The sequence below is a fragment of the Stenotrophomonas sp. I18B00994 genome, from assembly GCF_014145825.1.
GTDB classification, from domain to species: Bacteria; Pseudomonadota; Gammaproteobacteria; order Xanthomonadales; family Xanthomonadaceae; genus Stenotrophomonas; species Stenotrophomonas maltophilia.
Window position 1 is genome coordinate 1 of the sequence record NZ_JACIUW010000027.1, and the last position, 48,932, is coordinate 48,932.

At 66.3% G+C, this 48,932-nt stretch carries 46 protein-coding genes and 1 pseudogene; 26 read left to right on the forward strand and 21 right to left on the reverse strand.

From position 1 onward, the window contains the following. Positions 1-466 precede the first annotated feature (466 nt). Positions 467-1,378: a hydroxymethylbilane synthase gene (gene hemC / locus H4O10_RS20100; RefSeq protein WP_033833963.1), complete on the forward strand. Its 912-nt coding sequence runs from the start codon at positions 467-469 to the stop codon at positions 1,376-1,378. Between the two features lie 71 nt (positions 1,379-1,449). Here the strand turns inward: hemC and H4O10_RS20105 are convergent, their stop codons facing one another. Then, a complete protein-coding gene (locus tag H4O10_RS20105; protein ID WP_005411146.1) occupies positions 1,450-2,226 on the reverse strand; it encodes a DUF481 domain-containing protein in 777 nt (258 codons plus the stop codon). A 106-nt stretch (positions 2,227-2,332) separates the two neighbouring features. Further along, positions 2,333-2,935, reverse strand: a complete 603-nt coding sequence (locus H4O10_RS20110) for a hypothetical protein (protein ID WP_049404108.1) — start codon at positions 2,933-2,935, stop codon at positions 2,333-2,335. A gap of 81 nt (positions 2,936-3,016) precedes the next feature. Between H4O10_RS20110 and H4O10_RS20115 the strand changes: the two genes are divergently transcribed. Continuing rightward, positions 3,017-3,988 carry a YafY family protein gene (locus tag H4O10_RS20115; protein ID WP_005411144.1) on the forward strand — a complete coding sequence of 324 codons (972 nt, stop codon included), beginning with the start codon at positions 3,017-3,019 and terminating at the stop codon, positions 3,986-3,988. A gap of 26 nt (positions 3,989-4,014) precedes the next feature. After that, entirely contained in the window at positions 4,015-4,809 is a 795-nt protein-coding gene (locus H4O10_RS20120) for a MetQ/NlpA family ABC transporter substrate-binding protein (protein WP_012481327.1), read from the forward strand. A 106-nt stretch (positions 4,810-4,915) separates the two neighbouring features. Here the strand turns inward: H4O10_RS20120 and glpK are convergent, their stop codons facing one another. The 3 genes from glpK to H4O10_RS20135 all read right to left on the reverse strand — a co-directional run bounded on the left by glpK (position 4,916) and on the right by H4O10_RS20135 (position 8,790). After that, positions 4,916-6,415, reverse strand: coding sequence for a glycerol kinase GlpK (glpK, locus tag H4O10_RS20125; protein ID WP_005411142.1), 1,500 nt, complete (start codon positions 6,413-6,415; stop codon positions 4,916-4,918). Positions 6,416-6,520: 105 nt separating this feature from the next. Further along, the gene (glpD, locus tag H4O10_RS20130) at positions 6,521-8,026 is read right to left on the reverse strand and encodes a glycerol-3-phosphate dehydrogenase (protein WP_049454962.1); all 1,506 of its coding nucleotides are present in this window, start codon (positions 8,024-8,026) and stop codon (positions 6,521-6,523) included. Between the two features lie 128 nt (positions 8,027-8,154). Continuing rightward, positions 8,155-8,790, reverse strand: a complete 636-nt coding sequence (locus H4O10_RS20135; RefSeq protein ID WP_049454964.1) for an OmpW family outer membrane protein — start codon at positions 8,788-8,790, stop codon at positions 8,155-8,157. Between the two features lie 186 nt (positions 8,791-8,976). On the opposite strand from H4O10_RS20135, the gene H4O10_RS20140 reads away from it, so the two are divergent. From H4O10_RS20140 to lpdA, 3 genes are all read left to right on the forward strand, one after another. Continuing rightward, the gene (locus H4O10_RS20140) at positions 8,977-9,492 is read left to right on the forward strand and encodes a DNA-deoxyinosine glycosylase (protein WP_005411139.1); all 516 of its coding nucleotides are present in this window, start codon (positions 8,977-8,979) and stop codon (positions 9,490-9,492) included. Positions 9,493-9,659: 167 nt separating this feature from the next. Continuing rightward, positions 9,660-11,378, forward strand: a complete 1,719-nt coding sequence (gene aceF / locus H4O10_RS20145) for a dihydrolipoyllysine-residue acetyltransferase (RefSeq protein WP_049454967.1) — start codon at positions 9,660-9,662, stop codon at positions 11,376-11,378. Between the two features lie 108 nt (positions 11,379-11,486). Continuing rightward, on the forward strand, positions 11,487-13,295 hold the full coding sequence (lpdA, locus tag H4O10_RS20150) for a dihydrolipoyl dehydrogenase (protein ID WP_049454969.1): 1,809 nt from the start codon (positions 11,487-11,489) through the stop codon (positions 13,293-13,295). 441 nt (positions 13,296-13,736) lie between these two features. Here lpdA and H4O10_RS20155 read toward each other — a convergent pair whose 3' ends face one another. Beyond that, complete coding sequence (locus H4O10_RS20155) at positions 13,737-14,555, reverse strand: hypothetical protein (RefSeq protein WP_032967007.1); 819 nt, start codon at positions 14,553-14,555, stop codon at positions 13,737-13,739. Between the two features lie 457 nt (positions 14,556-15,012). Here H4O10_RS20155 and H4O10_RS20160 point away from each other — a divergent pair, with 457 nt between their 5' ends. From H4O10_RS20160 to H4O10_RS20200, 9 genes are all read left to right on the forward strand, one after another. Next, on the forward strand, positions 15,013-15,378 hold the full coding sequence (locus H4O10_RS20160) for a hypothetical protein (RefSeq protein WP_006394654.1): 366 nt from the start codon (positions 15,013-15,015) through the stop codon (positions 15,376-15,378). A gap of 31 nt (positions 15,379-15,409) precedes the next feature. Next, positions 15,410-16,210, forward strand: a complete 801-nt coding sequence (gene atpB, locus H4O10_RS20165) for a F0F1 ATP synthase subunit A (protein WP_005411134.1) — start codon at positions 15,410-15,412, stop codon at positions 16,208-16,210. A gap of 73 nt (positions 16,211-16,283) precedes the next feature. Further along, the gene (gene atpE / locus H4O10_RS20170) at positions 16,284-16,589 is read left to right on the forward strand and encodes a F0F1 ATP synthase subunit C (RefSeq protein WP_005411133.1); all 306 of its coding nucleotides are present in this window, start codon (positions 16,284-16,286) and stop codon (positions 16,587-16,589) included. A gap of 106 nt (positions 16,590-16,695) precedes the next feature. Then, on the forward strand, positions 16,696-17,166 hold the full coding sequence (locus tag H4O10_RS20175; protein WP_005419512.1) for a F0F1 ATP synthase subunit B: 471 nt from the start codon (positions 16,696-16,698) through the stop codon (positions 17,164-17,166). Positions 17,167-17,168: 2 nt separating this feature from the next. After that, positions 17,169-17,696, forward strand: a complete 528-nt coding sequence (locus tag H4O10_RS20180) for a F0F1 ATP synthase subunit delta (protein WP_005411131.1) — start codon at positions 17,169-17,171, stop codon at positions 17,694-17,696. Between the two features lie 44 nt (positions 17,697-17,740). Next, a complete protein-coding gene (gene atpA, locus H4O10_RS20185; RefSeq protein WP_005411130.1) occupies positions 17,741-19,288 on the forward strand; it encodes a F0F1 ATP synthase subunit alpha in 1,548 nt (515 codons plus the stop codon). 97 nt (positions 19,289-19,385) lie between these two features. After that, positions 19,386-20,249, forward strand: coding sequence for a F0F1 ATP synthase subunit gamma (atpG, locus tag H4O10_RS20190; RefSeq protein ID WP_005411129.1), 864 nt, complete (start codon positions 19,386-19,388; stop codon positions 20,247-20,249). A gap of 37 nt (positions 20,250-20,286) precedes the next feature. After that, positions 20,287-21,693, forward strand: a complete 1,407-nt coding sequence (gene atpD, locus H4O10_RS20195) for a F0F1 ATP synthase subunit beta (protein WP_005411128.1) — start codon at positions 20,287-20,289, stop codon at positions 21,691-21,693. 113 nt (positions 21,694-21,806) lie between these two features. Then, positions 21,807-22,229, forward strand: a complete 423-nt coding sequence (locus H4O10_RS20200; RefSeq protein ID WP_005411127.1) for a F0F1 ATP synthase subunit epsilon — start codon at positions 21,807-21,809, stop codon at positions 22,227-22,229. Between the two features lie 224 nt (positions 22,230-22,453). Here the strand turns inward: H4O10_RS20200 and H4O10_RS20205 are convergent, their stop codons facing one another. After that, positions 22,454-22,837 carry a GtrA family protein gene (locus H4O10_RS20205; RefSeq protein WP_024957075.1) on the reverse strand — a complete coding sequence of 128 codons (384 nt, stop codon included), beginning with the start codon at positions 22,835-22,837 and terminating at the stop codon, positions 22,454-22,456. A gap of 84 nt (positions 22,838-22,921) precedes the next feature. Between H4O10_RS20205 and glmU the strand changes: the two genes are divergently transcribed. Further along, the gene (glmU, locus tag H4O10_RS20210; protein WP_049454971.1) at positions 22,922-24,289 is read left to right on the forward strand and encodes a bifunctional UDP-N-acetylglucosamine diphosphorylase/glucosamine-1-phosphate N-acetyltransferase GlmU; all 1,368 of its coding nucleotides are present in this window, start codon (positions 22,922-22,924) and stop codon (positions 24,287-24,289) included. Further along, positions 24,258-24,791 carry a GNAT family N-acetyltransferase gene (locus H4O10_RS20215; RefSeq protein WP_033834981.1) on the forward strand — a complete coding sequence of 178 codons (534 nt, stop codon included), beginning with the start codon at positions 24,258-24,260 and terminating at the stop codon, positions 24,789-24,791. Before glmU ends, H4O10_RS20215 begins: the two co-directional genes overlap by 32 nt. A gap of 56 nt (positions 24,792-24,847) precedes the next feature. On the opposite strand, the pseudogene H4O10_RS20220 reads toward H4O10_RS20215, so the two are convergent. From H4O10_RS20220 to H4O10_RS20250, 7 genes and pseudogenes are all read right to left on the reverse strand, one after another. Continuing rightward, positions 24,848-26,272 (reverse strand): annotated as a pseudogene (locus tag H4O10_RS20220) (ATP-binding protein); the annotation flags it as partial. Beyond that, complete coding sequence (locus tag H4O10_RS20225; protein ID WP_049455004.1) at positions 26,197-27,543, reverse strand: sigma-54 dependent transcriptional regulator; 1,347 nt, start codon at positions 27,541-27,543, stop codon at positions 26,197-26,199. The gene H4O10_RS20225 and the pseudogene H4O10_RS20220, both read right to left, overlap by 76 nt. A 123-nt stretch (positions 27,544-27,666) precedes the next feature. Further along, a complete protein-coding gene (locus H4O10_RS20230) occupies positions 27,667-28,044 on the reverse strand; it encodes a PDZ domain-containing protein (RefSeq protein WP_172958443.1) in 378 nt (125 codons plus the stop codon). Between the two features lie 16 nt (positions 28,045-28,060). After that, positions 28,061-29,275, reverse strand: a complete 1,215-nt coding sequence (locus H4O10_RS20235) for an FtsX-like permease family protein (protein ID WP_049454973.1) — start codon at positions 29,273-29,275, stop codon at positions 28,061-28,063. Between the two features lie 21 nt (positions 29,276-29,296). Then, on the reverse strand, positions 29,297-30,598 hold the full coding sequence (locus H4O10_RS20240; protein WP_049454975.1) for an ABC transporter permease: 1,302 nt from the start codon (positions 30,596-30,598) through the stop codon (positions 29,297-29,299). 10 nt (positions 30,599-30,608) lie between these two features. Then, the gene (locus H4O10_RS20245) at positions 30,609-31,334 is read right to left on the reverse strand and encodes an ABC transporter ATP-binding protein (protein WP_005411118.1); all 726 of its coding nucleotides are present in this window, start codon (positions 31,332-31,334) and stop codon (positions 30,609-30,611) included. Positions 31,335-31,369: 35 nt separating this feature from the next. Beyond that, entirely contained in the window at positions 31,370-32,647 is a 1,278-nt protein-coding gene (locus tag H4O10_RS20250) for an efflux RND transporter periplasmic adaptor subunit (protein ID WP_049454977.1), read from the reverse strand. Positions 32,648-32,850: 203 nt separating this feature from the next. Between H4O10_RS20250 and glmS the strand changes: the two genes are divergently transcribed. Next, positions 32,851-34,689, forward strand: coding sequence for a glutamine--fructose-6-phosphate transaminase (isomerizing) (gene glmS / locus H4O10_RS20255; protein ID WP_049454979.1), 1,839 nt, complete (start codon positions 32,851-32,853; stop codon positions 34,687-34,689). Between the two features lie 447 nt (positions 34,690-35,136). Next, a complete protein-coding gene (locus tag H4O10_RS20260; RefSeq protein WP_005411115.1) occupies positions 35,137-35,568 on the forward strand; it encodes a CBS domain-containing protein in 432 nt (143 codons plus the stop codon). 67 nt (positions 35,569-35,635) lie between these two features. Here H4O10_RS20260 and H4O10_RS20265 read toward each other — a convergent pair whose 3' ends face one another. Beyond that, positions 35,636-36,064 carry a VOC family protein gene (locus H4O10_RS20265; protein WP_049454983.1) on the reverse strand — a complete coding sequence of 143 codons (429 nt, stop codon included), beginning with the start codon at positions 36,062-36,064 and terminating at the stop codon, positions 35,636-35,638. Positions 36,065-36,158: 94 nt separating this feature from the next. Beyond that, positions 36,159-36,677, reverse strand: coding sequence for a lactoylglutathione lyase (gene gloA, locus H4O10_RS20270; protein ID WP_049404088.1), 519 nt, complete (start codon positions 36,675-36,677; stop codon positions 36,159-36,161). A 125-nt stretch (positions 36,678-36,802) separates the two neighbouring features. Here gloA and H4O10_RS20275 point away from each other — a divergent pair, with 125 nt between their 5' ends. Continuing rightward, a complete protein-coding gene (locus H4O10_RS20275; protein ID WP_049454985.1) occupies positions 36,803-37,915 on the forward strand; it encodes a PLP-dependent cysteine synthase family protein in 1,113 nt (370 codons plus the stop codon). A 53-nt stretch (positions 37,916-37,968) separates the two neighbouring features. Here the strand turns inward: H4O10_RS20275 and H4O10_RS20280 are convergent, their stop codons facing one another. After that, positions 37,969-38,373: a hypothetical protein gene (locus tag H4O10_RS20280; protein WP_005411111.1), complete on the reverse strand. Its 405-nt coding sequence runs from the start codon at positions 38,371-38,373 to the stop codon at positions 37,969-37,971. Positions 38,374-38,543: 170 nt separating this feature from the next. Between H4O10_RS20280 and H4O10_RS20285 the strand changes: the two genes are divergently transcribed. After that, a complete protein-coding gene (locus H4O10_RS20285; protein ID WP_049454987.1) occupies positions 38,544-40,574 on the forward strand; it encodes a M3 family metallopeptidase in 2,031 nt (676 codons plus the stop codon). A 102-nt stretch (positions 40,575-40,676) separates the two neighbouring features. Here the strand turns inward: H4O10_RS20285 and H4O10_RS20290 are convergent, their stop codons facing one another. From H4O10_RS20290 to H4O10_RS20300, 3 genes are all read right to left on the reverse strand, one after another. Continuing rightward, entirely contained in the window at positions 40,677-41,480 is an 804-nt protein-coding gene (locus tag H4O10_RS20290) for an SDR family oxidoreductase (protein ID WP_012481308.1), read from the reverse strand. Then, positions 41,477-42,043, reverse strand: coding sequence for a DUF1415 domain-containing protein (locus H4O10_RS20295; RefSeq protein WP_012481307.1), 567 nt, complete (start codon positions 42,041-42,043; stop codon positions 41,477-41,479). The genes H4O10_RS20290 and H4O10_RS20295 overlap by 4 nt, the downstream gene beginning before the upstream one ends. A gap of 101 nt (positions 42,044-42,144) precedes the next feature. Continuing rightward, complete coding sequence (locus H4O10_RS20300; RefSeq protein WP_005411107.1) at positions 42,145-42,627, reverse strand: YajQ family cyclic di-GMP-binding protein; 483 nt, start codon at positions 42,625-42,627, stop codon at positions 42,145-42,147. A gap of 126 nt (positions 42,628-42,753) precedes the next feature. Between H4O10_RS20300 and H4O10_RS20305 the strand changes: the two genes are divergently transcribed. The 3 genes from H4O10_RS20305 (at position 42,754) to H4O10_RS20315 (ending at position 45,500) form a co-directional block, all read left to right on the forward strand. Next, positions 42,754-43,650: a DMT family transporter gene (locus H4O10_RS20305; RefSeq protein ID WP_005411106.1), complete on the forward strand. Its 897-nt coding sequence runs from the start codon at positions 42,754-42,756 to the stop codon at positions 43,648-43,650. Positions 43,651-43,806: 156 nt separating this feature from the next. After that, positions 43,807-44,814 (forward strand): methionine ABC transporter ATP-binding protein, encoded by a 1,008-nt coding sequence (locus H4O10_RS20310; protein ID WP_049454989.1) that lies wholly within the window; start codon positions 43,807-43,809, stop codon positions 44,812-44,814. After that, complete coding sequence (locus tag H4O10_RS20315; protein WP_005411104.1) at positions 44,811-45,500, forward strand: methionine ABC transporter permease; 690 nt, start codon at positions 44,811-44,813, stop codon at positions 45,498-45,500. The genes H4O10_RS20310 and H4O10_RS20315 overlap by 4 nt, the downstream gene beginning before the upstream one ends. 70 nt (positions 45,501-45,570) lie before the next feature. Here H4O10_RS20315 and H4O10_RS20320 read toward each other — a convergent pair whose 3' ends face one another. Next, positions 45,571-46,191, reverse strand: a complete 621-nt coding sequence (locus H4O10_RS20320; protein WP_049404082.1) for a lipocalin family protein — start codon at positions 46,189-46,191, stop codon at positions 45,571-45,573. Between the two features lie 128 nt (positions 46,192-46,319). On the opposite strand from H4O10_RS20320, the gene H4O10_RS20325 reads away from it, so the two are divergent. After that, entirely contained in the window at positions 46,320-46,643 is a 324-nt protein-coding gene (locus H4O10_RS20325; RefSeq protein WP_049404081.1) for a hypothetical protein, read from the forward strand. A gap of 69 nt (positions 46,644-46,712) precedes the next feature. Further along, the gene (locus H4O10_RS20330) at positions 46,713-48,809 is read left to right on the forward strand and encodes a prolyl oligopeptidase family serine peptidase (RefSeq protein WP_049404079.1); all 2,097 of its coding nucleotides are present in this window, start codon (positions 46,713-46,715) and stop codon (positions 48,807-48,809) included. The last annotated feature ends 123 nt before the right edge of the window (positions 48,810-48,932 follow it).

The following is a 48,932-nucleotide window of genomic DNA, read 5'->3' on the forward strand; positions in this document are numbered from 1 at the left end:
CTTCCGATCTGGGACACGCTGCAAGTACATCCATGTAAGCTCGATGGCGCCATCCATGGCGCCAACGGTCCCGCCGCCCCACCCCGGCCCAACCCTCTCGTTCTTCAACGCATCGGACAGCAAGAGCATTGTTGTTATCGGCTTGGAAAGAGGGGTCAGATCCCTTTTCCTGCGGAAAAGGGATCTGACCCCGGAAGCCGTCGGCTGTTGCTTTTGCTTCTGCTTTTTTCTTTTGATCTTCCGTGGCTGACGCGCACTGAAGCTGTCAGAGGTCAGGCGGGGTGGGCTGCGCAGGGGCGTGAGCCGCATGGATGCGGCGACCGAGCTTACACGGACGTACTTGCAGCGTCCCCTGCGTGGCCCACCCCGCCCGGCCACGCGCGGCTGTTGCTTTCATGACCCCTCCACCAGCCACGAGGGGCTCCGCCGTTGGCCGTATCCGCGCCGAAGGCGCGATAATGACCGGATGGAAACCGTCCGCATCGCCACCCGCAAGAGCCCGCTCGCCCTCTGGCAGAGCGAACACGTCGCCGACCGCCTGCGCCAGGCCCACCCCGGGCTGCATGTGGAACTGGTGCCGATGAGCACCCGCGGCGACGAAGTGCTCGACCGTTCGCTGGCCGCCATCGGTGGCAAGGGCCTGTTCCTGAAGGAACTGGAGCTGGCCATGCTGCGTGGCGAGGCCGACTGCGCCGTGCATTCGCTGAAGGATGTGCCGATGGAACTGGATGCGCCGTTCGCGTTGCCGGCAATGCTGACCCGTCACGATCCCGCCGATGGCTTCGTCTCCAACCTGTACGCCTCGCTGGACGCGCTGCCGATCGGTGCGCGGGTCGGGACCTCGTCGCTGCGTCGCCAGGCGCAGCTGCGCGCGCTGCGACCGGATCTGGAACTGCTCGACCTGCGCGGTAACGTCAACACCCGGCTGGCCAAACTCGACAACGGTGGCTACGACGCCATCGTGCTGGCCGTGGCCGGCCTGGAGCGTCTGGGTCTCGGCGAGCGCATCGTCGCACGCCTGCAACCGCCGCAGTGGCTGCCGGCCCCGGCGCAGGGCGCGGTGGCGGTGGAGTGCGATGGTGGCAATGCGCGTCTGATGGCGTTGTTCGCCCCGCTTGATGACGCGGCCACGCGTGCCTGCGTGGAAGCCGAGCGGGCGATGAATCGTGCGTTGCACGGCAGCTGCCACGTGCCGGTGGCGGCCATCGCGCAGTGGCAGGGCGATGACCTGCACCTGCAGGGGCTGGTTGGCAGCGCCAGCGACGGCCGTGCGGTGCGCGCCGAAGCCGTGGGCCCAGGCAGTGATCCGGAAGCGCTGGGCCAGCAAGTGGCGAAGATGCTGCTGGATGCCGGTGCCGGCGAACTGCTGAACGTCTGAGCCATCGCAGGTCGTGCCGGCCAGCGGCCGGCACCACCGGAAGAAGAACGGGAGCCCTTGGCGCCCGTTTCTTACTTGAACTTGTAGACCACGTTCATCGTGGTCAGCGTATCGGTCTTGCGCTTGTCCTCGGCCACGTCACTGTTGTAACGCGCCTGCCAGCCGGCCTTCAGCGCCAGGTGCTCGTTCATGCTCACCGACACGCCGAAGTCGTTCTGGCCGAAGGTGTTGTACGAACCGGATTCGACCAGCAGGGTGTTGACCAGGTCGGTGTTGTCGGTCAGCGAGTACTTCATGTCGAACAGGCCGCGGCCGATCATGCCGGTGCGGGTGCGGTCGTCCTCGGTGCTGTGGGTGCGGCGCACACCGGGGCCGATCTGCGCGTCGAACGAGAAGCGCTCGGTGTTCCACAGGCGGGTGCCGTAACCCAGACCGAACGAGCTCTGGCGGTCGTAGGTGGCGAAGTCGTCGCGCTCGGTACGCACCGTGGCCGTCAGCTGGCGGTGCTCGCCCAGCTGCAGCGCGCTGCCGGCACTGCCGGTGTAGCGGTTGGCGGTGGTGTTGTTGCGGCGGGTGGTGGTGCCGTCGTCGCGGGTCTCGGTCACCTTGGAGCTGGAGCGCAGGCCGGCCAGGTCCATGCTGTGCACCCAATCGCCGTCGGTGTAGCGCAGGCGCAGGCGGCCGTTGAAGCTCTCGGTGCTGCTGTTGCCGCGTGCCGAGGCGAAGCCGAGCTCGCCGCCACTGCCGCTCCACGGCGAAGACATCGCCGCCAGTTCGGAGGCATCCTGTGCATACGCGAGCGGCGCGCACAGCAGCAGGGGGATCAGCAGGGACACGCGCAGGGACATCGGGGCTTCTCCGAAGCGGTTGACAGCCGGTGATGATACTGGAAGCGTGATGGCGGTCAGAATCGATCCAAGGCGCGCTTCAGCAGACGTTGCCGCGGACGCCTATTCAGGGCAGATCGATACGCAATGCCGGGTCGTTGAAGCGCGAATAGCGCAGGCGCAGCTGGAAATTGCGGCCATTGCTGCTGCCGCTGCGCACGATCTGCCGTGGCAGGCCCTGGGCGTCCACCCAGTACTCCAGGCGTTCGCCGGCCTGCGCGCCGCGCAGGCGGTAGTGACGGGTCTCGACTCCATCCAGCGATTGGCTGCCCAGGTCTTCGGCCTGCAGTTCGGCAGTCAGGGCGTCGGCCGGCAAGGGGTTGCGCCACTGCTCCAGCAGGCCCGGCGGGGTGGGAACCTGGCGGATCGCACCGTCGGCCTGCAGGAACATGGTGTCGCCAATGATCGTCTGCGGCCCGCCCGGGGTCTGCACCCGGAAGCGGTCGGGGGCGACGAAGTCCATGGCACTGCGCACCGGCTGCGGCGCGCCCAGCACCTCCAGCTCGGCATGGAAACTGCCCAGGGCCGCAAAGCGTTGGCTGGCGCCCAGTACGGCCTGGGCCGGATCGGCCGCGGGCACGGGAGCTTCGGTCCTGGCCGGCGCCGGTGCGCGATCGCAGGCAGCCAGCAGCAGGCAGGCCAGCAGGGACAGGGCGGGCAACCGGCGCATCGGGCATTCCATGGGGGTGGGGGCGACCACGATAGCCCAAACGTCCCACACAAGACCCGCGACTCGGACATAATCGGGGGTATGGACCGATACGAACGCATCACCGCCCTGCATCGTCTGCTCAAGTCCGCGCGCTATCCGGTGACGGTGGCGACCCTGCAGGACAAGCTCGGTTGTTCCCGTGCCACCGTCTACCGCGACCTGGCCTTCCTGCGCGATGCGCTGATGGCACCGATCGAGGGCGACGGCGAGGCCGGCTTCCGCTATCAGGCCGACGAGAGCGACCGCTTCGAACTGCCTGGCCTGTGGCTCAGCTCGGAGGAGCTGCACGCCCTGCTGGCCTCGCAGCACCTGCTGGCGCGTACCGGCGGCGGCGTGCTGTCCTCGGTGCTGGCGCCGCTGCAGCAGCGTATCGAGAGCCTGCTGGCTGCCCAGGCCGGTGTCTCCAACTGGCCGGTGGACCGTGTGCGGGTAATCCCGCACCGCGGCCGCAAGTTCGATGAAGGCAGCTTCCGCAGCGTGGCCTCGGCGGTGCTGGAGCGCCGCCAGCTGGCGTTCGAGTACCGTGCCCGTTCCACCGACGAGCCGACCAAGCGCACCGTCTCGCCGCAGCGCCTGACCCATTACCGCGACAACTGGTACCTGGATGCCTGGGACCATGACCGCGAAGCCCTGCGCAGCTTCGCCGTGGACCGCATCCACAAGGCGCGCGTGGTCGACAGCACTGCCCGTGACGTCGCCGACAGCGAGCTGGACGAGCAGCTGGGTGCCAGCTACGGCATCTTCTCCGGTGCGCCGAAGGGCTGGGCGACCATCCTGTTCAGTGCCAAGGCCGCGCGCTGGGTGGCCGACGAGCATTGGCACTCCAAGCAGCAGGGCCGCTTCCTGGCCGATGGCCGCTATGAACTGAAGGTGCCGTACAGCGTCTCCCGCGAACTGCTGATGGACGTGCTGCACTACGGCTCGGATGCCGAGATCGTCGAGCCGGTGATGCTGCGCGAGCAGGCCAAGGCGCTGCTTGAGCTGGCCCTGAGCAACTACGAAAAATCCTGACACTCCCCCCGAGAACTCCTCCGCCCATGAAGAAGACCCTGTTGCTGCCCCTGCTCGCCGCTGCGCTGGCCCTGACCGCCTGCGGCAAGTCCGGCGAGCCCTCGCAGAAGCTGGTGGTGGCCGCCACGGCCGTGCCGCATGCCGAGATCCTTGAGGTGGTCAAGCCGATCCTCAAGCAGGAAGGCGTGGACCTGGACGTGCGCGTGTTCAACGACTACGTGCAGCCCAACGACCAGCTGGTGCAGAAGCAGGTGGACGCCAACTACTTCCAGACCGAGCCGTACCTGGATGCCTACAACCGCGATCGCAAGACCGATCTGGTGAAGGTGATCGGCGTGCATATCGAGCCGTTCGGTGCCTATTCGCGCAAGGTCAAGTCGCTGGCCGAGCTGCGCGACGGTGCCGACGTGGTGATCCCGAACGACCCGAGCAACAACAGCCGCGCGCTGATCCTGCTGCACAAGGCCGGCGTGATCGAGCTGAAGGATCCGGCCAACGCGCTGTCGACCCTGCGTGACATCACCGCCAACCCGAAGAACCTGAAGTTCCGCGAGCTGGACTCGGCGATGCTGCCGCGCGTGCTGGACCAGGTCGACCTGGCCCTGATCAACACCAACTACGCGCTGGATGCGGGCCTCAACCCGACCAAGGATGCACTGGCGATCGAGAGCAAGGACTCGCCGTACGTGAACTTCCTGGTCGCGCGGCCGGACAACAAGGACGACGCCCGCGTGCAGAAGCTGGCCAAGGCCCTGACCAGCCCGCAGGTGAAGGCTTTCATCGAGACCAGGTACAAGGGCGCGGTGCTGCCGGCGTTCTGACCGGCGCTACGGGCGTTCTGGCCATGCGGTCGTGCCGGCCGCTGGCCGGCAATCTGCAAACGCCGCCAAAGATCGGGGGGTTGCCGGCCAGCGGCCGGCACGACCTTCAGTCGACGTGGAAGGCGAGGGTGGCCGCTACGGCCTGCTGCCAGCCTGCATACAGTTTCTCGCGCCGCGCCACTTCCATCTGTGGCTCGAAGCGCCGGTCCAGGCCCCATTGCGCGGCGATCTGCTCGCGGCTGGACCAGAACCCGACGGCCAGACCGGCCAGGTAGGCCGCGCCCAGCGCGGTGGTCTCGGTCAGCCGCGGCCGCAGCAGAGGCACCCCAAGGATGTCGGCCTGGAAGCCGGCCAGGAAATCGTTGCCGATCGCACCGCCGTCGGCGCGCAGTTCGGTCAGCGCGATGCCGGCATCGGACTGCATCGCATCAAGCACGTCGCGGGTCTGGTAGGCCATCGCCTCCAGCGCGGCACGCACGAAGTGTGCCTTGCGGGTGCCACGGGTCAGGCCGAACATCGCGCCGCGCACATCGCTGCGCCAGTAGGGCGCGCCCAAGCCGACGAATGCCGGCACCAGATACGCGCCGCCGCTGTCCGGCACCTGCGCGGCCAGTGCCTGGCTGTCGCTGGCACGCTCGATCATGCGCAGGCCGTCACGCAGCCACTGCACCACCGAGCCGGCGATGAAGATCGAGCCTTCGAGTGCATATTCCACGCGCCCGTCCAGGCCCCAGGCAATGGTCGTCAGCAGGCCGTTGCGCGAGCGCACCGCCTGCGTGCCGGTGTGCATCAGCATGAAGCAGCCGGTGCCATAGGTGTTCTTGACCATGCCCGGCTGGAAGCAGGCCTGGCCGAACAGCGCCGCCTGCTGGTCTCCGGCGATGCCGGCGATCGGGATCGGGTGGTCGAAGAAGAACTGCGGCCGGGTGTGCGCATACACCGTGCTGGAATCGCGCACCTGCGGCAGCATCGCGCGGGGTATGTCCAGCAGCGCCAGCAGGTCGTCATCCCAGTCCAGCGTGTGGATGTTGAACAACAGGGTGCGTGCGGCGTTGCTGTAGTCGGTCACATGCGCCTGGCCGCCACTGAGGTTCCATACCAGCCAGCTGTCGATGGTGCCGAACAGCAGCTCGCCACGCTCGGCGCGTTGCTGCGCACCTTCCACGTGGTCGAGGATCCAGCGCACCTTGGTGGCGGAAAAATAGGCGTCGATCAGCAGGCCGGTGCGTTCGCGGACCAGTGCCTCATGCCCGTCGCACTTCAGTCGCTCGCAGATGGCATGGCTCTGCCGCGACTGCCAGACGATGGCATTGTGGATCGGCTGGCCGCTGGCGCGGTCCCAGACCACGGTGGTCTCGCGCTGGTTGGTGATGCCCAGCGCGGCGATATGACGCGGGTCGATCTGTTCGCGGCTGAGCAGTTCGGTCAGCGTGGCATAGACACTGGTGAGGATCTCGCGCGGGTCATGCTCGACCCAGCCGGGTTGCGGGAAGATCTGCGCGAACTCGCGCTGCGCACTGCCGACGATGTCGCCAGCACGGTCGAACAGGATCGCGCGCGAACTGGTGGTGCCCTGGTCGATGGCCAGCACGTAGCGGGGCGTCATGCAGCGTCTCCGGTGGCGATGGGGAAATCCTAATGCATCGATCGCGTCGCGCGCGGCCACCCTGGTAGCTGCCAACCTTGGTTGGCACACGCGGCAACACGGGGGTCAGAGCCCTTTCCCTGGGAAAGGGATCCGACCCCCCATCCACGCCTGCAGCCGCGCCACCTGCGCCGCATCCAGCCGCAGCCCCAGCTTGCTCCGCCGCCACAGCACGTCCTCGGCATTCAAGGCCCATTCGTGGTCGCGCAGGAAGTCCACTTCGCGGGCATGCAGGCCGCCGCCAAACTCCTCGCCAAGATCGCCCTTGCCCTGAGCGCCCTGCAGCAGCTCCGCGCTGCGGCTGCCGTAGGCGCCGGCCCAGCGGCGCGCAATCTCTGCGGGCAGCCACGGTGCCAGTGCCTGCAGGCGCGAGCACGCCTGCGTGGCGTCGCCCCAGTCGCTGCCCGGCAGTGGGTGGCCCGATGCCGTCCATGCCGGTCCCATCTGCGGCAGGGCGGGGCGCAGCAGGTCCAGCGCTTCTTCGGCCAGCACGCGGTACGTGGTCAGCTTGCCGCCCAGCACATGCAGCGCGGGCGCCGGGCTGGACTGCAACTGCAGGCGGTAGTCACGGCTCAGCTTCGCTGCACGCGGATCGGGATCGGCAAGTAGCGGGCGTACCCCTGCGAACTGCCAGACCACGTCCTGCGGGGTGATCGGCTCGCGCAGGTAGTGGTTGGCGGCCTCGCACAGGTAAGCCACCTCCGAAGGCAGCACGCTGCACCGGGCCGGGTCGCCGCGGTAGTCGGTGTCGGTGGTGCCGACCAGCAGGTGGTCGTGGGCGAACGGCAGCAGGAACACCACGCGGCCATCGGGCTGCTGAAGCAGGCAGGCGCTGTCGTCGGGCCAGGGCCGGCGCAGCACGATGTGGCTGCCCTGTACCAGGCGCAGGGCGGGGCCGCCATCGCGCGCCTGCATACGTTCCAGCAGGCCTCCTGCCCAAGGGCCGGCTGCATTGGCAACGGCCTGGGCGATCACCGTTTGCTGCCGGCCGTCGGTGGCTTCCAACGTGGCCTGCCAACGGCCCAGCACAGGGCGCAGTTCAATGCAGCGGCTGCGCACATGTACCCGTGCGCCACGCCGGGCGGCATCCAGCGCATTGAGCAGTACCAGCCGCGCGTCATCGACCTGTGCATCGGCGTAGCTGAAGGCCTGCCGCAGCGCCGGGGAGAGCCAGGGGCCAAGCGGGTCGCGTTGCAGGTCCAGTGCGCGCGAGGCGGGAAAACTCGGGCTGCGCCCGCCCAGATGGTCATACAGCCACAGGCCCGCGCGCAGCATCCAGCGCGGTCGCAGGTGGGGTTCCCATGGCAGTACGAAGCGCAACGGACGGACCAGATGGGGGGCCTGCCGCCGCACCACTTCGCGTTCACCCAGTGCCTTGCGCACCAGTCCGAACTCGCCCTGTTCAAGGTAGCGCAGGCCGCCGTGGATCAGTTTGCTGCTGGCGCTGGAGGTGTGCGCGGCCAGGTCATCCTGCTCGCACAACAGCACCCGCAGGCCGCGGCCGGCCGCATCACGGGCGATGCCGGCGCCGTTGATGCCGCCACCGATCACCAGCAGGTCGACGTCGTCCATCGCGTCTCCGTGTCCTGTGTGTGCGTAGAGTCGACTGACAGTCGACTCTACAGAACGCGGGTGACGGAAACGACGACGGGCCCCGCAGGGCCCGTCGCGTTACATCCGTGAAGCCGGTGCTGCCTGGATCAGAAGCGGGCACCGATGCCGAAGCCGACGGTCCACGGATCCATCTTGGCTTCGCCGATCTTCTCACCGCCGACCTTCACGTCCGGACGCGAACGCATGTAGCGGGCATCGGCACGGGCGAACCAGGTGGAGTTGATGTTCATGTCCACGCCGACGGTGCCGATCACGCCCTTGGCGTCCTTGAGGCGGATGTCGGAGCTGCTGCCGTCGGCCAGCGTTTCATTGCTGAAGCTGGACTGGTAGTAGCCCACGCCCACGAACGGACGGAACACGTTGTCAGCCTGGCCGAAGTGGTACTGGCCGCTCAGCGCGACCGGCTGCTGCTCGACGTTGCCCAGGCGGGCATTGTTCGGGCCCTTCACCTTGTGGTCGAACTTGTCGGCGGCGCCCCACAGTTCAACGGCCCAGTTGTCGTTGATGAAGTAGCTGAAGCTGACGGTCGGCGCCGGGCCACCATCGACCTTCTTGATGCCGTCGATCGGATCATTCTTCGGCTGCAGCAGCGCGACGCCGCCAACCACGGCAAAATGCTTGCCCGAAGCGGTATCGGTGGAGCTGCTGTCCTGGGCGAAAGCGGCCGGCGCGAAGGCGGCGGAGGTCAGCAGGGCGAGACTCAGGATACGGATGGAGCGCATGGGGGTATCTCCTAATGTTTCTTGTTTTGGGCCCCCGGTTGCGGGGCGAGCACACCGTAGTCGCCTCAACATGAATCGAATCCGACGCGCGTTAAAAAATAGTTTTCCTTGTTCAGCGATCAGCGCGAAAAGCCTGTATCCATGGGGTTTCTGGTCGTCAGTGGCATTCATTCAGTTGGAGAAGATGTGAGCGCGGCAACGCTGTGCGTCGGCCTGCAAGCGCAGGTGAACGTGGATTGCAGGGTACTGCTGCTGGGTTCGATGCCAGGCGTGGCATCCCTCCAGGAGCAGCGTTACTACGCGCATCCGCGCAACCGCTTCTGGCCGCTGATGGCCGATATCTGCGGTTTCGACGCGGCTCTGCCCTATGTGCAACGGCTGCAGGCGTTGAACGCCGCGGGCATCGGCCTGTGGGATGTGATCGGCCGCTGCGAGCGGCGCGGCAGCCTGGATGCCGACATCGTGCGTGGCACGGAAGTGGCCAATGCGCTGCCGGAACTGATCGCCACGCTGCCTGAGCTGAAGCTGATCGGCTGCAATGGTGGTGCGTCGCTGCAGGCGTTCCAGCGCTGGGTGCTGCCACGGCTGGAAACCCCGCCGAAGCTGGTCGCATTGCCGTCGACCAGCCCTGCCAATGCGGCGTGGTCGTTGCCGCGCCTGCGCCAGGCCTGGCAGCCGGTGGCCGACGCGCGGGCGACATGAAGCGGACATCGTCCGGACAATACGCTACCGACTGGTCGCGGCCGCGACCCATTGGCAACAGCCTGTCCCGGCTGCGTGCGTACTGAAAACACCTGTAACGGTTGGCGCTGGACCCCGCTGGCCGCACAATAGACGTTTCCCTACACCAGATTGCCGGAGTTATCCCGATGGCCGAAATCAAGGAAGCACTTGTCCCCGATATCGGTGACTACAGCGATATCCCGGTAATCGAGGTGCTTGTCGCCGTCGGCGACACGGTCAAGAAGGACCAGGGCCTGGTGACGCTGGAAAGCGACAAGGCGACCATGGAAGTGCCGTCCTCGGTGGCTGGTGTGGTCAAGGAACTGAAGGTCAAGGTCGGCGACAGCCTGTCCGAAGGCAAGGTCGTGGCCCTGATCGAAGTGGCCGCAGGCGAAGCCGAAGCCGCCAAGCCGGCGGCCGCCGCGCCGGCACCGGCCAAGGCCGCTGCCCCGGCTGCCGCCACCCAGAGCGCACCGGCCCCGGCCGCAGCTGCGCCGGCCGCCCCGGCTGCCAGCGGTGGTGCGGTTGAAGCGCTGGTGCCGGATATCGGCGACTACTCCGGCATTCCGGTCATCGAAGTGCTGGTCGCCGTCGGCGACACGGTCAAGAAGGACCAGGGCCTGGTCACGCTGGAAAGCGACAAGGCCACCATGGAAGTGCCGTCGTCGGTGGCCGGCGTGGTCAAGGAGATCAAGGTCAAGGTCGGCGACACTCTGTCGCAGGGCAATGTGGTCGCCATCATCGAAGCCGAGGGCGCTGCCGCGCCGGCGCCGACCAAGGCGGCCGCTGCGGCCGCTCCGGCTGCCGCCGAGACCGCCACCAAGGTCGAGCCGGTCGCTGTGCCGGTGCAGCCGGACAAGCTGGCGGCCCGCGAGATCGCCTCGGCCGGTACCCCGTCCAGCCCGCCGGTGCAGTTCAACGCCGATGGCGTGCTGCCCGCCAAGGTGCCGTATGCCACCCCGGCGGTGCGTGTGTTCGCCCGCGAACTGGGCGTGGACCTGCTGCAGATCAACGGCACCGAGAAGGGTGGCCGCATCACCAAGGGTGACGTGCAGAAGTTCGTCAAGGCCGCCCTCAGCGGTGGCGTGCCGGCTGCCGGCGGTGCTGCTGTCGCTGCCGGTGGTGGCCTGAACCTGCTGCCGTGGCCGAAGGTCGACTTCAGCAAGTTCGGCGAGACCGAAGTGCAGCCGCTGTCGCGCATCAAGAAGATCTCGGGTGCGAACCTGGCCCGCAACTGGGCGATGATCCCGCACGTCACCCAGTTCGAGCAGGCCGACATCACCGACCTGGAAGGCCTGCGCGTGGCGCTGAACAAGGAGAACGAGAAGGCCGGCATCAAGCTGACCATGCTCGCCTTCCTGATCAAGGCCAGCGCCGCAGCGCTGAAGAAGTTCCCGGAGTTCAACGCCTCGCTCGATGCCAGCGGTGAAAACCTGACCCTGAAGAAGTACTTCCACATCGGCTTCGCCGCCGACACGCCGAACGGCCTGGTCGTGCCGGTGATCCGCGACGTGGACAAGAAGGGCGTGGTGCAGATCGCGCAGGAAACCGGCGAACTGGCCAAGAAGGCGCGCGACGGCAAGCTCGGCCCGGCCGACATGAGCGGCGGCTGCTTCTCGATCAGCTCGCTGGGCGGCATCGGCGGCACCGCGTTCACCCCGATCGTCAATGCACCGGAAGTGGCCATCCTCGGTGTCTCCAAGTCGTCCATCCAGCCGGTCTGGAACGGCAAGGAATTCGCACCGAAGCTGATGCTGCCGCTGTCGCTGAGCTACGACCACCGCGTCATCGACGGCGCCCTGGCCGCACGCTTCACCACGTACCTGTCCCAGGTACTGGCCGACATGCGCCGCGTGCTGCTGTAAGGCACCCGCTTCGCCCCCACCGTGCGGCCGCAGCCCCTGGCGCGGCCGCGTGAACAGATGCAGTGACAGCCCACCGGCCATGCCGGGCGGGCATGAGGAAAACCCACCATGGCCACGATTGAAGTCAAGGTTCCCGACATCGGCGATTACAGCGATGTGCCGGTGATCGAAGTGTTGGTCGCCGTCGGCGACACGGTGAAGAAGGACCAGGGTCTGGTAACCCTGGAATCGGACAAGGCCACCCTGGAAGTGCCGTCCTCGGCTGCCGGCGTGGTCAAGGAGATCAAGGTCAAGCTGGGCGACACCCTGTCCGAAGGCGCCGTGGTCGTGGTGCTGGACGCTGAAGGCGCCGCCGAAGCCCCGGCCAAGGCCGCTGCGCCGGCTCCGGCTGCAGCCGCTCCGGCCAGCAAGCCGCCGGTGACCCCGTCGCACCGCGCCCCGGCCGAACCGGCTGCGCCGAAGCCGGCGCTGTCCAGCGGCAAGCCGGCCGACATCGAATGCGAGATGGTCGTGCTGGGCTCGGGCCCGGGCGGCTACACCGCCGCCTTCCGCGCTGCCGACGTCGGTCTGGATACGGTGCTGGTCGAACGCTACGCCAGCCTCGGCGGCGTCTGCCTCAATGTGGGCTGCATTCCGTCCAAGGCGCTGCTGCACGCCGCAGCGGTCATCGACGAAGTGGCCCACGCGGGTGATTTCGGCGTCGAATTCGGCAAGCCGACCATCACTCTGGACAAGCTGCGCGAGTACAAGGAAAAGGTCGTCAACCAGCTGACCAAGGGCCTGGCCGGCATGGCCAAGCAGCGCAAGGTCCGCAGCGTGCAGGGCGTCGGCAAGTTCATCTCGGCCAACGAGCTGGAAATCACCGCTGCTGACGGCAGCACCCAGCTGCTGCGCTTCCAGAAGTGCATCATCGCCGCCGGTTCGCAGGCGGTGAAGCTGCCGAACTTCCCGTGGGACGACAAGCGCGTGATGGATTCCACCGACGCGCTGGAGCTGGCCGAAGTGCCGGGCTCGCTGCTGGTCGTCGGCGGCGGCATCATCGGCCTGGAAATGGCCACCGTGTACAGCGCGCTGGGCAGCAAGGTCACCGTGGTCGAGTTCATGGACCAGCTGATGCCGGGCGCCGACAAGGACCTGGTCAAGCCGCTGGCCGACCGCCTGAAGAAGCAGGGCATCGAAGTGCACCTGAAGACCAAGGCCTCGGGCGTCACCGCCGATGCCAAGGGCATCACCGTCACCTTCGAAGCCGCCGAGGAAGGCCAGGCGCCTGCGCTGGCGCAGGGCACCTTCGACCGCGTGCTGGTGGCCGTGGGCCGCTCGCCGAACGGCAGGAAGATCGATGCCGAGAAGGCCGGCGTGCAGGTCACCGACCGTGGCTTCATCCCGGTCGACCGCCAGATGCGCACCAACGTGCCGCACATCTTTGCCATCGGCGACATCGTCGGCAACCCGATGCTGGCCCACAAGGCCACGCATGAGGGCAAGCTGGCCGCCGAAGTGGCTGCTGGGCACAAGAAGGAATGGGTGGCCCGCGTGATTCCGTCGGTGGCCTATACCAACCCGGAAATCGCCTGGGTTGGCGTGACCGAGACCGAAGCCAAGGCCAAGGGCCTGAAGGTCGGCGTGGCCAAGTTCCCGTGGGCCGCCAGTGGCCGCGCGATCGGCATCGGCCGCACCGAGGGCTTCACCAAGCTGATCTTCGACGAAGAAACCCACCGCATCATCGGCGGTGCGATCGTCGGCGTGCACGCCGGTGATCTGCTGGCCGAGATCGGCCTGGCCATCGAGATGGGTGCGGAGGCGGAAGACATCGGCCACACCATCCATGCCCACCCGACGCTGAGCGAGTCGGTGGCGATGGCGTCGGAAATCTACGACGGCACGATCACCGATCTGTACATGCCGAAGAAGAAGTAAGGCGCCCGCGCCGTTCCGAACGAAAAGCCCTGGCATCTGCTGGGGTTTTTTGTTTCTCCGCTCCGGATTTTTGCGAGCGGTGGGGCCGCTGCGCGGGTGGCAGGCGTTTGGACAAATGTCCCCCGCCGCCCGCCTGCGGCGGTCGCCTCCTCCTTTACTTTGTCCAAACGCCTGCCACCCGCGCAGCGGCTCGGCTTGCGGATAGTCAGAGCCAGTGCCAAAGCCGCCCGGATTCCTGACACGCGGGGGGAGAGGGGCTTGTGTGCGAAGTAAAGGAGGAGGCGTCGGCCGTAGGCCGGCGCCGGGGGACATTCGCACGCAAGCCCCTCTCCCCCCGCGCTCGACCAACCTGCTTCTCTGCTCGACGATGCCACAAAAAACGCGGCCCCGATGTTCCGGAGGCCGCGCCAGGAGAGAGAGTGCCGTGGAAGGGGCGGGGGATCAGAACACGAAGCTGATACCGGCCACCGGGCCCTTGAATTCCTGCTTCAGGCCGACAGTACCGTCGCTGCCCTTCTTGTCCACGTCCAGCTTGAACCAGTCGTAGCCGGCGAACACGCCGAAGTTCTTGGTGAAGCGGTAATCGACGATGGCATTGGCGCGGCTCAGGTCGCCCTTGTAGTCATCGAAGCTGCCCCAGCGCGTGTTGAGGTACTGGCCCTGCAGCGTGATCATCCAGCGCTCGGACGGCGTGAAGGTCATGCGGGCGCCGACCACAGGTGCCACGCCATCGGCCTTCTCGTCGAGGAACTGGCCTTCGTACACCGTGCCCAGGTCGGCGTACCCCTTGGTGCTGACCTTGGCGTACTCGCCACCGATCTGCAGGCCGAGGTCGAAGGTGTCGGTATCAACCACCGAGTAGTCATAGACCAGGCTGGCCACCTGATACTTCAGCTCACCCTTCACGAAGCTGCCGGCCGGCACGTTCTCACCGCCGAAGGAAATGCCCTGGTCGAGGGTCTCGCGGCGGTCCTTGTCGTACTTGAAGTAGTTGAACAGGAGGCGCTGACGGTTGCTGATGCGGAACATGCCGTCGATGCGCGGCTCCCATTCCTTGCCACCCAGCTTGAAGTCCTGGTTCAGGGAGATGTCCTGGCCGGCCACGGTGGTGCTGCCGCGGAGGGTGTTGTCCGAATCGATGTTCATCGCACCCAGACGGATGGCAAAGCGGTCATCGCCTTCGGCGGCGTGGGCCGCATTGGCGAACGAGGCGCCGGCAGCGAGCAGGGAGAGGGCGAGCAGGGTGGGTACGGGGCGCATCGAAGAGTCCTTGCAGTGGTTCATCAGAATGACGGCCACTGTGCCGGACAGGCCCGTCCACCATGCGTGAACGTATGGTCCATGGCATGTGTACGGTTCAGTGCTGTCGCGACGATGCAAAAAGATGGCCCCGGAGCCGGGCTTCGGGGCCATCGTGGGACCTGCGGGGCGGAGCCGACGAGGATGCTGCAGGCAGGTCGAATGATCGGACCGGCATGTCTGACGAAAGTTCCGCAGCCTGCGACCAAAGTTCAATAGTGCGTCGCAACATGGTGCGGACGTCATTGTCCCCCTGGTGGCACGCAAAAATGTAACCGTTACCGCAACTTGCGGCTTCCAGGGATGAACAGGGAGCGGTTGTCTCGCAAATTGTCCCATTGCTATAATTTGGCGGCTCGATGAGGCCCCCCTGCTGTAGCCGCCTCAGCCCTCCACTTGCAACCACGCGGGACGTCCTGTGCTGAACTCCGTTGATGCGGGTCGGCGACTGATGCTGCGCGCCGCGGTCTACCCGCTGGCCGCAGTGGCTGTCCTGGCCCTGGCCTTCCTGCTGGTAGGTCCGAAATACGCCCTCGGCGCGCTGGCGTCCGGTGTGGCCATTTCGGCCGGTGGCTGGGTGGCGGCACGGATGGCACTGGGCGGTGGGGCACTGGCCGCAGGATCGGCGATGGCTCGCCTGATCATTGCGATCGTGGCCAAGTGGGTCGTGGTTTTCGGCGTCCTGCTGGTGGGGTTCCTGGTCTTCAAGCTGCCTGCATTGGCGCTGTTGGCCGGTATCGCCGTCGGCTTGATGTTCCAGGTCCTGGCGATGGCCAGGCGTTGACAGAATTCAATTAACTGAAGGTTCCGGACACATGGCGGGCGAGGCTCTAACCCCTACCAGCTACATCCAGCATCACCTGCACAACCTGACCGCGCCGGTCGGCAAGGGTGAGGGTATGTTCTGGCATATCCACGTCGATACCTTCCTCACCGCGGTCCTGATGGGCCTGGTGATCGTTGTCGCGTTCTGGCTGGGCACCCGCAAGGCCACCGCCGGCGTGCCGGGCAAGTGGCAGGCCTTCGTTGAAATCTGCCTGGAGTTCGTCGACCGCCAGGCCAAGGACACCTACCACGGCAAGAGCAAGCTGGTCACGCCGATCGCCATCACCATCTTCTTCTGGATTCTGCTGATGAATCTGCTGAAGATGATCCCGGCCGATTTCATCGCCAAGCCGCTGGAATGGGCGGGCGTGCACTACTGGAAGCCGGTGCCGACCGCTGACGTCAATGCCACCCTGGGCATGGCCATCAGCGTGTTCTTCCTGATGCTGTTCTTCGCGCTCAAGTCCAAGGGCCTGGGCGGCTTCATCAAGGAATTCCTGACGGCGCCGTTCGGCAAGTGGATGATGCCGTTCAACCTGATCCTCAACATCGTCGAGTGGCTGAGCAAGCCGATCTCGCTGGCGATGCGACTGTTCGGCAACATGTTCGGCGGCGAAATCGTGTTCCTGCTGATCTGGGTGCTGGGTGGTGCCGGTTTCTTCGGTGCCATTGCCGGTGGTGTGTTCGGCCTCGGCTGGATGCTGTTCCACCTGCTGGTGATCCCGCTGCAGGCCTTCATCTTCATGATGCTGTCGATCGTGTACCTGAGCCTGTCGGAAGACGCTCACTGAGTTTCAAGCTTCAACGCGTTTCAACCTTCATCCGTTTCATCACCCTTAGCAACTTAAGTTCCTGGAGATAACCATGTACTTCGCCGTCCTGACCAACTTCGCGCAGATTCAGAGCTCCACCGCCCTTGCCGTCGGCATCATGATCGGCCTGGCCGCGCTGGGCGCCGGTCTGGGTCTGGCCATCATGGCTGGTAAGTTCCTGGAGTCGGCCGCCCGCCAGCCGGAACTGATCCCGGTCCTGCAGGTCCGCATGTTCATCACCGCCGGCCTGATCGACGCCGCGTTCATCATCTCGGTCGCCGTTGGCCTGCTGCTGGCCTTCGCCAACCCGCTGTCGGCTGCCTTCGCTGGCGCCGTCACCAAGGCTCTGGCCGGCTGATACAGCGGTTTGAGACGACCGGGTGCTGATGCACCCGGTTTCGGATGAAGGCCGGATGTGCCGCTACGGCGGCGCGTCCACCCCGAAACCAGCGATCGAGCTAACCATGAATATCAATTTCACCCTTCTTGCGCAGGCGCTGGCCTTCGCTGGTCTGATCTGGATCATCGCGACCAAGATCTGGCCGCCGCTGATGAACGCGATCGAAGAGCGCCAGCAGAAGATTGCTGAAGGCCTCGCTGCTGCCGACCGCAGCCAGAAAGATCTGGCCCAGGCGCAGGAGAAGGTCAACGAAGCGCTGAAGGAAGCACGCACCAAGGCCAACGAGATCATTGATCAGGCCCACGCGCGTGCCAACCAGATCGTTGATGCTGCCCGTAACGAAGCGATCACCGAAGCCACCCGTCAGAAGGAACTGGCCCAGGCTGAAATCGACGCCGCCGCCAACCGTGCCCGTGAAGATCTGCGCAAGCAGGTGTCCGCGCTGGCCGTGACCGGTGCCGAAAAGCTGCTCAAGCGCGAAATCGACGCCAACGCCCACAAGGCGCTGCTCGACGAGCTGGCCTCGGAGATCTAAGGATGAGCCAGGCCCTCACGCTTGCCCGCCCGTACGCCCGCGCCGCGTTCGCGACCGCGCGCGACGAAGGCGCGTTCGCGCCGTGGTCGGACGCCCTGGCGTTCTCCGCCCACGTCGCCGCCGACCCGCGCGTGGCGGCCCTGCTCGCCAACCCGGAGCTGGGTCGTGACGACGCCGTCGCCCTGCTGGCGCCGGTGTCCCACGGCGAGACCTACTCGCGCTTCCTGGCCATCCTGGCCGAATCGCATCGTCTGCCGCTGCTGCCGGAGATTTCCGGCATGTTCGACGCCCTGCGCGCCGAAGCCGAGCACGTGGTCAAGGCCACCGTCACCTCGGCCGCCGAACTGTCGGCCGGTGAGCTGGACGCGATCAAGGTCGCGCTGCGCAAGCGCTTCAACCGCGAGGTCGACGTGACCACCGCGGTCGATGCCTCGCTGATCGGCGGCGCCGTGATCGACGCCGGCGACGTGGTCATCGATGGTTCGCTGAAGGGCAAGCTGGCCCGTCTGCAGACCGCGCTCGCTAACTGAATTCATTTAACGTCCGGCCCCGCTGCCGGCACTAGGACTTGACGATGGCAACCACGCTCAACCCCTCCGAAATCAGCGAACTGATCAAGAACCGCATCGAGAAGGTCAAGCTGGCCGCGGAATCGCGCAACGAAGGCACCGTGACCAGCGTGTCCGACGGCATCGTGCGCATCTTCGGTCTGGCCGACGTGATGCAGGGCGAAATGATCGAACTGCCGAACAACACCTTCGCCCTCGCCCTGAACCTGGAGCGCGACTCGGTCGGCGCCGTGGTGCTGGGTGACTACGAGCACCTGCGCGAAGGCGACGTCGCCAAGACCACCGGCCGCATTCTGGAAGTGCCGGTCGGTCCGGAACTGCTGGGCCGCGTCGTGAACGCGCTGGGCGAGCCGATCGACGGCAAGGGCCCGCTGGGCACCGACCTGACCGCTCCGGTGGAGCGTGTTGCGCCGGGCGTGATCTGGCGCAAGTCGGTCGACCAGCCGGTGCAGACCGGCTACAAGTCGGTCGACTCGATGATCCCGATCGGCCGTGGCCAGCGCGAGCTGATCATCGGTGACCGCCAGACCGGCAAGACCGCGATGGCGATCGATGCCGTGATCAACCAGAAGGGCACCGGCATCAAGTGCGTGTACGTTGCGATCGGCCAGAAGGCTTCGACCATCGCCAACATCGTGCGCAAGCTGGAAGAGAACGGCGCGCTGGCCCACACCATCGTGGTGGCCGCGACCGCTTCCGAATCGGCTGCCATGCAGTACATCAGCGCCTACTCGGGCTGCACCATGGGTGAGTACTTCATGGACCGCGGCGAAGACGCGCTGATCGTGTACGACGATCTGTCCAAGCAGGCTGTCGCCTACCGCCAGATCTCGCTGCTGCTGAAGCGCCCGCCGGGCCGTGAAGCCTACCCGGGTGACGTGTTCTACCTGCACTCCCGTCTGCTCGAGCGCGCTGCCCGCGTGTCCGAGGAATACGTCGAGAAGTTCACCGAAGGCAAGGTCACCGGCAAGACCGGTTCGCTGACCGCGCTGCCGATCATCGAAACCCAGGCCGGCGACGTGTCCGCCTTCGTTCCGACCAACGTGATCTCGATCACCGACGGCCAGATCTTCCTGGAAACCGATCTGTTCAACGCCGGCATCCGCCCGGCCGTGAACGCCGGTATCTCGGTGTCGCGCGTCGGTGGCTCGGCCCAGACCAAGATCATCAAGAAGCTGTCCGGCGGCATCCGTATCTCGCTGGCCCAGTACCGCGAGCTGGCTGCGTTCGCGCAGTTCGCCTCGGACCTGGACGAAGCGACCCGCAAGCAGCTGGAGCGTGGCCAGCGCGTCACCGAGCTGATGAAGCAGAAGCAGTACGCGCCGATGTCGATCGCCAACCAGGCACTGTCGATCTACGCCGTCAACGAGGGTTACCTCGACGACGTGCCGGTCAACAAGCTGCTGGCGTTCGAAGAAGGCCTGCACGCCCACTTCGCCAACACCCAGGGCGAGCTGGTCAGCAAGGTCAACGCCACCGGCGGTTGGGACAACGACATCGAAGGTGCCTTCAAGAAGGGCATCGCCGAGTTCAAGACCACCGGCAGCTGGTAATCGCGGTCCTGTAGAGCGGAGCCGCTGGCTCCGCTGGACCAGATGACAAACGGTTGAACAACGCGGGGCAGCAGCCCCGCGCCACGGGAAACAAGAGATGGCAAGCGGACGCGAAATCAAAACCAAGATCAAGAGCGTGCAGAACACCCGCAAGGTGACGCGCGCCCTGGAAATGGTCTCGGCCTCCAAGATCCGCAAGGCGCAGGATCGGATGAAGACCTCGCGTCCGTACGCGCAGGCGATGAAGCAGGTGATCGGTCACCTGGCCCAGGCCAGCACCGACTACCAGCATCCGTTCCTGGTCGAGCGTGAGCAGGTCAAGCGGGTCGGCTTCATCGTGATCTCCTCCGATCGCGGCCTGGCTGGCGGCCTGAACAACAACCTGTTCCGCAAGATGCTGGGCGAAGCCAAGGCATGGCAGGACAAGGGTGCGGAAGTGGACCTGGTGACCATTGGCCAGAAGGCTTCGACCTTCTTCCGCCGCGTGAAGGTCAACATGGTCGGCAGCGTGACCCACATCGGCGACGTGCCGAAGCTGGAATCGCTGATCGGTGTGATCAAGGTCATGCTCGACGCCTTCACCGAAGGCAAGATCGACCGCGTGTACCTGGTCTACAACCGCTTCGTGAACACCATGGTGCAGAAGGCCAGCTTCGATCAGCTGCTGCCGCTGCCGCCGGCTGAGAAGCAGGTCGCTCACCACGACTGGGACTACCTGTACGAACCCGATGCCGCGACCGTGCTCGAGCACGTGATGACGCGTTACATCGAGTCGCTGGTGTACCAGGCACTGCTGGAAAACGTCGCCTCCGAGCATGCGGCACGCATGGTTGCGATGAAGGCGGCGAGCGACAACGCCAACAAGCTGATCGGCACCCTGCAGCTCGTCTACAACAAGGCGCGCCAGGCAGCGATCACCCAGGAAATCTCCGAAATCGTCGGCGGCGCGGCAGCAGTCTGACCGCGTTCGTTCAAAGCACACATTAGAGGATGCAGCAATGAGTCAGGGCAAGATCGTTCAGATCATCGGCGCGGTCGTCGACGTCGAATTCCCGCGTGAATCGGTGCCGAAGGTGTACGACGCACTGAAGGTGGAAAACACCGAGATCACCCTCGAAGTCCAGCAGCAGCTGGGCGACGGCGTGGTGCGTACCATCGCCCTCGGTTCCACCGACGGCCTGAAGCGCAACCTGGTTGCCGTCAACACCGGCCGTGGCATCTCGGTGCCGGTCGGCGCCGGCACCCTGGGCCGCATCATGGACGTGCTCGGCCGTCCGATCGACGAAGCCGGCCCGGTGGCCGCCAGCGACAGCTGGGAAATCCACCGTGCGGCCCCGTCGTACGAAGACCAGTCCCCGGCCACCGAACTGCTGGAAACCGGCATCAAGGTCATCGACCTGATGTGCCCGTTCGCCAAGGGCGGCAAGGTCGGCCTGTTCGGCGGCGCCGGCGTCGGCAAGACCGTCAACATGATGGAACTGATCAACAACATCGCCAAGGCGCACAGCGGTCTGTCCGTGTTCGCCGGCGTGGGTGAGCGTACCCGTGAGGGCAACGACTTCTACCACGAAATGAAGGACTCCAACGTCCTCGACAAGGTGGCGATGGTGTACGGCCAGATGAACGAGCCGCCGGGCAACCGCCTGCGCGTCGCCCTGACCGGCCTGACCATGGCCGAGTACTTCCGCGACGAGAAGGACGAAAACGGCAAGGGCAAGGACGTCCTGCTGTTCGTCGACAACATCTACCGCTACACCCTGGCCGGTACCGAAGTGTCGGCACTGCTGGGCCGCATGCCGTCCGCCGTGGGTTACCAGCCGACCCTGGCCGAGGAAATGGGCGTCCTGCAGGAGCGCATCACCTCGACCAAGAACGGTTCGATCACCTCGATCCAGGCCGTCTACGTTCCCGCGGACGACCTGACCGACCCGTCGCCGGCAACCACCTTCGCCCACCTGGACTCGACCGTTACCCTGTCGCGTTCGATCGCCTCGCTGGGTATCTACCCGGCCGTCGATCCGCTGGACTCCACCAGCCGCCAGATGGACCCGCTGGTCATCGGCCACGAGCACTACGACACCGCCCAGCGCGTCCAGCAGACCCTGCAGAAGTACAAGGAACTGAAGGACATCATCGCGATCCTGGGCATGGACGAACTGTCCGAAGAGGACAAGCAGGCCGTGTCGCGCGCCCGTAAGATCGAGCGATTCTTCAGCCAGCCGTTCCACGTGGCCGAAGTGTTCACCGGTTCGCCGGGCAAGTACGTGCCGCTGAAGGACACCATCCGTGGCTTCAAGGCCATCGTCGATGGCGAGTACGACCACCTGCCGGAGCAGGCGTTCTACATGGTCGGCGGCATCGAAGAAGCGGTCGAGAAGGCCAAGAAGATGGCCGAGAAGGCCTGATCCGGGGCGGGCGGGAGCGATCCTGCCCGACCTGACGCCGGCGCCGGGCAACCGCCCGCGCCGGTGGACTCCCACGGTGGCATTGCGCCGCCGCGAACAGCGAAGAGATTTGCATGAGCACGATCCGTTGCGACATCGTCAGCGCCGAGCAGGAAATCTTCCGTGGCGAAGCGACCCTGGTCGTGGCCACCGGTGAGCTGGGCGAACTGGGCATCGCGCCCAAGCACGCGCCGCTGATCACCCGCCTGAAGCCGGGCAAGGTGGTGGTGACCACGCCGAATGGCGAGCAGCTGGATTTCGCCATTTCCGGCGGCATCCTGGAAGTGCAGCCGCAGGTGGTGACCGTGCTGGCCGACACCGCGATCCGCGCGCAGGACATCGACGAAGCCTCGGTCCGCAAGGCCAAGGAAGAAGCCGAGCGCATCCTGGCCAACCGCGGTGAAGCCATGGAAGTGGCCGAAGCCCAGCAGAAGCTGGCCGAAGCCGTCGTCCAGCTGCAGGCCCTGGAACGCCTGCGCAAGACCCTCAAGCACTGAGGTTCCGCGCTGCATCCACGAAAACGCCGGCCCTGCGCCGGCGTTTTTGTTCGGGTGGCTGGGTAGAGCCGACCGGGTAGATTCGACTGGGTAGAGTCGACTGTTAGTCGACTGCTCTACGTTCAGGCCGCGAAAATCCCGCCCTGCGCGCGTTAGTCGACTACCAGTCGACTCTACCAATCCCGGTCCCCAGTCCCGATCCCGATCCCGATCCTGGTGCCGTCTCAGCGATACACCACGTATCGCATCAGCAGGAACGACACACACGCCAGGCCGCCTTCCACCAGCGGTTTGGCCAGCCAGGTGTACTGCAGGCCCAGCGCATGGTCCACCAGGCTCACCAGCAATGTGCTCGCCACGGTGAGCAGCAGCCATAGGCCGAAGAAGCGTGCAAATCGCTTCCATCCCAGCTTGCGGGTGCCGGCCTCGGCAAAGGTGTAGCGGCCGTTGAGCCAGAAGCCCAGCAGCATGCCGGCCAGGCGCCCGGCGATGTTGGCCGGCGCCACGGGCATGCCCAGTGCAGTGGTGACCACGAACACGAGCCAGTCGAGCAGCAGCTGCACGAGCCCGATGACGAGGTAGGCGCTTCCCTGGCGGACGAGGCTCATCGGCATGGCGAAGGGAGGAGGGATGCCCATGTTAACGGCGCACGCTCTAGAATCACCGGCAACGAACCACGGACCGCCGTTCCCATGACCCAACCCCTGCACGTCATCATCCTCGCTGCCGGCGCAGGCAAGCGCATGAAGTCGGTGCTGCCGAAGGTGCTGCAGCCGATCGCGGGCCAGCCGATGCTGGCGCACGTGATCGACGCGGCCCGTGAGCTCCAGCCGGCGGCGATCCACGTGGTCCATGGCCATGGCGGCGAGGCGGTGCGCCAGTACTTCGCCGGCCAACCCGACCTGCAATGGGCCGAGCAGGCACAGCAGCTCGGCACCGGCCACGCGGTAGCGCAGGCGATGCCCCAGGTTCCCGACCTGGCGCAGGTGCTGGTCCTGTACGGCGACGTGCCGCTGATCCGAGCGCAGACCCTGCGCGACCTGCTCGCACAGCCGGGCCGGCTGGCGGTACTGGTGGCCGATGTCGATGACCCGACCGGATATGGCCGCGTGCTGCGCGATGCCGAGGGCAAGGTTGGCGCGATCATCGAGCAGAAGGACGCCACCGATGACCAGCTGCGCGTGCGCACGATCAATACCGGCATCATCGCGGCCGAATCGACCGCGCTGCGCCGGTGGCTGTCCCAGCTTTCCAACAGCAATGCACAGGGCGAGTACTACCTCACCGATGTCTTTGCATTTGCCGCCCATGAGTACACGCCGGCCGAAATGGCACTGGTGGCCGACGCGCAGGAGGCCGAAGGGGCAAACGACCCCTGGCAGCTCTCGCAGCTGGAGCGTGCCTGGCAGCGTCGTGCGGTGTGGGCCTTGTGCGCACAGGGGGCGCGCGTGCGCGATCCGGCCCGGCTCGACATCCGCGGCACTGTCACCGTGGGCAGCGACGTGCTGATCGACGTCGATGTCGTGCTCGAGGGCAACGTGGTGCTCGGCGACGGCGTCACCGTCGGTCCGTTCAACCGTTTGAAGGACGTCAATCTTGGGCCGGGCACCGAAGTGCGTGCGCACTGCGATCTGGAGGGCGTGGTTACCGAGGGTGCCGCGCAGATCGGCCCGTTCGCGCGCCTGCGATCGGGCACCGTGCTGGCCGATGGCGTGCACGTCGGCAACTTCGTCGAGACCAAGAAGGTCACGCTGGGTGTGGGCAGCAAGGCCAATCACCTCACCTACCTGGGCGATGCGGTGATCGGCAGCAAGGTGAACATCGGCGCTGGCACCATCACCTGCAACTACGATGGCGTAAACAAGTCGACCACCACCATCGGCGACAACGCGTTCATCGGCTCCAACAGCTCGCTGGTGGCACCGGTGACCATTGGCGACGGCGCGACCATTGCCGCCGGTTCGGTCATCACCCGTAACGCGCCGGACGGCAAGCTGACACTGGCACGTGCCCGGCAGGAAACCATCGATGGCTGGAAGCGCCCGCTCAAGAAGTCCTGAGCCCCGCATTCCCCGCGCCGATGAACTCGGTTTGCTGCCCGGCATCGAGCAGCGCGCCGGCGAGGTGTTGAGGGGCCATGAGGCCCATCCGGTGTTCGCCGGGCATGGCCTGGACCTGCCGACACTACAGGATGGCCTTGAACGCGGGCAGCTGTGGGTGGTGGATGCGGCAGACGGTGGCATCGCCGGCTATCTGCTTGCCGGCGAACTGGCAGGTGAGTTCCACGTGCTGCAGATGGATGTGGATCCTGCACACGCGCGGCAAGGTCATGGGCGCACGTTGTTGCGCCATGCATTGGTACAGGCCCGGGCGAAAGGCTATCGCTCGGCCGTGCTGACCACGTTGTCCGACGTGCCGTGGAATGCGGCCTTCTATGCCAGCGAAGGGTTCGTCGCCGCACCGGAGGCGGAGTGGGGTGCAGGGCTGCAGGCGGTGATGGCCGAAGAGGCCGCGCTGGGGTTTCCGATGCATCTACGCGTGGCGATGCGGCAGGCCTGGTAGATGCCGGCCTCGGTCGGCATATCCACGCATCGCGTGGATCTACCCGATCGGTCCGCTCAACCCACCGGCAGCAGGATCGACACGCACAACCCGCCATCGCCGCGGTTCTGCAGTGACACCCGTCCGCCGTGGGCCTCCACGATCTCCCGCGTCAGCGCCAGCCCCAGCCCGGTGCCATTGCGCTTGGTCGAATAGAACGGCATCAGTGCGTTCTGCAGCACCTGCTCGTTCATGCCCTTGCCGCGGTCAAGCACGTCCAAGCGCAGCCACTGCGGCAGCCGGGTCAGCTGTACCTGCACATCGTCGTTGGGCGGCTCGGCTTCAGCGCAGGCTTCGTGCGCATTCTTCAGCAGGTTCAACAACGCCTGCCCGAACTGCGCGATGTCGATGCGGCTGCTCAGCTCCTCGTCCGGCTCACGTTCCATGCCGAACGGGATCTGCTGGCGCAGGCTGGACAGGAACGGCGCCCAGTGCACGGTCTGCAGCTGCGGCTGTGGCAGCTTGGCAAAGCGCGCATAGCCACGGATGAAGCCTTCCAGGTGGCGTGCGCGATCCTCGATGGTGGTGAAGATTTCGGGCAGCCGGTCAAAGCGTTCACGCTGCACCAGCACGCCGCCGGAATGGGCGAGCGAAGCAATCGGCGCCAGTGAGTTGTTGAGCTCGTGGCTGATCACCCGGATCACCTTCTTCCAGGTCTGCACTTCCTGGCGGCGCAGCTCGGCGGTCAACAGGCGCACCAGCAGCAGGTCGTGTGGGCGGCCGTTGAGCTGGAACGCACGCCGCGAGAGGTGATAGACCTGCTCGTCATCCTCATCGCCGTCCTCCCCCTCGGCGTGCACCGCGAACAGGCTGTCACCGCCACGGGCGATGGCATCGCGCAGTTCCACCGGCACCTGTTCCAGCACGTCTTCCAGGCGCTGGCCTTCCAGCTTCCAACCGCCGTGCAGCAGCTTGCGCGCGGCCAGGTTGGAGAACACCACGCGGGCGATGCCATCACCGCCGGAGGCGATCAACAGCATCGCAACCGGCGTGTTCTGCACCATGGTGTCCAGCAGCAGCTCACGTTGCACCAGGCCCTGCCGCTGCTCACGCAGTACATCACCCAGCTCCCGGTGTGCCTGCACCAGGTCGCCGAGCTCGTCATTGCCGGGCCAGTGCACGCCGAAGTTGTATTCGCCGTCGCGATAGCTGCTGGTGGTGCCCGCCAGGGCCCGCATCAGTGACCGCACCGGGGCGGTGGCCCGACGCAGGGTCCACCACATCAGTGACAGCAGGATCAGCGCCGACACCGTGGTCACCACCCAGCCATGGTCCATCCAGTAGGCCAGGAGCCACGGCAGTGCCGCAGCCAGTGCCAGCACCGGCAGCAGGCGCAGGAACAGGCGGAAAGTGAACGAGCGCCGCTTCATTCGCGTGGAATACCGTGGCGGTCCATGCGCCGGTACAGCGCCTGGCGGCTCAGGCCGAGCTCGGCGGCAGCCTGGGCGATGACGCCATGGTTGCGCGCCAGCACCTCCTCGATGCGTGCGCGGTCGGGATCATTGCCTGCGCTGGGTGCCGGTCGTGGTGCGGCGGCTGCGCGCGGCAGGTTGAGATCGGCCACTTCGATGCGGTTGCCGGTGGCCAGCAGTTCGGCACGCTGGATCACGTTGCGCAGCTCGCGCACGTTGCCTGGCCAGGGGTGCCGCTGCAGTGCTGCGGTGGCGGCGCTGGACAGCGGCTTGCCAGCGGTCAGGAATCGCTCGGCCAGCGGCACGATGTCGCCCGGGCGGTCGGCCAGCGGCGGCAGCACCAGTTCCACCGTGTTGAGGCGGTAATAGAGATCTTCGCGGAAGGTACCCTCGCGGATCATCGCCGGCAGGTCGGCATTGGTCGCGCTGACCACGCGGACCTTGACCTGGCGCTCGCGGTTGGAACCCAGGCGCTCGAAGCGGCCGGTTTCCAGCACGCGCAGCAGCTTCATCTGCCCGCCGAGCGACAGGTTGCCGATCTCATCCAGGAACAGGGTGCCACCATCGGCGGCCTCGAACTTGCCTTCGCGCGCCTTGTTGGCGCCGGTATACGCACCGGCCTCGGCACCGAACAGTTCGGCTTCGATCAGTTCCGAGGGCAACGCGCCACAGTTGACCGCCACGAACGGGCCCTTGGCCACCAGCGAATTGGCCTGGATGATCTGCGCGATCTTCTCCTTGCCGGCACCGTTCGCGCCGGTGATCAGTACCGGCAGTTCCGAGCGTGCGACCTGGCAGGCGAGGGCGATGACGCGCTCGCTGGCCGGATCGGCGAAGACCGCGCCGCACAGGTCGTACTTCTCTTCCAGCGCGTTGCGCTGGTGCAGTTCACGGCTGCGGCGCCGGTCCAGTTCGCGGCGTGCCTCGGACAGTTCCAGCAGGTTGTTGACCGTGGTCATCAGCTTGCGGTCGTCCCAGGGCTTGGCCAGGTAGTCGGCCGCACCGGCCTTGACCAGATCCACTGCACTGCTCAGGTGGGTCCAGGCGGTCAGCAGGATCACCGGCAGGTCCGGATGGCGCGCACGGATCTGCGCGAACAACGCTTCGCCCTCCTCACCGGAGGTGGTGTCCTCGCTGAAGTTCATGTCCTGGATCACCAGATCGACCGGCTGCGACTCGAGCAGGGCCAGCCCATCGGCGGGCGTGTGCGCCTGCAGGGTGTCGATGTCGTGCAGGGAGAACAGCACGTCCAGCGCAGTACCCACGCTGGCGTTGTCGTCGATGATCAGGATCGCAGGCATCAAGCGGTTCTGCAGAAAGGGATGGGCGGCGCCGATGGAGCCGTTCGTGTCCACGCACCGGGAGAGCCCGGCGCCACCCATCAAGCATAGCCAAACCTGTGGCCGTGCAGGAGCGGATGATGCTCAGCGCCTGGGTGGGGCTGGCGGAGGTGGTGGCGCGGGTGGTGGCGGGACCTCCAATGCCTGTCGCCACGCAGCGGCGTTGACCGCCACCGTCAGTTCGCGCTTGTCGCGGCGCAGCAACAGATAGGCGCTGGCCGCGTGGGAATGGCGCAGTGCCTCGGCCAGATGTTCAACCCGGCGCACCGCCGTGTCGTCCACGCGGAGGATGCGATCGCCACTGCGCACGCCGAAGCGCACTTCCGGGCTGGCGGCCTCCACATGCACCTGGCCTTCGGTCGAGCGCAGCGACAGCCGCGCTCCATCGCGGCGCCATTCCAGCGTCTGTGCGCTGCCACCACCGGCCAGCGCCGGCAGGGGCAGTAGCAGCATCAGGCACATCGCGCAGGCACGCATCTCACGCGCCCCGCGTGGCGACCGCAGGCGGTACCGCCGCCGCACGCCGTGCCGGACCGAACACCGCAATCTGTCCCAGTATCCATAGCAGCAGTGCACCCAGCGGCAGGTAGTACAGCGGCATGCGCGGCAGCTCGTACAGGTTCATCAGGGCCAGGTTGATCGCGTACGCCGCGAGCATGCCCAGCATGATGCCCAGCGAGGCCAGCAGGAAGTTCTCGGTCTGGAAGTAGCGCAGGATCTGCCCGCGGGTGGCGCCCAGCGCACGGCGGATGCCGATCTGCTTGCTGCGCTGCTGCACCCAGAAGCTGGCCAGGCCGATGATGCCCAGCGCCGTGACCACCAGCAGCGAGATGCACACGGTGATCAGCAGGCCGACCATGGCCCTGTCGTTCTTGAAGTAGTCATTGCGCTGCGCCTCATAGGTCAGCTTTTCACGCACCAGCCGGTTGGGATCGTTACGTTCAAGCGCGGCGATCGCACCCTTTAGCACTTCCTCGCGCCGATCTGGAGAGGTACGCAGGACATACGGTCCCTGGGTGAAGTCAGTCCGCACCGGCAGCACGATCGACAGCGTGGTGTTGTTGTTGTAGTCGGTGGGCGTTGCCAGTGCGGCGACGATGCCGACTACGTGCAGCGGCTGCTTGCCCATGTAGAACGTCTTGCCCAGTGCATTCTCGCCCGGGTACAGCTTGTCGGCGAGGGTGCGGCTGATGATCACCGAGGACGCCGTATTGGACGAAGCGTTCTTCTGTGCGTCCTCGAAGTTGCTGTACTCGCTTGACTGGAAGTCACGGCCGGCGGTCAGCTGCAGTCCGAGCGTGGGCAGTCCACCCTCGCCGAACATGTACATGGTGACGAAAGCGGTCGGACGCTCCTGTTCCTGTTTAAGCGAAACGCTGGTGTTGGAGGAGTTCGGGCGGAACGGCAACTGGTTGACCTTGGCTGCGGCAGTCACGCCGGGCACCGCACGCAGGGCAGACAGGTCTTCCAGGGTGCGGGACTGACCGTTGGTCTGCTTGCCGATGCCGCTGACCCGGACGAACACCAGTTCGTTCTCGGCCAGGCCGCTGCTCTGGCTGATCCGTTCAACGCGCTGGGTGACCAGGAACAGGGCATTGCAGACGATGGCGCAGGTCAGGGCGACTTCCAGCACGATCAGGGCGGCGGCCGTCTTGTGCCGGCGCAGGGTGCTGAGGATGGGGCGGATGTCCATGGGAGGTCCTCGTACTCGTGCTTACTGCGACTTGAGCTGGATGGCCGGGGTAACCTGCATCGCGCGCCAGGCGGGCAGGAAACCAGCGGCGAGGCTGGCGAACAGGGTCAGGCCAATGGCCAGCAGCAGCATGCTGCCGTCCAGGTGGGCCAGGTTCGCGTAGTCCACGGGTTGCTGGCGTACCGCATACAGGCCGAGCAGGGCCAGGCCGATGCCGAGCACGCCGCCGGCAACGCCGATCGCACCGGCTTCAACCAGGCATTGCAGGAAGATCTGCCCACGGCTGGCACCGAGGGCGCGGCGCACACCGATCTCGCCACTGCGGCGCAGGAACTTCGCCAGCAGCAGGCCCACGGTGTTGACCAGGCAGACGCCGAGAAAGCCCAGTGCCAGCCACATCTGCAGGCGCACGTCGCTGGGCACGGCGTTCTTGAACGTCAACCACTCCATCACCGGGCGCAGACGCACGTTGGTGGGGCGCTCGAAACGGCCCGCCGCGCGCTGCTGGTCCGAGTAGTTGACCAGGTAGTTGCGGTAGTCCTCGACCTTGGCCGGGTCCAGCTCCACCCAGTACTGGATCCAGCTGCAGGGCGCGCTGATCGAGTTGCTGCTGCCATCCGGATTCTCGCCGAAGCAGTTCATGTTGCCGTTGCTGCCGAACTCCAGGTCCATCGCAGTGGAGAACGGCACCAGCAGGTCTTCATCCTTGCCGTAGTTGCCGGTGGTCAGATCGAAGAAGTGGGGTTCGGGATTCCACTTCTTCATCACGCCGATCACCCGCAGTGAATGGCCACTCAGGCGGATCTCGCGACCGGTGCTGTCAGCACCCTGGAACAGCTTGTCGTTGATCGCTTTCGACAGCACCACCACGCGGCTGCGATTGTCATCATCGCTGCTGCTCCAGGCACGCCCGTACTGCATCGGTACGTCGAACATCGGGAAGAAATCGGCCGACGTCCAGCGCGTATCCACCGAGAATGGCTTGAGCGTGCTGAGCTCCGGTTCCACCGTGCCTCCGCCCGCACTCATCATCGCCTGGCGGATGCCGCGCTTCTCGCGCAGCAGGGTCTCGGCGTCGCGCCGTGTCATCTGTTCCTCAGGCTCCTCACCCGGGGTATAGCCGCCGCGCGGGCGCGGATCGACCTGCACATAGAACAGCCGGTCACTCTTGCCCGGAATCGGGTCGCCGGACAGCACGTGGAATACGGTCAACGTGGTCATCGAGGCGCCGATGCCGAGCGCGATGGCGATCACCATCAGCGCGGTCAGGACCTTGTTGCGGCGGAAACTGCGCGCCGCCAATCGGGCGTAGTAGGCGAACATGGTCGGGCCCTCACTCGTTGACGGCGACGATGTGGCGCAACGGCGTGGCCAGCACCGGCTCGCGCACCAGGTCGGTCACCTGGCCATCGACGATGTGCACGTTGCGCTGCGCACGCGCAGCCAGTTCCGGGTCGTGGGTGACCATCACGATGGTGGTGCCGGCGGCGTTGATCTCCTCCAGCAGCTCCATCACGCCCCGGGCCATCTGCGTATCCAGATTGCCGGTCGGTTCGTCGGCCAGCAGCAGGCGCGGGCTGCCGGCCAGCGCACGCGCGATGGCCGCGCGCTGCTGCTGGCCACCCGACAGTTCATTCGGATAGTGCTTCATGCGCGAGCCCAGGCCGACCTGGGTCAGTGCCTTCTCGATGCGTTCGCGGCGCTCGTTGGCGCTCATCCTGCGATAGCGCAGCGGAACGTCGACGTTGTCGAACAGGTTCAGGTCGGGGATCAGGTTGAAGCCCTGGAAGATGAAGCCGATCTTCTGGTTGCGCAGGCGGCTGCGGGCGTCGTCGCCCAGCGTGCTCACGTCCTGGCCGTCCAGCATGTAGGTACCGCTGGTGAAGGTTTCCAGCAGGCCGGCGATGTTGAGGAAGGTGGTCTTGCCGGAGCCGGACGGGCCGGTGACCGCGACGAACTCACCTTCCTTGACCTGCAGTTCCAGCGAGCGCAGTGCGTGGGTTTCCACCTGTTCGGTGCGGAAGACCTTGGCAACCGAACGCATTTCGAGCATGTACATGGGGTGTCCTCTCTCCAGGATTCAGGTATCAGGTATCAGTTGACGGAGACGCGTTCGGCGTCCTTGAACAGGTCGCTGCCGGAGACCACGATGCGGTCGCCCGGCTGCACACCCGACTTGATTTCCACTTCGCCCAGGCTGCTGACGCCCAGTTCCACCGGACGGCGCACGGCGGTGCGGCCATCCATCACGTAGGCCATGCCGTTGCCCTGTTCGACGAACGGGCCACGCTCGACCTTCAGCACGTTCTTGCGGGTATCGAGCAGCACGCGCACCGACATCCGTTGGCTCTGGCGCAGGCCTTCCGGCTGCGCGCTGGCAAAGCGCACGCGCGCGTTGACCTCACCGTTGACCACTTCCGGCGACACCGCGCTGATCTCGCCCGGGAAGGGCTGGCCGTTGCCGCCGGTCAGCTGTGCGGGCATGCCGATCGCCAGGTCGCGGGCGAAGCTCTCCGGCACCTTGATCTCGACTTCGAACTTGGACAGGTCGACCACGCCCAGCACCGGGGCATTGGCGGCCAGGTTGGTGGACTGCACCGCCTGCACCTGGCCGACCTGGCCATCGAACGGGGCACGCAGCGTCAGCGCATCGACCTGGCGCTGTACTTCGGCCACCACCGCCTTCTGGCGATCGGCCAGCAGGCGCTTGTTGCGGGCATCCAGGTCCGCGCCCTGGCTCTGCAGGCGGGCATCGGTGGTGGCGTTGGCCAGGGTGATGTCGGCTTTCTTCAGCGAGTCCTTGGCCTTGGCCAGGTCGATCTGCGGCACCGCCCCGCCGTCGTAGCCGCGCTGGTAGCGCTGCAGGTCGCGGTCGGCGGCCTGCCGTTCGATGGTGGCCTGGTCGGTTTCCTTGCGCGACTTGGCGCGGGCCAGGGTGGCGTCCAGCGCGGCACGGCTGGCCTCGGCCTCCAGGCCGGCCAGGGTGGCCTGTTCCTGGGCCAGCTTGCTGCGCAGTTCGGGGCTGTCGATGACCGCCAGCTCCTGCCCCTTCTTCACCACGTCACCGGCGACCACCTTCAGGTCCACGGTGCCCGCAGAGATGGCATACAGGACCGGGCTGTTGGCGGCGATCACGCGGCCGTCGGCGGCGATGTCACGGACCAGGTCGCCCCGCTTCACTTCGGCGATGCGCACGCGGCTGCTGTCGAAGGAACGGCTGGCGTTGGACCAGGCGTGCACGGCCCAGCCGATGCCGGCGAGCAGGGCGAGCGTGCCCAGCGCCGGCCAACGGTAACGGAGCCAGTTGGCGCGCGGAGCGCTGGCCGGAGTGGAGGAAACGATCTGGTCCTGGGCGGAAGTGTCGCGGATCATCGGGTGCGTGCCTGACGGTGGTAGCCAGTACCAAGCACGTAGCGTGCCAGCTTTAATTCCTTATGGGTCAATGAGTTGGGGTGTGATGTGAAGTGTCCGGGTGTCCGCGGACACCTTTCCGGACACTTTCATTAAGCGGACAGGAGGGGGAGCGCGGGCACGCAGGCTAGAATGCGACGATCGTCTTCAAGGAAACGCGTGACATGTGTGGAATCGTGGGTGCGATCGCTGATCGCGACGTAGTGCCGGTGCTGATCGAAGGCCTGAAGCGGCTGGAGTACCGTGGTTACGATTCCTCCGGCATCGCGGTGATCGACCAGGGCGAGCGCCGCGATGTACGTCGCGTGCGTCGTACCGGTCGTGTGTCGGAAATGGCCACGGCGGCCGAGGCCGAGGGCTTCAACGCGGTGCTGGGCATCGGCCACACCCGCTGGGCCACCCATGGGGGCGTCACCGAGGCCAACGCGCATCCGCACATCAGCCATGGCGTGGCGCTGGTGCACAACGGCATCATCGAGAACCACGAAGAGCAGCGCGAGAAGTTGCGCGCGCTGGGCTACACCTTCGAGTCGCAGACCGATACCGAAGTCATCGCACACCTGATCCACCACCACCTGAAGGATGGCGACGACCTGCTGGTGGCGCTGCAGCACACGGTGAAGGAACTGACCGGCGCCTACGCGCTGGCCGTGGTCAGCCGCGCCGAGCCGGAGCGCTTCGTCTGCGCGCGCATGGGCTGCCCGCTGCTGATCGGCCTGGGCGAGGGCGAGAACTTCGTTGCCTCCGACGTCTCGGCGGTGATCTCGGCCACCCGCAAGGTCATTTTCCTGGAAGAGGGCGATACCGCCGAGATCCGTCGCGATGGCGTGCGCATCTTCGACGAGCACGACCGGCCGATCGAGCGCGACGTGCATCTGTCCGATGTGTCGCTGGCATCGCTGGAGCTGGGCCCGTACCGCCACTTCATGCAGAAGGAGATCCACGAGCAGCCGCGCGCGCTGGGCGACACCATCGAGGCGGCGATCGACGCCGGTGGTTTCCCGGCCGGGCTGTTCGGCAAGAACGCCGAAGCGGTGCTGTCGGGCATCGAGGGTGTGCAGATCATCGCCTGCGGCACCAGCTACTACGCCGGCCTGACCGCGCGCTACTGGATCGAAGCCATCGCCGGCCTTCCGTGCAGCGTGGAGATCGCCAGCGAGTACCGCTATCGCGCGGCCTACGCGAACCCGAAGCATCTGATCGTGACCATTTCCCAGTCCGGCGAAACGCTGGATACGTTAGAAGCGCTGAAGTACGCCAAGTCGCTGGGCCACAAGCACACGCTGTCGATCTGCAACGTGCCGGAAAGTGCGATTCCGCGCGCCAGCGAACTGGTGTGCTATACCCGTGCCGGCGCCGAGATCGGCGTGGCCTCGACCAAGGCCTTCACCACCCAGCTGGCGGCACTGTTCCAGCTGACCGTGGTGCTGGGCAAGCTGCACGGCCGCATCGACGCGGCGCAGGAAGCGGACTACCTCGAGCAGCTGCGCTTCCTGCCGGGCAGCGTGCAGCACGCATTGAACATGGAGCCGCAGATCGCTGCGTGGGCCGAGCGTTTCGCACGCAAGAGCAGCGCGCTGTTCCTGGGCCGTGGCCTGCATTACCCGATCGCGCTGGAAGGCGCGCTCAAGCTCAAGGAAATCTCCTACATCCACGCCGAGGCCTACCCGGCAGGCGAGCTGAAGCATGGCCCGCTGGCGCTGGTGGACGAGGACATGCCGGTGGTGGTGATCGCGCCGAACGACAGCCTGCTGGAGAAGGTGAAGTCGAACATGCAGGAAGTGCGCGCGCGTGGCGGTGAACTGTTCGTGTTCGCCGACCAGGACAGCAACTTCAACGAGTCCGAAGGCGTGCACGTGATCCGTACGCCGCGTCATGCCGGCGTGCTCAGCCCGATCGTGCACACCATTCCGGTGCAGTTGCTGGCCTACCACACCGCGCTGGCGCGCGGCACCGACGTGGACAAGCCGCGCAACCTGGCCAAGAGCGTGACGGTGGAGTAACACCCGTCAGCTCGGTTGGAGGTTGCAAGCGAAGGGGGGCCGTGTGGGCCCCCTTTCGTTTGTGCCGGTGGCAGCGGCAAGTGGGACAGCGACAGGGTGTTCTGTCCACCGTCGGCAGCAGGCAATCAATCTTTAACGCGTGGCATCGCGTGTATTCAGCGGCGGTTTCAGCCGCGGTGCCATTCTCTGGATCGTCGGTTGGTTCCCACGACGAACTGTCCTATCGATGCCGGTAGTGACCGATGGTCGCAGTCGTAGAATCGATTTGACCGAGGTCCGGGTTGAGCGGTTGAACCCACCTCGTTCGCGTTGCAGCACGTCGTCTGCCGATCCATTCCAAGCGGCAGCCGAGTGCGCCAGACGTGCGCTGAAAGGTCTGTTCCCGGGGAGGGGGCGTATCGGAAGAGCACACTTTTTGACTTCAGTGACCTGCACCAGGAAACAAGAATGAACGTCCGCGAACTCCTGCAATCCAAGAAAGAAGCTGTCATCACCATCGATGCCGAAGACACCATCGGTGCCGCCGCCCACAAGATGAGCGCGAACAGGATCGCTGCGCTGGTGGTGATGAAGGACGATGCCCCGGTCGGCATCATTTCCGAGAAGGACATCGTGCGTACCCTGGCCGACGACGGCCCGCAGGCCGGCCGCCGGGTGATTTCCAGCCTGCCGTCCACCGGCCTGGAGGGCATCGCCCCGGAGGCCACCCTGAAGCAGGCCATGTCGCTGATGACGTACTCGCGGCGCCGTCATCTGATGGTCACCGAAGGCACTCGTCTGGTCGGCATCCTCAGCCTGGGCGACATCGTGAAGAACCTGCTGGGCGAGCTGGAGCTGGAAAAGGCCGTGCTGCAGGACATCTACATGGCCGCCCACTGAGGGCTGCAGCGCTGGAAGCAGAGAAGCCGGGCATTGCCCGGCTTCTTCGTTCACGGCATCGGTGAAATCAGAAAGTGACCTTCACCGAGTCGGCGCTGTAGTTGGCTGGGCCGTGGTAGACCACTTCGATGTTGTTGCCATCCGGGTCGAGCACGAACGCACCGTAGTAGCCCGGGTGGTAAGGGCGTTCACCGGGCGCGCCGTTGTCGGTGCCGCCGGCGGCGATCGCGGCGGTATGGAAGGCATCGACGGTGGCGCTGTCGCGGGCCTGGAAGGCCAGATGGTGGCGGCCGGTCAGCTGGCCGGTGGCGGCCGTGCTGCTGGCGCTGGAAATGAACAGCTCATCGGCCCAGAAGTAGTCATCGCCTTCACCGGCGATCGGGATGCCGATAGTATCGAACACCGCCTGGTAGAAGCGGCGGCTGGCCGCCAGGTCGCGCACTACCAGCTGGATGTGGTCGATCAGGCGGCCGCGGTGCAGTTCCATCGTTTCCATACGAACCTCGCAGAAAAAGGGGACGGAGGGGATTAAGTCGCTTCCAGCCCAATAATGCCAGAAACGACTTAATCCCCTCCGTCCCCTTTTCGGGTCAGACGTTGGCGATGATCTCGACCCAGTAGCCGTCCGGGTCCTTGATGAAAGCCAGGTTCTTCATGCGGCCGTCGGTCAGGCGCTTCTGGAAGGTCACGCCCAGATCCTCGAAGCGCTGGCAGGCGGCCTCGATGTCCGGCACCGACACGCAGATGTGGCCGAAGCCGCGCGGGTCACTGTTGCCGTCGTGGTAGACCGCGCCGTCCTGGGTTTCGGTGCCGTGGTTGTGGGTCAGTTCCAGCACGCCCGGCAGCCCGGCCATCCACAGGCGGCGGGCCTTGTCATCTTCCGGCACCGTGGCGCCAGCGGGCACGTAGGCCAGGAAGTACAGGCTGAACTGGGCCTCGGGGAAGTCGCGCTTGTCGATCAGCTGGTAGCCGAGCACGCGGGTGTAGAAGTCCAGCGAAGCGGCAATGTCCTTCACGCGCAGCATGGTGTGGTTGAACACGAAGCCGGTGGTTTCGGCCGGGGCCTGGGCGGCGACGCCGGGAACATCGCGCAGGGCGGGAATGGTCATGGGGGAGGTCCTTCAGACAGGGCCGTTGCCGGCCGGATGGCGCCATTCTACCGGCCAGCACCTGACGGCACTGCGACGTACAATGGCCGGATCGCACCGTTCCGTCCTGACAACGATTGCCCGCCATGTCGCAGCGTGAATGGGTGGCTGCCGCCATCCGCAAGATCGAAGCTGATTTCAACCGTTCCGCCGATACCCACCTGATCCCGCTGGCGCTGCCAGGGTTCGAGGGCATCGACCTGTACCTGAAGGATGAGTCGAGCCATCCCACCGGCAGCCTGAAGCACCGGCTGGCGCGCTCGCTGTTCCTGTATGCGCTGGCCAATGGCTGGTTGCGTGAAGGGCGTCCGGTGATCGAGGCCTCCAGCGGCTCGACCGCCGTGTCCGAAGCCTATTTCGCGCGGCTGCTCGGCCTGCCGTTCATTGCGGTGATCCCGGCCTCCACCTCGCCTGAAAAGATCGCCGCGATCGAGTTCCACGGCGGCCGTTGCCACCTGGTCGAACGTGCCTGCGACCTCAACTGTGATTCGGAAAAGCTGGCCCGTGAAACCGGCGGCCACTTCATGGACCAGTTCACCTATGCCGAGCGCGCCACCGACTGGCGTGCCAACAACAACATCGCCGAGTCCATCTTCAAGCAGATGGCCGAGGAGCCCAGCCCGGTTCCGGAATGGATCGTGTGCAGCCCCGGTACCGGCGGTACCGCAGCGACGCTGGGGCGCTATGTCAGCTATCGCCGGCATGACACCCGCATCCTCTGTGCGGACCCGGAAGTGTCGGTGTTCTTCGATGGCTACAAAGCCGCCGTGGCCGGTGAGCAGGACTGGCGCGGCCTGACCTGCAGCGGTGGCTCGCGCGTGGAAGGCATCGGCCGGCCGCGGGTAGAGGCGAGCTTCATCCCGACCAGTGTCGATGCGATGGTGAAGGTGCCCGATGCGCTGAGCCTTGCCGCGATGCGCCATGTCAGCCGCCAGCTGGGCCGCCGTGTCGGTGGCTCCACCGGCACCAACTTCATCGGTGTGCTGCAGGCGGCGCAGTGGATGCGCGAGGTGGGCCATCAGGGCAGCATCGTCAGCATCCTGTGCGACAGCGGCGAGCGCTACGCACAGAGCTACTACGACCCGTCGTGGTATGCGCGCCAGGGCATCGACGTCGACGGCGCCGATGCGCAACTGGCGGCGGCGGTGGCCGGGCAGGGACTGCCCGAATTGCCGTGGTGCAGCCTGGAAGCGTTGTAACGCGGCAACGTACGGCCGGCTGTGCGTCGACTCTACCCGGTCGCCGGGGCGGCTCAATATCCCGCTGCAGTGAACGCGTCCAGCACCGCGTCGCGCAGTGCATCGGGCAAGGCCTCGATGTCCATCGCGCGATCATCCAGATGCAGGCTCGGGTCCAGGATGCTCGCTCGGCCCTGGGCCAGCGCCTGCAGCCACAGCAGCACGCAGATCACGAACTCGCGCTCATGGCCCAGCCGCAGCTGGCTGGCGCCGCGTTCGATCACCTCGAACGGGTACCACTCCTGCGCATCGTTGAACGTGCCGCCCTGCTGCAGCACTGCCTGCAACTGCTGCAGATGGCGCGGGGCGTCATCGCCGGCATCGCACAATGCGGCGATCCAGGTCAGTTCGGCCGGGCTGGCGGACAATGCCAGTGACCGGGCCGGTGAGGCGGATGCAACTGCAGCCAGACCTTCCATGTAGGGCCTCGTTCGGTGCGTACCGCTGCGGACTCCCCCGCAGCCAGAGCTTCGGTGCGCGACCGTAAGGCCGACGTGAATGCCGGGCCGTGCCCCCTTGTCAGCCCCGCCTGCCAGCGCCATATCCTGCATGCTGCCCGCCTGCCGGGCCCGTACCCTGGAGATCTGCCGTGACCGTTGCCAACCCCCTGCTCGATTTTTCCGGCCTGCCGCGCTTCGAGGCCATCCGCCCCGAGCACGTGGCGCCGGCGCTGGACGTGCTGCTGGCCGAGGCCGAAGCCGCCGTCAGCGCCGCCGAGCAGGTGCAGCCGGTCACCTGGCAGACCTTCGTTGCCCCGCTGGATGACGCCACCGAGCGCCTGTGGCGCGCCTGGGGTCTGGTCGGCCACCTGCAGGGCGTGGTCAACACCCCGGAACTGCGTGAGGCCTACAACAGCAACCTGCCGCGGGTGACCCGCTTCGCCAGCGCGCTGGGCCAGAACCTGGCGTTGTACCGGCAGTACCAGACGCTGGCCGCCAGTGCCGAGGCGGCGCGCTTCGACGCGGCCCAGCGCAAGGTGCTGGACAACACCCTGCGCGATTTCCGCCTCGGTGGTGCCGAGCTGGCGCCGGAGGCGCAGCAGCGCTTCGCGGCGATCAAGGAAGAACTGTCGGCGCTGTCGGCGAAGTTCTCGCAGAACGTGCTCGACGCTACCGACGCCTGGTCGCTGATCATCGAGGACGAAGCGCGGCTGAAGGGCCTGCCGGAAGACGTGAAGGCCGCCGCGCGTGCCGCAGCACAGAAGGACGGCAAGGCCGGCTGGAAACTGACCCTGCAGATGCCGTGCTACCTGCCGGTGCAGACCTGGGGCGAGGACCGCGACCTGCGCGAGATCCTGTACCGCGCCAGCGCACAGCGTGCGTCCGAATTCGGCGATGAGTCGCTGGACAACAGCGGCAACATCGATCGGATCCTCGCCCTGCGCGCTGAACTGGCCGCGCTGCTCGGCTTCGATTCGTATGGCGATTATTCGGTAGCGACCAAGATGGCGCAGGACCCGGCCGAAGTGCTGGGTTTCCTGCGTGACCTGGCCGCGCGCGCCAAGCCGTTCGCGGCCAGGGACCGCGCCGACCTGGAGCAGTTCGCACGCGAGCAGCTGGGCATCGACAGCCTGCAGGCCTGGGACCTGGCGTTCGCCGCCGACCGCCTGAAGCAGGCCCGTTACAGCTATTCCGAACAGGAGGTGAAGCAGTACTTCACCGAACCGAAGGTGCTGGGCGGCCTGTTCTCGGTGATCGAGCAGCTGTACGGCCTGCGCGTGCAGGAGGACAGCGCACCGGTGTGGCATGACGACGTGCGCTTCTTCCGTCTGGTCGATGCGCAGGGCGCGCTGGTCGGCCAGTTCTATCTGGACCTGTATGCGCGCGAGGGCAAGCGTGGTGGCGCGTGGATGGACGATTGCCGCAACCGTCGCGTGCGCGCGGACGGCAGCGTACAGACGCCGCTGGTCTACCTGGTGTGCAACTTCGGCCGCGGTGCCAATGGCAAGCCGGCGACCTTCAGCCACAACGAAGTGACCACGCTGTTCCATGAGATGGGCCATGGCCTGCACCAGCTGCTGACCCGCATTGGTGAGCTGGGCGTGGCCGGCATCAATGGCGTGGAATGGGATGCAGTGGAACTGCCCAGCCAGTTCATGGAGAACTTCTGCTGGGAGTGGGAGCACCTGCAGGCCATGACCGCGCACGTGGACACGGGCGAACCGCTGCCGCGCGGGCTGTACGAGCGCATGCTGGCCGCGCGCAACTTCCACAGCGGCATGGCCACGGTGCGCCAGCTTGAGTTCGGCCTGTTCGACATGCTGTTGCACAGCCAGTTCGAACCGGCGCAGGACAGCGTGCTGGCGCTGCTCGATCGCGTGCGTGCGGAGGTGGCGGTAAACCATCCGCCGGCCTGGAACCGCTTCCCGCACCAGTTCAGCCACATCTTCGCGGGCGGTTACGCCGCCGGCTACTACAGCTACAAGTGGGCCGAAGTGCTCAGTGCCGACGCCTATGCGGCGTTCGAGGAAGCGCCGCAGGCACTGGCCGAGACCGGTGCACGCTTCCGCGATGAGATCCTGTCGCGCGGTGGCAGCCGCCCGGCGGCGGAGAACTTCAAGGCCTTCCGTGGGCGCGCGCCGCAGATCGACGCGCTGCTGCGCCACTCGGGCATGGCGTAAGGTGTTTGGTAGGTGCCAACCCTGGTTGGCACTTCACCGCCATCCACGCATTGCGTGGATCCACCGGAATGCCGGCCAGCGGCCGGCACCACCGAAGACCGGTCATTCGGCGTAGATCATCTTCCGGGTCATGCCGCCGTCGACGATGAAGTCCTGGCCGGTGCTGAAACCGGACAGCGACGACAGCAGGTACACCGCCAGTGCACCGATATCTTCAGGGCGGCCGACCCGGCCGACCGGATGCTGTGCGTGGTCGATGGCCGAGTACTCTGGTTCATGGCGCCGTGAGGGTGCCTGCCACGCAGTGGTACCGACCCAGCCGGGGCTGATGCTGTTCACCCGCACCGCCGGGCCGGCGCTGATCGCCAGCGCATGGGTGAAGGCCACCAGGCCACCCTTGGCCGCCGCATAGGCCTCGCTGTGCGCTTCGGATTGCCAGGCGCGGGTGGAGGCGATGTTGATGATCGCGCCCGCAGCACTGTCCGTCAGCGCCGGCAGCGCGTGCTTGCTGCACAGGAAGGCGCCATGCAGCGACGACAGCCGGCGTTGCCATTCGTGCCAGTCCATGTCCTGCAGCCGCGTGCCGTGCGGCCCGGCGATGCCGGCATTGTTGACCAGCCCGTCGATGTGTCCGAAACGCTGCAGCGCCTCGGCGATGAAGTCGCGCACGCTGGCTTCGTCGGTGATGTCCAAACGCTGGAACGCGGCATCCTCACCGCGCTGCCATTCGTCCAGGCAGGCCTGGCCGGCCTCCCTGTCCAGGTCGCCGATCAGCACGCGACCGCCGGCACCGAGCACGGCCTGGGCAATACCGCGACCGATGCCGTTGGCGCCGCCGGTGACCAGCACCACCTTGCCCGACAGTGGCGCGGCCGGCCATGCGGCAATCGGCGGCACCGTGCTCACGTCAGGTCTTCGCCGCGCAGGCGACGATGCCAGCCGTCCACGCCGATGCGGTCCAGGGTCTGGATGTTGCGCTCGACAATCACGTCCGGGTCCGGATACACATCCACCGCACGCGCCACGCTGTCTTCGCGCAGCAGGTGCAGGGTGGGGAAGGGCGCGCGGTTGGTGTAGTTGCTGGCGTCGTCGGCGGCCACGCCCTCGAACTGGTAATCCGGATGGAAGCTGGCCACCTGCAGGATCCCCTGCAGGTCCAGTGCCTCGATCGCCGCATCGGCGTTGTCGAGGAAGTCGTTGTAGTCGAGGAAATCGGTCAGCACCTGCGGGTGCACGATCAGCGTCGTGTCGATCTGCTCGGCCGGCGTGTCGCGCAGCAGCACCAGCTCCTCGGCCAGCTGTTCAACCAGCGCTTCTGTCGTGGTCGCATCGCTGAGCACGATGCGGACCTGGTCCTTCACGTATACCGCCTTGGCGAACGGGCACAGGTTCAGGCCGATGACGATGCGCTCCAGCCACAGGCGGGTCGCGGCGATCGGGTCATCGATGGGCAGGTCGGAATCGGTCATGGCGGGCACGTCGGCTGGCGGGGCCGACATTGTAGGCGCGTCGCTGGCAACGCGCCGTCGTACCTGCGGCTGGCAGCGCCGGGGGATTCCCGGCAGGTGGCTCAGTCGCGGAAATTGTTGAACTGCAGCGGCAGCTCGAACTTGCCGGCCTTGAGCACGGCGATGGCGTCCTGCAGGTCATCGCGCTTCTTGCCCTGCACGCGCAGCTTGTCGCCGTTGATCTGGCTTTCCACCTTCAGCTTGGCGTCCTTCAGGGCCGCCGCGATCTTCTTGGCGATCTTCTGCTCGATGCCCTGCTTGACGGTGATCTTCTGCCGGGCCTGGGCCAGGTTGGTCTCGATGTCGCCGAACTCCAGGCTGAGCACGTCGATGCCGCGCGCGGCCAGGCGAGCACGCAGGATGTCGTTCATCTGCTTGAGCTGGAATTCGGTCGGCGCGAACTGATTGATGACATCGCCGTCGCGCTCGAACTTTGCGTCCACGCCCTTGAAGTCGAAGCGGGTGGCCAGTTCGCGGTTGGCCTGGTCGATGGCGTTGGTCAGCTCGTGGGTGTCGACTTCGGACACGACGTCGAAGGAAGGCATGGGCGGTGCTCCGCAGGTTTCAGTGGCGATCATTCTATCGTGCCGGCCCGCGTGCCCGCTTTCTGTGGAGCCCAGCCCATGCTCGGCGGCCGCCCTACAATCCGGTGCGGTCGGCGATAATGGGCCATGAACGTGCAACGCTCCCCTTCGCGTGCGGTGGCCTGGATGGTCGCTGCGGTCGCCTGTTTCTCGCTGATGGACGCTGGCATGAAGCAGCTGTCGGCCAGCTATCCCACCCTGGAAGTGACTTTCCTGCGTGGTGCGGCCTCGTTGCCGTTCGTGCTGGTGTGGGTGCTGGTCAGTGCCGGCCCACGTTCGCTGGTGCCGCGGCGCTGGGGCCTGCACCTGCTGCGCGGCGCGTTGGGCATGGCGATGATCGGCTGCTTCGTGTTCGCCCTGCGCGACCTGCCGCTGTCCACCGCCTACACCATCTACTTCGTTGCCCCGCTGCTGATCGCCGCGCTGTCGGTGCCGTTGCTGGGCGAGCGGGTCGGGCCGCGGCGCTGGGTCGCCATCGGCATTGGCCTGGTGGGCGTGCTGGTGGTGCTGCGGCCGGGCGTGGATGGCTTCATTTCGGTGCCCGGCCTGATGGTGCTGGCGGCGGCAACGGCCTATGCCGTGGCGGCGATCACGGTCAGCCTGCTGACCCGCACCGATACCTCGCAGTCGATGGTGGTCTGGTTCCTGGTGATCATGGCCATCGGCGCCGGCCTGCTCGCCATTCCCGGCTGGGTACCGCTGCAGCTGGCACACGCGCCTTTGATTGCTGGCATGGGCCTGGCCGGGGCGCTGGGCCAGATTGCCCTGACCAAGGCCTTCCAGCTGGGCGAGGCCTCGATGATCGCGCCGCTGGAGTACAGCGGCCTGGTCTGGGTGATCGGCTGGGATCTTGCCTTCTGGGGCCAGCTGCCGGACGGCTATACGTGGGTGGGCGCGGCGATCATCGTCGCCTCGGGGCTGTACCTGCTGCATCGCGAGCGGGTAAACCGGCAGGAACCGCCGAAGCCGCTGGATCATCCCTGAGCCGGTTGGGCCAGGGGCTCTGGCCCCAGCCAACACGTCGGCGCGGGCGGCTTAGAACCAAAAGGAATAACATTCTGGGCCATGGCGCGGGCGCGCGACCGCCTGCGCTGGTAGGCTGCACGCCCCCTTCCGTCACCCAGCCGGTGAGCCACGCCCGTGATCGAGTTCCAGCGCCTGCACAAATCCTATGCCGTTGCCGGCCGCGAAGTCAGCGCGCTGCAACCGTTGGACCTGACCATCGAGGCCGGTGAGGTGTTCGGCATCATCGGTCATTCCGGCGCCGGCAAGTCGACACTGATCCGCATGATCAACCGCCTGGAAGAACCCAGTGGTGGCCGGCTGCTGATCGGCGGTGAGGATGTCACCGCGCTGGACGCGGACGGCCTGCGCGCGCTGCGCCGGCGCATTGGCATGATCTTCCAGCACTTCAACCTGCTGTCCTCGCGCACGGTGGCCGGCAATGTCGCCTTCCCGCTGGAACTGGCCGGCACGCCGAAGACGGAGATCGAGGCGCGCGTGGCCGAGCTGCTGCAGACCGTGGGCCTCGAAGCGCATGCGCAGAAGTATCCGGCGCAGCTGTCCGGTGGCCAGAAACAGCGCGTCGGCATCGCCCGCGCGCTGGCGACCCGTCCGCAGATCCTGCTGTGCGACGAGGCCACCAGTGCGCTCGATCCGCAGACCACCGCTTCGGTGCTGTCGCTGCTGTCGAAGATCAATCGCGAGCTGGGCCTGACCATCGTGCTGATCACCCATGAGATGGACGTGATCCGCCGTGTCTGCGACCGCGTTGCGGTGCTCGATGCCGGCCAGATGGTCGAAACCGGTCCGGTCACCCGGGTGTTCCTGCACCCGCAGCACCCGACCACGCGCCGTTTCGTCAGCGAATCGGAGCATGTGGACGAGGGCACGCTGCACCGCGATTTCGATGCCGTCGGTGGCCGTATCGTGCGCCTGACCTTCCTCGGTGGCGACACCTATGAACCCCTGCTCGGCCGCGTCGCGCGCGAGACCGGGGTCGACTACAACATCCTGTCCGGTCGCATCGACCGGATCAAGGACACCCCGTATGGCCAGCTGGTGGTCGCCCTGGTGGGCGGCGACCAGTCCGCCGCGCAGGCCGCATTCGTGGCCGCCGGCGTGCATGTTGAGGAGCTGCGTCGATGATCATCGCTACTGCCGGCGGATTCTTCCGCCACCTGGACGCGGGCAAGTGGGCCGACATCGGCCAGGCCACCATCGACACCCTGCTGATGCTGCTCGGTTCGCTGCCGCTGACCCTGGCCATCGGCCTGCCCCTGGGCGTGCTGCTGTACCTGTTCGGTGCACCGCAGATGAAGCGCCGGCCATTTGCGTACGGCGTGCTGGCGCTGGTGGTGAACCTGCTACGTTCAGTGCCCTTCATCATCCTGATGATCGTGCTGATCCCGGTCACCCTGTTCCTGATGGGGACGTCGCTGGGTGTACGCGGTGCGATCGTGCCGCTGGTCATCGGTGCCGCGCCGTTCTACGCGCGCCTGGTCGAGACCGCACTGCGCGAAGTGGACCGTGGCGTGATCGAAGCGACCCAGGCGATGGGAGCCACCACCTGGCAGCTGGTCACCCGCGTGCTGCTGCCGGAAGCGCGCCCGGGCCTGATCGCTGGCGCAACGGTCACCACCGTCGCGCTGATCGGCTTCACCGCGATGGGCGGTGCGATCGGCTCCGGTGGCCTTGGCGACCTGGCCTTCCGCGACGGCTACCAGCGCTCGCACACCGACGTGGCGCTGGTCACCGTGGTCCTGCTGCTGATCCTGGTGCAGCTGCTGCAGATGCTCGGCGACCGCCTGGTCGCGCATTACAGCCGCAGATAACAGAATGCCGGGCGGCGCCCGGCATCTTGTTCGGGTAGTGCCGGCCGCTGGCCGGCAATCCCACGTGCGGTCAACGCACGTTCGGTACTTCGTAACCCAGCTTCCCGACCTGCTCCGGGTGCTGCGGCACGCGCTTGAGCTTGTCGGTGTTCACCCCGTACTCGTCACGCAGGCGCTCGGCCAGCTCCTTGTACAGGGCTTTGTCCATGTCCGGCGTACGCGAGAAGATCCAGGCCATCTCGCGGCCCGGGTAACCGATCAGTGCCCACGAGTAATCCGGTGCCACTTCCAGCACCCGCGAATGGGTAGGCACGACGCGGTAGAACCAGGTGCGCCAGCCGTGGTTGCCGCTGTCCGGGTCGACGCTGGCGCGGGCACGCACTTCCTGCAGCGGTTCGCCGAAGCCATCACGGTAGCGGTAGGTGATGCCGACCTTGTGCTCGTCGCGCAGTTCGTAGTCGTTGACGCTGGCCACATGGCCACGTTCGATGAAGTTCGGCACGCGGCCGATCACGTACCAGGTGCCCATGAAGCGCTTCAGGTCGATCGGCGCATCCGGGTCGGTCGGCGCATCCGGGTCGGTCGCGCGCGGGGTGCTGGCGCGGGGCGATGGCGGCTCACTGGCGGCCACGGCGGGGCCCGCCAGGGACAGGGCCAACAGCATGGCGCAGAGCGGGCGGATCGAAGTCATGCGGGAGCGGGCTCAGAAGGGCTTTGCCTGAGCATGGTCGACTGAGCGTGCGCGATCCGTCAATGGTGTCGCAACCTGTGAGAAGGGCCTTGCCCAAGCTGTGTTGCATTGTCCACCGGAGAAGCCCCATGAACGCACGTTCCGTCCGCCGCCCTGCAACTGAACGCGTCATCATTGAACGCGCCGATCCGCGCCTGCTGCGCAGCGTGCGGCAGGTGGCCCTGGCCGGCCTGGCGCTGGTACTGGTCTGGCCAGCCGCGCGCGGCAGCAACGCCTGGCTGGGCTGGCTGCCGATGTGGCTGGTGGGCATGCCGCTGGTGGCCTGGTGGGCGCTGCTGCGCTTCCCTGTGCCGCGCCTGTCGTGGCTGCGGCTGGCCCGTCGCACCGGTGGACAGGCACATCGTCGCACCGCCGGGACGCCCCGCCGTCGCCGCGCTACGGCCACGGCCTGACCTTCGACACGGGGGCGGCTGCAGCGATCCATGCTAGCGTTCCACGGCTTATGACTGCCTGGAGCTGCAATGTCTCGACTCGCTTCCGCCTGCCTGCTGGCTGGCATGATGACCGCTGCCTCGGTGGGGACCGCCGTGGCTGCTGAAGACACCGATCGCTACGCCTGGCTGGAGGACGTCACCGGCGACAAGCCGCTGTCCTGGGTCAAGGAACAGAACGCCAAGTCCGAGGCGCGCCTGGCGCAGACCCTGGCCTTCAAGCAGATGGAGACCAGCATCCGCGAGGTGCTCGACTCCGATGCCAAGATTCCCGCCGTGCAGAAGATCGGTGACTACTATTACAACTTCTGGAAGGACCAGCAGCACGAGCGTGGCCTGTGGCGCCGCACCACGCTGGCCGAGTACCGCAAGGCCTCGCCGCAGTGGGAGACCGTGCTTGACCTCGATGCCCTGAACAAGGCGGAGGGCGAGAACTGGGTCTGGCACGGCGCCGACTGCCTGCGCCCGGATTACAGCCGCTGCCTGATCGCGCTGTCGCGCGGTGGTGCCGACGCCGACGTGACCCGCGAGTTCGACCTGGCCAACAAGACCTGGATCAAGGACGGCTTCTTCCGTCCGGAGTCGAAGGGCGGCCTGAACTGGATCGATCGCGACACCGTATTCGTCTACACCGACTTCGGTGCCGGCTCGATGACCACCTCCGGCTACCCGCGCGTGGCCAAGCTGTGGAAGCGTGGTACGCCGATGGCCTCCGCCAGCGTGGTGTATGAAGGCAAGCCGGAAGACATGTACATCGCGGCGATGCACGATGACACCCCGGGCTTCGAGCGCAACCTGGTCAGCCGCACGCTGGCGTTCTACAACAACGAGATCTACCTGCGTGGCGACGATGGCACGCTGACCAAGATCGATGCGCCGAACTCGGCTGAGAAGGGCCTGCACAAGCAGTGGCTGACCCTGGAGCTGCGTGATCCGTGGACCGTGGGTGGCAAGACCTATGCGTCCGGTTCGCTGCTGGCGACCAGGCTGGATGACTTCCTGGCCGGCAAGCGTGAGTTCGACGTGCTGTTCACCCCGACCGCGACCACCTCGCTGGCCAGCGCCACCTGGACCAAGAGCCACCTGGTGCTGAACGTGCTGGACGACGTCAAGAACCGCCTGTCGGTGCTGACCCCGGGCGCCAATGGCTGGCAGACCAGTCGCTTCGTCGGCGCGCCGGCCTTCGGCACGCTGGGCGTGGCTGCTGTCGACAGCAACGACAGCGACGCGGTGTGGCTGACCGCCACCGACTACCTGACCCCGACCACCCTGGCGCTGGCCGAGATCGGGCAGGCCCCGGAAACGCTGAAGACCATGCCGGCCTTCTTCGATGCCAAGGGCAAGGTGATCGAGCAGCACTTCGCCACCAGCAAGGACGGCACCCGCGTGCCGTACTTCGTGGTGCACGACAAGGCGATGAAGCTGGACGGTTCCAACCCGACCCTGCTGTACGGTTACGGTGGTTTCGAGATCTCGCTGACCCCGGGCTACTCCGGTGGCATGGGCCGCGCCTGGCTGGAAAAGGGCGGCGTGTACGTGGTTGCCAACATCCGTGGCGGCGGCGAATACGGCCCGCGCTGGCACCAGGCGGCGCTGAAGCAGAACCGCCACAAGGCCTATGAAGACATGGCCGCGGTGGCACGCGATCTGGTCAAGCGCAAGATCACCAGCGCCAGTCACCTGGGCGTGCAGGGCGGCAGCAACGGTGGCCTGCTGACCGGCAACATGCTGACCCAGTACCCGGAACTGTTCGGTGCGGTGGTGGTGCAGGTGCCGCTGCTGGACATGAAGCGCTACAGCCATCTGCTGGCCGGCGCCTCGTGGATGGCCGAATACGGCAACCCGGATACCAGCGACTGGGCGTTCATCAAGACCTTCTCGCCGTACCACCTGTTCGACGCGAAGAAGAAGTACCCGCCGGTGCTGTTCACCACCTCCACCCGCGATGACCGCGTGCACCCGGGCCACGCCCGCAAGATGGCGGCGAAGATGATCGACGCCGGCAAGGACGTGACCTACTACGAGAACATCGAAGGTGGCCACGGCGGTGCAGCCAACAACGCGCAGGCCGCACACATGTCGGCGCTGGCCTACAGCTTCCTGTGGGAGCGGTTGGGCGGTAAGTAAGCAGATAGGCAGAACGGAAAACGCCGCCCCCCGGGGCGGCGTTTTTCTTTATCCGGTAGTGCCGGCCGCTGGCCGGCAACCGCATCATTCACGCATTCCCGGGTTGCCGGCCAGCGGCCGGCA

Bases quoted from the DNA above. Each gene is read 5' to 3' on its own strand.
- H4O10_RS20120 (WP_012481327.1), top strand. From the start codon at position 4,015: ATGAAGAAGACCCTGTTGCTGCCCCTGCTCGCCGCTGCGCTGGCCCTG.
- H4O10_RS20205 (WP_024957075.1), bottom strand. From the start codon at position 22,837: ATGAGCCTCGTCCGCCAGGGAAGCGCCTACCTCGTCATCGGGCTCGTG.
- H4O10_RS20275 (WP_049454985.1), top strand. From the start codon at position 36,803: ATGTCGCAGCGTGAATGGGTGGCTGCCGCCATCCGCAAGATCGAAGCT.
- H4O10_RS20225 (WP_049455004.1), bottom strand. From the start codon at position 27,543: ATGCCTGCGATCCTGATCATCGACGACAACGCCAGCGTGGGTACTGCG.
- H4O10_RS20315 (WP_005411104.1), top strand. From the start codon at position 44,811: ATGATCATCGCTACTGCCGGCGGATTCTTCCGCCACCTGGACGCGGGC.
- H4O10_RS20295 (WP_012481307.1), bottom strand. From the start codon at position 42,043: ATGACCGATTCCGACCTGCCCATCGATGACCCGATCGCCGCGACCCGC.
- H4O10_RS20245 (WP_005411118.1), bottom strand. From the start codon at position 31,334: ATGTACATGCTCGAAATGCGTTCGGTTGCCAAGGTCTTCCGCACCGAA.
- H4O10_RS20260 (WP_005411115.1), top strand. From the start codon at position 35,137: ATGAACGTCCGCGAACTCCTGCAATCCAAGAAAGAAGCTGTCATCACC.
- aceF (WP_049454967.1), top strand. From the start codon at position 9,660: ATGGCCGAAATCAAGGAAGCACTTGTCCCCGATATCGGTGACTACAGC.
- H4O10_RS20115 (WP_005411144.1), top strand. From the start codon at position 3,017: ATGGACCGATACGAACGCATCACCGCCCTGCATCGTCTGCTCAAGTCC.
- H4O10_RS20265 (WP_049454983.1), bottom strand. From the start codon at position 36,064: ATGGAAACGATGGAACTGCACCGCGGCCGCCTGATCGACCACATCCAG.
- glpD (WP_049454962.1), bottom strand. From the start codon at position 8,026: ATGGACGACGTCGACCTGCTGGTGATCGGTGGCGGCATCAACGGCGCC.
- H4O10_RS20240 (WP_049454975.1), bottom strand. From the start codon at position 30,598: ATGTTCGCCTACTACGCCCGATTGGCGGCGCGCAGTTTCCGCCGCAAC.
- glmS (WP_049454979.1), top strand. From the start codon at position 32,851: ATGTGTGGAATCGTGGGTGCGATCGCTGATCGCGACGTAGTGCCGGTG.
- glpK (WP_005411142.1), bottom strand. From the start codon at position 6,415: ATGACGCCCCGCTACGTGCTGGCCATCGACCAGGGCACCACCAGTTCG.
- H4O10_RS20320 (WP_049404082.1), bottom strand. From the start codon at position 46,191: ATGACTTCGATCCGCCCGCTCTGCGCCATGCTGTTGGCCCTGTCCCTG.
- H4O10_RS20280 (WP_005411111.1), bottom strand. From the start codon at position 38,373: ATGGAAGGTCTGGCTGCAGTTGCATCCGCCTCACCGGCCCGGTCACTG.
- atpA (WP_005411130.1), top strand. From the start codon at position 17,741: ATGGCAACCACGCTCAACCCCTCCGAAATCAGCGAACTGATCAAGAAC.
- H4O10_RS20135 (WP_049454964.1), bottom strand. From the start codon at position 8,790: ATGCGCTCCATCCGTATCCTGAGTCTCGCCCTGCTGACCTCCGCCGCC.
- H4O10_RS20155 (WP_032967007.1), bottom strand. From the start codon at position 14,555: ATGCGCCCCGTACCCACCCTGCTCGCCCTCTCCCTGCTCGCTGCCGGC.
- lpdA (WP_049454969.1), top strand. From the start codon at position 11,487: ATGGCCACGATTGAAGTCAAGGTTCCCGACATCGGCGATTACAGCGAT.
- H4O10_RS20235 (WP_049454973.1), bottom strand. From the start codon at position 29,275: ATGGACATCCGCCCCATCCTCAGCACCCTGCGCCGGCACAAGACGGCC.
- gloA (WP_049404088.1), bottom strand. From the start codon at position 36,677: ATGACCATTCCCGCCCTGCGCGATGTTCCCGGCGTCGCCGCCCAGGCC.
- atpB (WP_005411134.1), top strand. From the start codon at position 15,410: ATGGCGGGCGAGGCTCTAACCCCTACCAGCTACATCCAGCATCACCTG.
- atpD (WP_005411128.1), top strand. From the start codon at position 20,287: ATGAGTCAGGGCAAGATCGTTCAGATCATCGGCGCGGTCGTCGACGTC.
- H4O10_RS20110 (WP_049404108.1), bottom strand. From the start codon at position 2,935: ATGCGCCGGTTGCCCGCCCTGTCCCTGCTGGCCTGCCTGCTGCTGGCT.
- atpG (WP_005411129.1), top strand. From the start codon at position 19,386: ATGGCAAGCGGACGCGAAATCAAAACCAAGATCAAGAGCGTGCAGAAC.
- H4O10_RS20105 (WP_005411146.1), bottom strand. From the start codon at position 2,226: ATGTCCCTGCGCGTGTCCCTGCTGATCCCCCTGCTGCTGTGCGCGCCG.
- H4O10_RS20325 (WP_049404081.1), top strand. From the start codon at position 46,320: ATGAACGCACGTTCCGTCCGCCGCCCTGCAACTGAACGCGTCATCATT.
- glmU (WP_049454971.1), top strand. From the start codon at position 22,922: ATGACCCAACCCCTGCACGTCATCATCCTCGCTGCCGGCGCAGGCAAG.
- H4O10_RS20300 (WP_005411107.1), bottom strand. From the start codon at position 42,627: ATGCCTTCCTTCGACGTCGTGTCCGAAGTCGACACCCACGAGCTGACC.
- H4O10_RS20250 (WP_049454977.1), bottom strand. From the start codon at position 32,647: ATGATCCGCGACACTTCCGCCCAGGACCAGATCGTTTCCTCCACTCCG.
- H4O10_RS20200 (WP_005411127.1), top strand. From the start codon at position 21,807: ATGAGCACGATCCGTTGCGACATCGTCAGCGCCGAGCAGGAAATCTTC.
- H4O10_RS20215 (WP_033834981.1), top strand. From the start codon at position 24,258: ATGGCTGGAAGCGCCCGCTCAAGAAGTCCTGAGCCCCGCATTCCCCGC.
- H4O10_RS20305 (WP_005411106.1), top strand. From the start codon at position 42,754: ATGAACGTGCAACGCTCCCCTTCGCGTGCGGTGGCCTGGATGGTCGCT.
- H4O10_RS20330 (WP_049404079.1), top strand. From the start codon at position 46,713: ATGTCTCGACTCGCTTCCGCCTGCCTGCTGGCTGGCATGATGACCGCT.
- H4O10_RS20175 (WP_005419512.1), top strand. From the start codon at position 16,696: ATGAATATCAATTTCACCCTTCTTGCGCAGGCGCTGGCCTTCGCTGGT.
- H4O10_RS20180 (WP_005411131.1), top strand. From the start codon at position 17,169: ATGAGCCAGGCCCTCACGCTTGCCCGCCCGTACGCCCGCGCCGCGTTC.
- H4O10_RS20230 (WP_172958443.1), bottom strand. From the start codon at position 28,044: ATGTGCCTGATGCTGCTACTGCCCCTGCCGGCGCTGGCCGGTGGTGGC.
- hemC (WP_033833963.1), top strand. From the start codon at position 467: ATGGAAACCGTCCGCATCGCCACCCGCAAGAGCCCGCTCGCCCTCTGG.
- atpE (WP_005411133.1), top strand. From the start codon at position 16,284: ATGTACTTCGCCGTCCTGACCAACTTCGCGCAGATTCAGAGCTCCACC.